The organism is Rhodococcus sp. KBW08, assembly GCF_003852455.1.
Taxonomy (GTDB): domain Bacteria; phylum Actinomycetota; class Actinomycetes; order Mycobacteriales; family Mycobacteriaceae; genus Rhodococcus_F; species Rhodococcus_F baikonurensis.
The window spans coordinates 612305-668882 of sequence record NZ_QAJJ01000002.1 but is presented as its reverse complement, the minus strand read 5'-3'; the positions used below and the strand labels follow the sequence as shown (position 1 = coordinate 668882).

At 62.2% G+C, this 56578-nt stretch carries 55 protein-coding genes and 1 riboswitch (2 of these 56 cut by a window edge); of the genes, 31 read left to right on the top strand and 24 right to left on the bottom strand.

What is annotated here, in order from left to right; translation table 11 throughout:
• From DBV08_RS03510 to DBV08_RS03485, 6 genes are all read right to left on the bottom strand, one after another.
• On the bottom strand, positions 1–65 hold the 5' end (the start) of the coding sequence (locus DBV08_RS03510) for an MFS transporter (RefSeq protein ID WP_124566526.1). It extends 1144 nt beyond the left edge of the window; only the first 65 of its 1209 coding nucleotides appear in the window; it begins with the start codon at positions 63–65; its stop codon lies beyond the left edge, outside the window.
• Positions 66–253: 188 nt separating this feature from the next.
• Complete coding sequence (locus DBV08_RS03505) at positions 254–1648, bottom strand: ATP-binding protein (protein ID WP_124566525.1); 1395 nt, start codon at positions 1646–1648, stop codon at positions 254–256.
• A complete protein-coding gene (locus DBV08_RS03500; protein ID WP_124566524.1) occupies positions 1645–2343 on the bottom strand; it encodes a response regulator transcription factor in 699 nt (232 codons plus the stop codon). The genes DBV08_RS03505 and DBV08_RS03500 overlap by 4 nt, the downstream gene beginning before the upstream one ends.
• A gap of 75 nt (positions 2344–2418) precedes the next feature.
• Complete coding sequence (locus DBV08_RS03495) at positions 2419–3060, bottom strand: phosphatase PAP2 family protein (RefSeq protein ID WP_124566523.1); 642 nt, start codon at positions 3058–3060, stop codon at positions 2419–2421.
• Between the two features lie 2 nt (positions 3061–3062).
• A complete protein-coding gene (locus DBV08_RS03490; RefSeq protein WP_124566522.1) occupies positions 3063–3647 on the bottom strand; it encodes a M15 family metallopeptidase in 585 nt (194 codons plus the stop codon).
• Positions 3648–3757: 110 nt separating this feature from the next.
• Positions 3758–4435 (bottom strand): helix-turn-helix domain-containing protein, encoded by a 678-nt coding sequence (locus DBV08_RS03485; RefSeq protein ID WP_095968940.1) that lies wholly within the window; start codon positions 4433–4435, stop codon positions 3758–3760.
• Positions 4436–4570: 135 nt separating this feature from the next.
• Between DBV08_RS03485 and DBV08_RS03480 the strand changes: the two genes are divergently transcribed.
• Together DBV08_RS03480 and DBV08_RS03475 are read left to right on the top strand one after the other, a co-directional pair.
• Positions 4571–5407, top strand: a complete 837-nt coding sequence (locus DBV08_RS03480) for a class I SAM-dependent methyltransferase (RefSeq protein ID WP_124566521.1) — start codon at positions 4571–4573, stop codon at positions 5405–5407.
• Positions 5407–6795: an FAD-binding oxidoreductase gene (locus DBV08_RS03475; protein WP_185564414.1), complete on the top strand. Its 1389-nt coding sequence runs from the start codon at positions 5407–5409 to the stop codon at positions 6793–6795. Before DBV08_RS03480 ends, DBV08_RS03475 begins: the two co-directional genes overlap by 1 nt.
• Positions 6796–6822: 27 nt before the next feature.
• Here DBV08_RS03475 and DBV08_RS03470 read toward each other — a convergent pair whose 3' ends face one another.
• The gene (locus tag DBV08_RS03470) at positions 6823–8022 is read right to left on the bottom strand and encodes a serine/threonine-protein kinase (RefSeq protein WP_124566519.1); all 1200 of its coding nucleotides are present in this window, start codon (positions 8020–8022) and stop codon (positions 6823–6825) included.
• Positions 8023–8249: 227 nt separating this feature from the next.
• On the opposite strand from DBV08_RS03470, the gene DBV08_RS03465 reads away from it, so the two are divergent.
• From DBV08_RS03465 to DBV08_RS03435, 7 genes are all read left to right on the top strand, one after another.
• Positions 8250–9125, top strand: a complete 876-nt coding sequence (locus DBV08_RS03465; protein WP_124566518.1) for a hypothetical protein — start codon at positions 8250–8252, stop codon at positions 9123–9125.
• Complete coding sequence (locus DBV08_RS03460; RefSeq protein WP_095968945.1) at positions 9122–10675, top strand: DNA polymerase Y family protein; 1554 nt, start codon at positions 9122–9124, stop codon at positions 10673–10675. The genes DBV08_RS03465 and DBV08_RS03460 overlap by 4 nt, the downstream gene beginning before the upstream one ends.
• 165 nt (positions 10676–10840) lie before the next feature.
• On the top strand, positions 10841–11686 hold the full coding sequence (locus DBV08_RS03455) for an alpha/beta hydrolase (RefSeq protein ID WP_124566517.1): 846 nt from the start codon (positions 10841–10843) through the stop codon (positions 11684–11686).
• Entirely contained in the window at positions 11673–12428 is a 756-nt protein-coding gene (locus DBV08_RS03450; RefSeq protein WP_124566516.1) for an alpha/beta fold hydrolase, read from the top strand. The genes DBV08_RS03455 and DBV08_RS03450 overlap by 14 nt, the downstream gene beginning before the upstream one ends.
• Positions 12429–12495: 67 nt before the next feature.
• Positions 12496–12837, top strand: coding sequence for a DUF6292 family protein (locus DBV08_RS03445; protein ID WP_095968948.1), 342 nt, complete (start codon positions 12496–12498; stop codon positions 12835–12837).
• Positions 12838–12882: 45 nt separating this feature from the next.
• Positions 12883–14520 carry a sulfatase-like hydrolase/transferase gene (locus tag DBV08_RS03440; RefSeq protein ID WP_124566515.1) on the top strand — a complete coding sequence of 546 codons (1638 nt, stop codon included), beginning with the start codon at positions 12883–12885 and terminating at the stop codon, positions 14518–14520.
• 87 nt (positions 14521–14607) lie between these two features.
• Complete coding sequence (locus DBV08_RS03435; protein WP_095968950.1) at positions 14608–15564, top strand: R2-like ligand-binding oxidase; 957 nt, start codon at positions 14608–14610, stop codon at positions 15562–15564.
• Between the two features lie 9 nt (positions 15565–15573).
• On the opposite strand, the gene DBV08_RS03430 is transcribed toward DBV08_RS03435, so the two are convergent.
• Positions 15574–16212: an HD domain-containing protein gene (locus DBV08_RS03430; RefSeq protein ID WP_124566596.1), complete on the bottom strand. Its 639-nt coding sequence runs from the start codon at positions 16210–16212 to the stop codon at positions 15574–15576.
• A gap of 125 nt (positions 16213–16337) precedes the next feature.
• On the opposite strand from DBV08_RS03430, the gene DBV08_RS03425 reads away from it, so the two are divergent.
• The gene (locus DBV08_RS03425) at positions 16338–17294 is read left to right on the top strand and encodes a GlxA family transcriptional regulator (protein WP_124566514.1); all 957 of its coding nucleotides are present in this window, start codon (positions 16338–16340) and stop codon (positions 17292–17294) included.
• On the opposite strand, the gene DBV08_RS03420 is transcribed toward DBV08_RS03425, so the two are convergent.
• Positions 17291–18124 (bottom strand): alpha/beta hydrolase, encoded by an 834-nt coding sequence (locus tag DBV08_RS03420; RefSeq protein WP_124566513.1) that lies wholly within the window; start codon positions 18122–18124, stop codon positions 17291–17293. The genes DBV08_RS03425 and DBV08_RS03420 overlap by 4 nt on opposite strands.
• A 292-nt stretch (positions 18125–18416) precedes the next feature.
• Between DBV08_RS03420 and DBV08_RS03415 the strand changes: the two genes are divergently transcribed.
• Genes DBV08_RS03415 through DBV08_RS03400 form a run of 4 tightly spaced genes read left to right on the top strand, consistent with a single transcriptional unit; the run spans position 18417 to position 21004 of the window.
• A complete protein-coding gene (locus DBV08_RS03415; RefSeq protein WP_158630212.1) occupies positions 18417–18977 on the top strand; it encodes a TetR-like C-terminal domain-containing protein in 561 nt (186 codons plus the stop codon).
• Between the two features lie 8 nt (positions 18978–18985).
• A complete protein-coding gene (locus DBV08_RS03410; protein ID WP_124566512.1) occupies positions 18986–19489 on the top strand; it encodes a hypothetical protein in 504 nt (167 codons plus the stop codon).
• Positions 19490–19498: 9 nt separating this feature from the next.
• Complete coding sequence (locus DBV08_RS03405) at positions 19499–20071, top strand: YdeI family protein (protein WP_124566511.1); 573 nt, start codon at positions 19499–19501, stop codon at positions 20069–20071.
• A 30-nt stretch (positions 20072–20101) separates the two neighbouring features.
• Positions 20102–21004: a sucrase ferredoxin gene (locus tag DBV08_RS03400; protein ID WP_397486676.1), complete on the top strand. Its 903-nt coding sequence runs from the start codon at positions 20102–20104 to the stop codon at positions 21002–21004.
• A gap of 54 nt (positions 21005–21058) precedes the next feature.
• Here the strand turns inward: DBV08_RS03400 and DBV08_RS03395 are convergent, their stop codons facing one another.
• Positions 21059–22042, bottom strand: coding sequence for a hypothetical protein (locus DBV08_RS03395; RefSeq protein ID WP_124566510.1), 984 nt, complete (start codon positions 22040–22042; stop codon positions 21059–21061).
• A 77-nt stretch (positions 22043–22119) separates the two neighbouring features.
• Between DBV08_RS03395 and DBV08_RS03390 the strand changes: the two genes are divergently transcribed.
• Positions 22120–22701 (top strand): GNAT family N-acetyltransferase, encoded by a 582-nt coding sequence (locus tag DBV08_RS03390; RefSeq protein WP_095968955.1) that lies wholly within the window; start codon positions 22120–22122, stop codon positions 22699–22701.
• A 14-nt stretch (positions 22702–22715) separates the two neighbouring features.
• Here DBV08_RS03390 and DBV08_RS03385 read toward each other — a convergent pair whose 3' ends face one another.
• On the bottom strand, positions 22716–23330 hold the full coding sequence (locus tag DBV08_RS03385; protein ID WP_124566509.1) for an NAD(P)H-dependent oxidoreductase: 615 nt from the start codon (positions 23328–23330) through the stop codon (positions 22716–22718).
• Between the two features lie 77 nt (positions 23331–23407).
• Here DBV08_RS03385 and DBV08_RS03380 point away from each other — a divergent pair, with 77 nt between their 5' ends.
• Positions 23408–23992: a TetR/AcrR family transcriptional regulator gene (locus DBV08_RS03380; protein WP_124566508.1), complete on the top strand. Its 585-nt coding sequence runs from the start codon at positions 23408–23410 to the stop codon at positions 23990–23992.
• An 18-nt stretch (positions 23993–24010) separates the two neighbouring features.
• On the opposite strand, the gene DBV08_RS03375 is transcribed toward DBV08_RS03380, so the two are convergent.
• On the bottom strand, positions 24011–24931 hold the full coding sequence (locus DBV08_RS03375) for a LysR family transcriptional regulator (protein WP_124566507.1): 921 nt from the start codon (positions 24929–24931) through the stop codon (positions 24011–24013).
• 81 nt (positions 24932–25012) lie between these two features.
• Between DBV08_RS03375 and DBV08_RS03370 the strand changes: the two genes are divergently transcribed.
• The gene (locus tag DBV08_RS03370) at positions 25013–26002 is read left to right on the top strand and encodes a threonine/serine dehydratase (protein ID WP_124566506.1); all 990 of its coding nucleotides are present in this window, start codon (positions 25013–25015) and stop codon (positions 26000–26002) included.
• Between the two features lie 380 nt (positions 26003–26382).
• Here the strand turns inward: DBV08_RS03370 and DBV08_RS03365 are convergent, their stop codons facing one another.
• The 5 genes from DBV08_RS03365 to DBV08_RS03350 form a co-directional block, all read right to left on the bottom strand.
• Positions 26383–26823, bottom strand: a complete 441-nt coding sequence (locus DBV08_RS03365) for a hypothetical protein (protein WP_260395269.1) — start codon at positions 26821–26823, stop codon at positions 26383–26385.
• A 52-nt stretch (positions 26824–26875) separates the two neighbouring features.
• Positions 26876–28870, bottom strand: coding sequence for an SDR family oxidoreductase (locus tag DBV08_RS03360; protein WP_124566505.1), 1995 nt, complete (start codon positions 28868–28870; stop codon positions 26876–26878).
• A 50-nt stretch (positions 28871–28920) separates the two neighbouring features.
• Complete coding sequence (locus DBV08_RS32715) at positions 28921–29043, bottom strand: hypothetical protein (RefSeq protein WP_019747629.1); 123 nt, start codon at positions 29041–29043, stop codon at positions 28921–28923.
• A 280-nt stretch (positions 29044–29323) separates the two neighbouring features.
• Positions 29324–29791: a hypothetical protein gene (locus DBV08_RS03355; protein WP_235171826.1), complete on the bottom strand. Its 468-nt coding sequence runs from the start codon at positions 29789–29791 to the stop codon at positions 29324–29326.
• 67 nt (positions 29792–29858) lie between these two features.
• Positions 29859–31979 carry an MMPL family transporter gene (locus tag DBV08_RS03350; protein WP_124566504.1) on the bottom strand — a complete coding sequence of 707 codons (2121 nt, stop codon included), beginning with the start codon at positions 31977–31979 and terminating at the stop codon, positions 29859–29861.
• Positions 31980–32050: 71 nt separating this feature from the next.
• A riboswitch (cobalamin riboswitch) is annotated at positions 32051–32197 on the top strand.
• A 115-nt stretch (positions 32198–32312) separates the two neighbouring features.
• Between DBV08_RS03350 and DBV08_RS03345 the strand changes: the two genes are divergently transcribed.
• Genes DBV08_RS03345 through DBV08_RS03330 form a run of 4 tightly spaced genes read left to right on the top strand, consistent with a single transcriptional unit; the run spans position 32313 to position 35942 of the window.
• A complete protein-coding gene (locus tag DBV08_RS03345) occupies positions 32313–33308 on the top strand; it encodes an ABC transporter substrate-binding protein (RefSeq protein ID WP_185564422.1) in 996 nt (331 codons plus the stop codon).
• Positions 33305–34345, top strand: a complete 1041-nt coding sequence (locus DBV08_RS03340) for an iron ABC transporter permease (RefSeq protein WP_124566503.1) — start codon at positions 33305–33307, stop codon at positions 34343–34345. The genes DBV08_RS03345 and DBV08_RS03340 overlap by 4 nt, the downstream gene beginning before the upstream one ends.
• Before the next feature lie 14 nt (positions 34346–34359).
• Positions 34360–35175, top strand: a complete 816-nt coding sequence (locus DBV08_RS03335; RefSeq protein ID WP_378373981.1) for an ABC transporter ATP-binding protein — start codon at positions 34360–34362, stop codon at positions 35173–35175.
• Positions 35172–35942, top strand: coding sequence for a (2Fe-2S)-binding protein (locus tag DBV08_RS03330; RefSeq protein ID WP_124566501.1), 771 nt, complete (start codon positions 35172–35174; stop codon positions 35940–35942). The genes DBV08_RS03335 and DBV08_RS03330 overlap by 4 nt, the downstream gene beginning before the upstream one ends.
• A gap of 31 nt (positions 35943–35973) precedes the next feature.
• On the opposite strand, the gene phoA is transcribed toward DBV08_RS03330, so the two are convergent.
• Positions 35974–37506, bottom strand: coding sequence for an alkaline phosphatase (gene phoA / locus DBV08_RS03325; protein WP_124566500.1), 1533 nt, complete (start codon positions 37504–37506; stop codon positions 35974–35976).
• A gap of 268 nt (positions 37507–37774) precedes the next feature.
• Here phoA and DBV08_RS03320 point away from each other — a divergent pair, with 268 nt between their 5' ends.
• The 4 genes from DBV08_RS03320 (at position 37775) to DBV08_RS03305 (ending at position 43496) form a co-directional block, all read left to right on the top strand.
• On the top strand, positions 37775–41062 hold the full coding sequence (locus tag DBV08_RS03320) for an error-prone DNA polymerase (protein ID WP_124566499.1): 3288 nt from the start codon (positions 37775–37777) through the stop codon (positions 41060–41062).
• Between the two features lie 236 nt (positions 41063–41298).
• The gene (locus DBV08_RS03315) at positions 41299–41646 is read left to right on the top strand and encodes a hypothetical protein (protein WP_124566498.1); all 348 of its coding nucleotides are present in this window, start codon (positions 41299–41301) and stop codon (positions 41644–41646) included.
• A gap of 14 nt (positions 41647–41660) precedes the next feature.
• Complete coding sequence (locus DBV08_RS03310; protein WP_124566497.1) at positions 41661–42431, top strand: glucose 1-dehydrogenase; 771 nt, start codon at positions 41661–41663, stop codon at positions 42429–42431.
• A 57-nt stretch (positions 42432–42488) separates the two neighbouring features.
• Entirely contained in the window at positions 42489–43496 is a 1008-nt protein-coding gene (locus DBV08_RS03305) for an NAD(P)-dependent alcohol dehydrogenase (protein ID WP_124566496.1), read from the top strand.
• Here the strand turns inward: DBV08_RS03305 and DBV08_RS03300 are convergent.
• Both DBV08_RS03300 and DBV08_RS03295 read right to left on the bottom strand, forming a co-directional pair.
• Positions 43483–44373 (bottom strand): dienelactone hydrolase family protein, encoded by an 891-nt coding sequence (locus tag DBV08_RS03300; protein ID WP_124566495.1) that lies wholly within the window; start codon positions 44371–44373, stop codon positions 43483–43485. The genes DBV08_RS03305 and DBV08_RS03300 overlap by 14 nt on opposite strands.
• A 31-nt stretch (positions 44374–44404) precedes the next feature.
• Positions 44405–45244 (bottom strand): CPBP family intramembrane glutamic endopeptidase, encoded by an 840-nt coding sequence (locus DBV08_RS03295; RefSeq protein WP_124566494.1) that lies wholly within the window; start codon positions 45242–45244, stop codon positions 44405–44407.
• Between the two features lie 84 nt (positions 45245–45328).
• Here DBV08_RS03295 and DBV08_RS03290 point away from each other — a divergent pair, with 84 nt between their 5' ends.
• Entirely contained in the window at positions 45329–45637 is a 309-nt protein-coding gene (locus tag DBV08_RS03290; RefSeq protein WP_095968974.1) for a rhodanese-like domain-containing protein, read from the top strand.
• 46 nt (positions 45638–45683) lie between these two features.
• Here DBV08_RS03290 and DBV08_RS03285 read toward each other — a convergent pair whose 3' ends face one another.
• Positions 45684–46325, bottom strand: coding sequence for a dihydrofolate reductase family protein (locus tag DBV08_RS03285; protein ID WP_124566493.1), 642 nt, complete (start codon positions 46323–46325; stop codon positions 45684–45686).
• Positions 46326–46399: 74 nt separating this feature from the next.
• Positions 46400–47485, bottom strand: coding sequence for a TDT family transporter (locus DBV08_RS03280; RefSeq protein ID WP_206029478.1), 1086 nt, complete (start codon positions 47483–47485; stop codon positions 46400–46402).
• Positions 47486–47575: 90 nt separating this feature from the next.
• On the opposite strand from DBV08_RS03280, the gene DBV08_RS03275 reads away from it, so the two are divergent.
• Positions 47576–48487, top strand: a complete 912-nt coding sequence (locus DBV08_RS03275; protein ID WP_019747644.1) for a LysR family transcriptional regulator — start codon at positions 47576–47578, stop codon at positions 48485–48487.
• A 25-nt stretch (positions 48488–48512) separates the two neighbouring features.
• On the opposite strand, the gene DBV08_RS03270 is transcribed toward DBV08_RS03275, so the two are convergent.
• The gene (locus tag DBV08_RS03270) at positions 48513–49193 is read right to left on the bottom strand and encodes a TetR/AcrR family transcriptional regulator (protein WP_124566592.1); all 681 of its coding nucleotides are present in this window, start codon (positions 49191–49193) and stop codon (positions 48513–48515) included.
• 75 nt (positions 49194–49268) lie between these two features.
• Between DBV08_RS03270 and DBV08_RS03265 the strand changes: the two genes are divergently transcribed.
• The 3 genes from DBV08_RS03265 to DBV08_RS03255 all read left to right on the top strand — a co-directional run bounded on the left by DBV08_RS03265 (position 49269) and on the right by DBV08_RS03255 (position 55638).
• Positions 49269–50432, top strand: coding sequence for an NAD(P)/FAD-dependent oxidoreductase (locus tag DBV08_RS03265; protein ID WP_070796138.1), 1164 nt, complete (start codon positions 49269–49271; stop codon positions 50430–50432).
• Between the two features lie 7 nt (positions 50433–50439).
• A complete protein-coding gene (locus DBV08_RS03260; protein ID WP_124566492.1) occupies positions 50440–51273 on the top strand; it encodes a DUF3626 domain-containing protein in 834 nt (277 codons plus the stop codon).
• Positions 51274–51453: 180 nt separating this feature from the next.
• Positions 51454–55638: a bifunctional nitrate reductase/sulfite reductase flavoprotein subunit alpha gene (locus DBV08_RS03255; protein WP_124566491.1), complete on the top strand. Its 4185-nt coding sequence runs from the start codon at positions 51454–51456 to the stop codon at positions 55636–55638.
• Between the two features lie 6 nt (positions 55639–55644).
• Here DBV08_RS03255 and DBV08_RS03250 read toward each other — a convergent pair whose 3' ends face one another.
• Entirely contained in the window at positions 55645–56109 is a 465-nt protein-coding gene (locus DBV08_RS03250; RefSeq protein ID WP_124566490.1) for a tRNA (cytidine(34)-2'-O)-methyltransferase, read from the bottom strand.
• Between the two features lie 136 nt (positions 56110–56245).
• On the opposite strand from DBV08_RS03250, the gene DBV08_RS03245 reads away from it, so the two are divergent.
• Positions 56246–56578: the 5' end (the start) of an excalibur calcium-binding domain-containing protein gene (locus DBV08_RS03245; protein WP_124566489.1), read on the top strand. 345 nt of this gene lie beyond the right edge of the window; 333 of the gene's 678 nt are visible here — the first part of the coding sequence; it begins with the start codon at positions 56246–56248; its stop codon lies off the right edge, out of view.

Below are 56578 nucleotides of genomic sequence, written 5' to 3'. Positions count from 1 at the left end.
ATTCCGAGCATCGTCCACGCCTTGGGGGAGACGGCCGTCTTGTCCAACCGCGACGCCTGCGTCATGGTGCCCTCCGATTTCTACGCTGTTCGACGATACTGACGCTACTCGCGTAGTTTCACATGTTGAAACCAGAATCCCACTATTTGGTCGGATGTGGGCGGTCTGGGGTGCGAGGTGCCCACCCCTTTTCGAGCGAACGGTACGACGATCGCCTTGGGTGCGCTGAAAGGTACGTTCGCTCGGGAAGGGGTCAGCGACGGGGCAGGCGAACCGTGAAGACCGTGCGCCCGTCCACCTGGTCGACGCCGATGGTGCCGCCGTGCAAATGCACGTTCTCGACGGCGAGGGAGAGTCCGAGTCCGCTGCCCTCGCTGCGTCCGCGCGCGGTGTCGACCTTGTAGAACCGCCGAAAGATTGCCTGCCGATCTTCGGGTGAGATGCCGGGGCCGTGGTCGACGACGGTGATGACGGAGAAACCGGGTTCGACACTCAACTCGACGCGAACCGGCGGCGCGCCGTGGCGCAGTGCGTTACCGACGAGGTTGGCGACGACGATGTCGATTCGGCGCGAATCCACTCTGGCACTGACGTTTTCAAGTGCGCGGAGTTCGACGGTTTCGATCCAGCCGCGGCTCTCGAGTGTGCGCTCGGTCAATTCGACGAGGTCGACGTCGTCGAGGACGAGGCGCGCCTGTTGTGAGTCGTGGCGCGACATTTCGATCAGATCTTCGACGAGTCGAGTGAGTTTGCCGATCTCACTGCTCACGATGCGCGCGGCAGCGGCGGCGTCCGGCGGAAGGTTGGGGATCTCTTCGCGGAGGATCTCACTGACGGGCACCAGTGCGGCGAGCGGCGTTCGAAGCTCGTGGGAGACGTCGGCGACAAACCTTCTCGACTGCTCTTCCGATTCTTCGAGCCCACGGATGACCGCTTCGTTGCGAGCGACCATGTTGTTGAACGTTGTTGTGACCTGCGCAAGTTCGGCTACTCCGTCTTCGGGGAGCCGGACGCTCAGGTCGCCGTCGGCGGCGCGGGCGGCGGCCTCGTCGAGGCGTTTGAGTGGGCGGACAAGCGTCGACGCGATCCACAGCCCGAGCAGACCGCTTACCAACACACCGGCGGCGAGGGTGAGACCGACAGCTCGAAGCAGGTCGTCGAACTTGTCCTGCACTCCTACCAGCGGCCGGATGGTGACGGCTTTGACCAGTGTCTCGTTGTCGTAGCCGTCGTCTGCAGTCATGTCCACGACATTGACCGACATTCCCAACATGATGCGCTGGGAGTCGAGTCTCTCGAAGCGGATCAGTTTGGGACTGTCCAAACCCTCTTCGAAGCTGGGTGGGATCGTTGCCGCATCCACTGATCCTTGACGGATGACTTCCCCGTCGACGATCAGAGTCATGTCGGACTGGAAGATCTGGTCGAGGGTGTCAGGTGTCAACCCGTCGACCGGCGGTCCGTTGCTGTACTGCAGTTCGTCGCGAAATTGTGCCGTCGCCACGTCCTGAGCGTTGGAATAGATCCACGACCGCGCCATGAACGAGACGACGCCTGCGGTTGCCCCGGCGATGATCACGACGATTGCGATGAACACGAGCACGAGCCTGGTCCGCAGACCGTCGACCTGAAGCCAGGTCGGTCTCATCGGGCTGGGCTGGTGTTGAAGCGATACCCGAACCCGCGCACCGTTTCGATCACGGTCGGTGTGGCTGGGTCGTCCTCGATCTTTCCGCGCAGTCGTTGCACCGCTGCATCGACGATTCGGGAGTCGCCCAGGTATTCCTGGTCCCAAGCTGCGGACAACAACTGCCGGCGGCTGAGGACCTGCCCTGGGTTCTCGGTCAGTGCCAGTATCAGTCGGAGTTCGGTCGGAGTCAGGGTCAGCAGCGTTCCGGCCTTGCGGACCTGCAATGACGAGCGATCCAATTCCAGGTCGCCGAACGTCTCTGCACCCGGCGCTGCATCCGGACGCGTCGTTGCTGGTGCCGAGCGCCGCACGACGGCTTTGATCCGAGCGTCGAGGACACGCGGACTGGCCGGTTTGACGACGTAGTCGTCGGCACCGGCCTCGAGGCCGGCAACAGTGTCGATGTCGTCGGATCTGGCGGTCAGGATGATGATCGGGATGGAACTGCGAGTGCGGATGCGTCGACAGATCTCATAACCGTCGGCTCCTGGCAGCCCGAGGTCGAGTAGGACGAGGTCCGTGGCACCGAGGGCGTCGTCGAAATCGCAGTTACCGTCGGGGCGATGGCTGACGTTGTGCCCGAGTCGGTTCAGCCCCAACGTGATTGCCTCGGCCACCGCTGGATCGTCTTCTATGAAAAGAATGCTCACCATGCGCTCACCTTGGACTCGCCATGATCAGGGGCCTTCTGCGGTCGGAGGAATCTCGGTCAGCCAAGGGTACAGGGGTCACACTCTCGAAAGTCGCTCGTTGCCCGAGTCCGCCAGCACCGCGTGCCGTGCGACGCTGGTGTTCAACGGAAATGCCGACACAGCAAGGGTGTAGCAGCCGACGAGCAGTAGCGCACCGATCACGTCACTCGGCCGGTGCCATTGCAACACGACTACCGAGATCGCCGTTCCGATAGTGAGCAGCGCGCCGTTGACTGCAACGACTGCCCGCCACCTCGAGGGCGTGACGAGCACGATCGCGCAGACCAGAGCAGCGATGGCCGTCAGAGTGCCGCTGGGGAAGGAATTGTGCATCACCAGACCGTTCAGGTCCGGTCGATCCAACGATTGTTTGAGAACCCAGGCCGTCGTGATGGGACCGAGGGTCACGACGACGACGCGTAGTGCCAGCGCAATCGGGTTGTTGCGCAATGTGATCATGAGCGCCACGAGCACTCCTCCCACTATCAGTATCGGAGTGACGAGGCCGATGAACTCGGTGGAGAAAACACCGAGGCCTTCTGCGGTGGCCGCGCCCACCATGAGTTGTTGGTCGACGATCTGGCCACCGGTCGTGTTGACTGCCAGTTCGAACTCGATGACTCCGAGGATCAGAAGTGCCAGTGCGGCAATCAGTCTCGATGGTTTGACTCGTGTCATGATCAGCCTTCCGCTCTCTCGTCCGAAGGGTTGCTCAATTGGGGCGGGCATTCCCCGCCGGGAGTGGTCGCCAACTCGAAATGCCACATCTCGTTGGCGTAGGTCTGACAGAGGCCGTAATCGCTGCCGTGCTGGATGAGCCAGTCATCGGCATCGGTCGGTCCGATGTCGACGGCCTGTCCGCTGACATGCTTCGACAGACTCGGGGAGTGCACCCACTTGGACGCTTCGTCCACGCTGCCGTACTTGACGACGGCTTCGTCGAACAACCGCTGTTGATACGCAGCGGATCGCCAACCCGAACTGACGTGCATGGCAACCCCGGATGCCTGTGCGTCGGCCGCTGCCGACTGCAACGCCGCGAGTAGGGCGGAATCGAGACGGGCCAGAGCCGGCACGTGAGTGTCCTGCAAGCTGATGCCGCCCTCGATCTCGCCACCTGCTGGCCCTGAATCAGGCTGAGTGGCAAGGTAGTTACCGCTCTTGGGCTTTGCTTCTTCCGTGTACGAGCACGCGCTGAGCGTGAGCGTACCGAGTGCGACTGCACCGAGTGCGACGAGGCGGATGATTCCGCGATGGCTGGGCATACGACAGAGACTGCTCGGTCAGTGTCACCGACAGGTGGTCACCGTTCGTCGACGGTGTCACGGTCTGCAACAGCTCTGTAACAGGACGGAACGGTGCTGGTGAGGATGTGTTAAGCAGGGCGCGGAATCGATGCGAAAGTCGACAGTTCGAACCACGAAGGCAAGCTGCGACGCAATGCTGCGGGCCCCGAAATGGTGACGTCGCCAGACCGTATGGCGTCCGACCAGGTCAGGTTACCGCGCCAGATCTCGGTCATCGGTCGCAAGCCTGCGGCGACCGACACTGCGACGTCGAAACCCGGATCGATATCGCACATGTCTACTTCGCCGGAATTGATGACGAGCCACCAGTGTCGTGAATGTCCACGTACTCCGGAGAAAACGAACTGCACCACGGTCTTGCCGTCGGGCACCACGGAGTGATCCACGCGGCGATGCATGTCCCAGAGCAGCAGTTTCGGATCCAGGTCTTCGTCGCCCAGCTCGCCGATCCACCGGGTACCCCAGATGCCGAGAGCTTCGACCACAGGCCGCAGTTCGCGGCCGGCGTCGGTCAGACGATAGCTGACGACGCAGTCGGTTTCTTCTCGCTCGACGATGCCGGCAACTGCAAGTTGGTGCAGTCGCGTGGAGAGCAATGTCGGTGACATTCGCGGAAGTCCGCGTCGGAGATCGTTGAAGTGCTCGCTTCCCATCATCAGTTCGCGCAGGAGAAGCAGTGTCCACCGCTCGTCGAGTAGCTCCATCGCCTTGGCGACGGGGCAGAACTGGTGGTACGAGGACCCCATCTCTCGATCGTAGGCCTCTGGGATGCTCCGGTACAGATTTCGTACTGGAGAGGGGCGAACAGCCGTCGTAGCGTCGAAGTAACGGCATCGACGTTTGTCGGCTAGAAGTACGAAAAAGATTGAAGGAGAACCGTAATGAGTGAATCAACGGGAACGCTCGGGCTGGATCGCGAGCTGAAGGCCAAGCACCGGGCCATGTGGGGTCTGGGTAACTATCCGGCGGTAGCGGCGCAGGTCATTGCGGATCTCGGGCAGGTACTGGTCGGCGAGTGCGGCGTGCAGGAAGGTGATCGCGTGCTGGACGTCGCGGCGGGGTCGGGCAATGCGGCGATCCCGGCGGCCGCATTGGGTGCGCAGGTGATCGCCACCGACCTGGCTCCGGAATTGTTCGTGGCCGGAAAGGAGGCCGCTGCGCTCGCCGGCGTCGAACTCGATTGGCAGGAAGCAGATGCCGAGGCTCTTCCCCTCCGCGACAACGAGTTCGACGTGGTGCTCTCGTGTGTCGGCGTGATGTTCGCACCGCATCACCAGCGCGCCGCGGACGAGCTTCTGCGAGTGTGTCGATCCGGCGGAAAGATCGGGGTGCTGAGTTGGACTCCGACGGGATTCATCGGCGAGATGTTCAAGACGATGAAGCCGTACGCGCCGCCGCCGCCTCCCGGAACCCAACCGGCGCCGTTGTGGGGTGACGAGAACCATGTTCGTGATCTGCTCGGCGATGTCGTCATCAGGAAAAACGTCCTGCGTGTGGACAGATTCAGTGGGCCGGAAGATTTTCGTGACTTCTTCAAGAAGAACTACGGCCCGACCATCGCGGTGTACCGCAACATCGCCGACGACCCGGCGCGGACGCAGGCGTTGGATCGAGATCTGCTCGAGTTGGCGAAAAAGTACGGCAGCGGAAGCGAGCCCTTCGCGATGGAGTGGGAGTACCTGCTGGTCACCGCGACACCCGACAAAGGAGGTGTGTGATGACGACGGTCGAGTTCGCGCCGCTGCAATCGGCGGTCACAGGTTCTGTGTTCGGTCCCCGAGATCCGGAGTACGACGACGCCAGATCGATCTGGAACGGACAGATCGATCACCGGCCGGCGGTGATCGCCAGGTGCAGGTCGGCGTCGGATGTGTCTGTGGCACTTGCATTTGCCAGAGCCCACTCGTTGGAGGTCTCGGTCAGAGGTGGCGGGCATTCCTACCGAGGCACGTCGGTGTGTGAAGGCGGTGTGATGATCGATCTCAGTGCGATCAACGTAGTCAGCGTCGCCCCGACCGCGAAGCGAGCCAGGGTCGGTGGTGGTGCAACGATCGCCGACCTCGACACGGCGACGCAGGAACACGGCTTGGCAGTGACCGGCGGAGTGATCAGCGATACCGGTGTCGGTGGCCTGACTCTGGGCGGTGGCATGGGGTGGTTGACGCGCACGCTCGGCCTGGCGATCGACAACCTGGTGTCGGCAGAGGTGGTACTTGCCGACGGTTCGATCGTGCGAGCCTCCGAGAACGATCACAGCGACTTGTTCTGGGCACTGCGCGGCGGTGGCGGAAACTTCGGGGTGGTCACCGAATTCGAGTACCGTTTGAGCGAGATCGGTCCGGAAGTGCATCTGGGACTGTTCTTCTGGGGGATGGAGGACGGACCCGCAGCGCTTCGTCTGTGTCGCGAGGTGGTGCCTGCCCTGCCGAGAAATGCCGGTGCGATGGTTGCCGTCAGTTTGTCCGCGCCACCGGCGCCGTTTGTCCCGGATCAATTTCACCTACTGCCCGGCTACGCCTTGCTGGTAGCCGGTTTCGGATCGGAAGAGGAACACTCGAATGCGATTGCGCCGATTCGAGAGGGCTTGCCGACGCTTTTCGAGTTCGTCACCCCGCTCCCGTACATCGGGTTGCAGTCGATGCTCGACGAATCGGAGCCGTGGGGTGCGTACGCCTATGAGAAGGCTTTGGATCTGGTGGATTTCTCCGACGACGTGATCGATGTTCTGACCGAACAAGCGGGCAAGAAATCGTCGCCGATGTCCTTCATGCCGATCTTTCCGCTGCAGGGAGCTTTCACTTCCGTCGGCGAGGACGACACTGCGTTCGGTGGTTCTCGCACACCGCATTACGTGTGCAATATGACGGCGACGGCAACCGATGCCGGGACGCTGGAATTGGACCGATCGTGGGTGCGTGAGACCTGGGAAGCGTTGCGTCCGTTCTCTTCCAACCAAGGCGGGTACGTCAACTTCATGACCGATGTCGACGAGAACCGGGTGCGAGCTTCCTACGGCGCGGCGAAGTACGCGCGATTGTCCGCGGTAAAAGCGAAGTACGACCCGGACAACGTGTTTCACCTCAACGCGAACATCCTGCCTGCGTGAAGCTTGTGCTCAGACCGTGAACACCGGTCAGACAGTGAACACCAGAATGACGACGATCAGTGCGGCCAGGATGATGACGGCAACCATGCCGGTCATGGCGAGGGGAGCCCAGGCCACTACCTTGTCTCGGGTGCTGGCATCGGCGGGGCCGGTCGGTATCCGCGGCGGCCAGGAGAACATGTCCATCGGACTGGGAACGTTTCGCAAAGGCGTGTTCTGTTGCACTGCAGGAAGTCCGGTGATCGTGGAGCCGGTCAGGCGATTGCGACGGTGTGGGTCGGCGAGTTGTGTGGTCCGGTGCGCCCAGGCCGGCACGGCACCCTCGGACGAGTAGACGGGAGCGTCGATCAACTGCTCGATCGTGCCGCCGCCTGTCGCGGCAGCGGCGAGTGCGTCGCGTGCCTGAACCATCGTCGGCCGGCGGGTGGGGTCGGGTTCGAGGAGTTGAAGAAGAACGTCGGTGAGGGGTCCGGACTTGGTGGGGCGGTAGATCTCGGCCTTGGCGACCCGGTGCAGGAGGGCGATGGCGTCGGAGTCGATGCCGAAGGGCGGTTGACCCTCGATCACGGTGTAGAGCGTCGACCCGAGTGAGAAGACGTCACTGGCCTCGGTGGGATCATCGCCGCGGGCAACTTCGGGTGCGAAGTACGCGGGAGTGCCGGTGATGACCTCGTCCTGGGAGTCGGACACGTCGCTCTTTGCGCGGGCGATGCCGAAGTCGCTGATCTTGACGGTGCCGAGGGACTTGCCTCGATCTGCGATCAGGATGTTGCCTGGCTTGATGTCGCGGTGGACGATGCCGGCGGCGTGCGCTTCGGTGAGTGCCGCAGCGATCTGTGCGCCGATCTGCGCGACCTCGAGCGGTGGCAACGTGTCGGCCAGGTTCATGGCCTGGGCGAGGCTGCGGGCCGGGAAGTACTCCATGACCAACCACGGTTCGCCGGACTCGATCGCGACGTCGTACATGGCGATGGAGTGGGGATGGGTGAGCTTTGCGGCGTTCCTGCCCTCGCGCAATGTACGTTCGCGGACCTCTTCGGCCGTTTCGGTGTCGAGGCCTTCCGTGCTTGTGACTTGTTTCACCGCGACGTCACGGCTGAGGAGGGTGTCGCGGGCCAGCCAGACGGCGCCCATCCCTCCGTCGCCGATCTTGGAGCGGAGTCGGTACCGCCCCGCCAGCAGGTATTCGGGCCCGATGCCCCTCCCGGTCTGCTCCTGAGCTGTCACATCTCAAGGTTAATGGATTGATGCCACTGTGACGCTCGAGGCTCCTGTGAACTGGGATTTTTGCTCTGCTTGACGTGTCGGGGGTGACACGGTTTACTGAAAACAGTTCGAAAATATGTTCGAAATTGCTGTTCGTTGAATGCATGTCAGACCCGACTTCCCCGCGGTTTGCCGGCTGGTTATGGATTGCTGCCGAGTGAGTTTTTCCGGTGTTCCGGAGGATGGGGATGACCGAGGTGACCGAGTTGGTGGAGCTGTCGGCAGATGCGGCGGGATTGTCCCGTCAGGATCGGCTGGCGCAGCTCCGCCGACAGATCGCGTCCATTCCCTCTCGGGGCGATACGTCGTTCTCTGGACCGAGCGTGTCGGTGGCTGGTGTGTCCGTCGCTGGTGTTTCCGAGACAAGTGCAGCAGCGTCCGAGAGTGTTGCGGACAGGGACAGGCCGGTCGTGGACCGCGCGCACAAGGCTGGTGTTCTCCCGGTGCCGGAAGGTATCGGGGCATTGTTGCCGCAGGGTGGTTTGGTACGCGGAACCGTGGTGTCCGTCGACGGCGCGGCATCCTTGCTTTTGGGATTGGTCGCGTCGGTGACGGCGTCCGGAGGGCATGTGGCAGTCATCGGGCAGCCTCGACTGGGATTGCTGGCGGCGTACGAGATGGGTGCGCAACTGGAACGTCTGGCACTCGTTCCGGCGCCTGGTCCGGATCCGGTCGAGATTGCCGCTGTGCTGCTCGACGGTATGGATCTGGTGATTCTGGGATTGGCGGGTGCATCGGTATCCCCGTCGCGTGCTCGGGCGGTAGTGGCACGCGCTCGAAGCAAGGGCTCGACTCTTGTTGTCACCGAAGGTCACTGGGACGGTGCTGAGGTTCGCTTGGACGCTCGGGTTCATGGTTACGGTGGGTTCGGTCAGGGCCGGGAGTTGGGGCGTGGTCGGCTCAATTCCCTGAGCCTCGCGGTTCGTGCTCGGGGGCGCTCGTTCCAGCCCCGGACCACGCGTCTGGACATCTGCAGTGCAGCCGGGCGGGTCGAGTGGGTACCTTCTCGGCCGGTCGAGGGTGTGATGTCGAAGGTGGTGTCGGAGCAGGTGGTGTCACTGTGAGCAGAGTTCTGGCGTTGTGGTGCCCGGATTGGCCGGCGGTGGCAGCGGCAGCACTTGCCGATCTTCCGGCAACGCATCCCGTCGCGGTCACCTCGGGTAACCGTGTGATCGCATGTTCGGCGACGGCTCGTGCGGAGGGTGTTCGCCGAGGCCTACGACGACGCGAGTCGCAGGCCCGCTGCCCGGAACTGTATGTGGCGACGGCAGATCCGGAACGCGACGCCAGATTGTTCGAGCCGGTGGCCGCGGCCATCGATGCGGTGGCACCGGGCGTCGAGGTACTCCGTCCTGGTTTGTTGGTGCTCAGCGCACGAGGTGTCAGTCGGTACTTCGGTTCGGAGGAAGCCGCGGCGGAACGATTGGTGGATCAGGCATCTGCTGCGGGCGTCGAGAGCCAGGTGGGGGTGGCGGATCAACTGTCCACCGCGGTCATTGCCGCGCGCCGGGCAGCGCTGGTGCCGCCGGGGGAGGGAGCACGGTTTCTGGCGCCGCTACCCATGCCGGAGTTGGCGGCCGAGCCCAGCCTGTCTGCACCGCATCGCGGAGAGTTGGTGGATCTGCTGCGCAGGCTCGGGATCAGGACCATCGGTGCTTTCGCGGATTTACCGGCAGTGGACGTCGCTTCGCGTTTCGGCGCTGATGCGGTGCTCGCGCATCGTGCGGCGCGTGGTGAACCCGAGCGGCCACCGTCGGCGCGGACGCTTCCGCCGGATCTGGAGGTGGAGCAGCATTACGATCCGTCGATCGAGCGGGTGGATGCCGCAGCGTTTGCCGGGCGCGCGTTGGCAAGTCTGCTGCATGACAAGCTGTCCGCCGCCGCAGTGGCGTGCACCCGTCTGTCGATTTCGGCCAGCACGGGTAACGGTGAAAATCTTTCTCGGACTTGGCGTTGCGCCGAACCTCTGACGCCGGAGGGAACGGCCGATCGAGTGCGATGGCAACTGGACGGCTGGCTCACCGGGCGCAGTGAGACCCGGCCGACCGCAGGTATAGCTGTGTTGCGTCTGGAACCGGTGGAGGTGGTCAGTGCCGGTGCCTTGCAGTTGGGGCTGTGGGGCGGTGTCGGCGACGAGGAGGAACGAGCCAGGCGAGCATTGGTGCGTGTGCAAGGTCTTCTGGGCGGCGAATCGGTTCAGGTCGGTGTCCTGAGCGGTGGGCGAGGGCCCTCGGAGCGAATTACCTTGTTGCCCTTGGGTGACGAGCGGGTAGCTGCTCACGATCCGACAGCCCCGTGGCCGGGTCGTCTGCCGCAACCGTCTCCGGGGTCGATCTTCGTCGACAATCCCAAGGTGTGGCTGGGGGATGCGGCCGGCAACGCCGTGTACGTCACCGAGCGCGGTGTCTTCAGTTCGCAGCCGGGAAGGCTGAAGTGGGGGAGTAAGGAATGGGCAGTGCAGGGATGGGCCGGGCCCTGGCCGGTGGACGAGCGATGGTGGGACGCAGCTTCGGCACGCACGGCGGCGCGGGCTCAGGTTCTGCTGGAGGAATCGCGGGCGTTGCTGATGATCTGTGAAGGCGGTGGATGGTCGGTGGAGGGTGTGTACGAATGAGCTCACAGGTATAGCCAGCTGTACCGGCCATGGTCGAGTCGGCTGTACGAACAGTTGGGGCGTTGGCACCATCGCCATGCCGACGTTCGGATCCTAGCGTTGATGACATTCGAAAACTCACTGTTGCAATGATTCTCGTCGTTGTAACTCTTCACGAGGAGTGTCATGAAAACGGCGGGCCGAGCTGACGTTTCCGGAACCGATCGACTTCACTACGCGCTGACGGAACTGCACGACGCACAACTTCTGGCGTACGACGAGTCCGGCGAAGGCCGGATCGTGGAGGTGTTCGGCGATGTCGCCACAGCCGAGCACATCGTCATCTTCGTCCCGGGTAACGACAACGGACTGGGAAACTACTTCGACGAGAACCGTCCGACCGGACCACGCGCGAGCGGATGGACACTGGGAAGGATGCTCCGAACGCTCGGGCGGAACGACCACGTCGCGGTGATCGTGTGGGTCGGTTATCGGACGCCGTGGGGATTTCTCGAGTCGTTCTCGCGGACGCTCGCAGAACGTGGTGCGATCGATCTGGCGCGATTGACTCGCATCCTGCCGCGTTCGGCGCATGTGACGCTCGTCGGACACAGCTACGGGGCCGTGGTGTGCGGACTCGCCCTCCCGTCGGCGCGAGTAGACGATTGTGTGGTGCTCGGGAGTCCGGGCATGGGGACCAGTTCTCGCGAAGACCTGTGCTTTGCCGGAAATCTCTGGGCTGCTCTGGGGCCCTCGGACTGGATCCGGTATTTCCCGCGCGTGAAGATCGGTCGCCTCGGGCACGGTCCGTCTCCAGTACGGGCGCAGCACGGAGCCTTTGTTTTCGGCACCGGTTCCATTCGAGGGCATTGCGGATACTTCGCCGACCCAAGCGAGTCGCTGCGCAACATCGCGAGGATAGGGCTCGGTCGCTACGACGAGGTCACGCGGCCAGGGGAGTTGCCACCTCGGCTGACCGCGTCAGCAATTCGCGAGGACAGGTCTATCCTGGGAACTCGTGAGTGTCGCTAACGTACGAAGTGCCGGCGGAGTCCAGATCAGCTACCGCGATTCCGGTTCGCATCCCGGTGTCGCCGATCTGCCTCCGGTAATCCTCGTGCACGGGATGGGCGGCGACAGCGGTACCTGGGACAAGTTCGCGCGGACCTTGCGATCGCGCAACCGACGAGTTGTCTCGGTCGATCTTCGCGGCCACGGACGGAGCGCTCGGGCGTCGTCGTATCTCTTCGACGAGTTCGCCGACGACGTCATGGACGTGTGTGATCATCTCGAACTCGACCAGGTGGATCTGGTCGGTCATTCGCTCGGCGGGCACGCGGCGTCGTTGATCGCTCAGAAACGCCCCACGGCGGTGCGGAAGTTGGTCATCGAGGAAGCGCCGTTGCCACTACGCGCAGGTGACCCGGAACAGGTGTTCGCGAGGAAATTGCCGAGTGTGCCAGAACTGTGGCACGCCACAACAAGTTTGGTGCGGCATCCGCGCGCGGCGCTGACGTTCGATCGCTCGATGACGCGATCCGCGCTCGAGCAGTTCCGCCGACCGGATCCGCAGTGGTGGGATCGGTTGTCGCTCATCGAGGCTGACATGTTGTTCCTGCGTGGAGGTCTGGGCGGGATGGTGGACCCCGTTCGCCTCGACGCTGTTGCAGCCACCGTCGCACGCTGCGAGTTGGTCTCGTTCCGTACCGGACACAGTGTCCACCGCGACGGTCATCGCCAATTCGAATCCGTTGTGTTGCCGTTCATTTCCTGAAAGCGCAATATCCGATCGGTCCCGCCGCGTACCCATCCGAAACGTGTGTGGCACCGAATGTACTTCCATGCATACCAACGGCAACGACTGGTCCGCACACGAATACGTCGACGCGGTAGCACGATCGGTTCACGGCGAGACTGTCCGATGGCCACAGGCGCCGAGCATGGATGCGGTGATCGTCCTTCCCGTTCATGCCAGAAACCATCCGGGGAAGACCGCAGTTCTGCTCTGGAATCACGACTTCGGTTGGTCGTGGGGCGTCGAGGAGTCCGACGTGCGAAGGACGATTTCGATAGTCGACACCCTCGGCATCGGCCGGACTCCGGATCCGCTGCGCTGTGCGGATCGGGTTATCGAGCTGATCAGCGCCCAGACAGTTTGCTCGCGCATGTGTAGCGAACACTGATTCGGTCAACTCTGGGGCCACAACGGCTCCGAGAGGACGACGCCCGTGAACCCAGAGAACGTTCCAGCCCCGCTTTGTCATTCATTGCCGCGCCGGACGTTCCTCGGTGGCGTCGGTGCTCTTGTCCTCGCCGGAGTGGCAGACGTCGCAACCTGCGCGGCGAGCGCGGCGCCGGTGAAAGCAGCGCCCGCCGATCGGTTTCCGCAGAAACCCAACATCGTTGTCATCATCACCGATCAGGAGCGCCGGCCGATGTACTGGCCGCAAGGCTGGGCTGATCAGAATCTGCCCAACCGCAAGAGGATTGCCGATCACGGGCTGACGTTCGACCAGGCAGTGTGCAATACCGCGATGTGCTCGCCCAGTCGCAGTACGTTCTTCACCGGCCTCTATCCCGCGCAGCACGGGGTCACCAGAACCCTCACCGAAGGCGGCACTGTCTCACCCACCGAGCCACAGTTGCAGGTCTCCGAACAGAACATGGCAAAACTGCTGGCGTCGGCGGGCTACAACGTTCAGTACCGGGGGAAGTGGCATCTGAGCAAAGGCGTCGAGGGTGGTGATCCGACAAGTAACGATGTAGCGGGATTCGGCTTCGAAGGGTGGATTCCCCCCGACGCGGGTCAGGACACCAATCCGGACCACTTCGGTGGCGGCTGCGCAGACCATGATCGCCGTGTTGCCGAGGAGGCAGTCGATTTCCTCTCCGGACCTGCCGTCACCTCCGGGCAGCCTTGGGCGCTGATCGTCTCGTTCGTGAATCCACACGACGTACTCGCGTACCCCCAGACTTGGAATGCGATGAACGGAACGTGCGACAACTATGGATCGGACGCGCCCGGCGCCTTCGAGCAAGGTATCGACTTACCACCCACCTTCGACGAGATCCTGGCACTCAATCACAAACCGACAGCGCAGGTTCAGTCGGAATTGCTGCTCGCAGCCGGACTCGGACCGCTGCTCGGGCCCGATCAGGCGCGCAACTACATCAACTTCTACGCCTACATGCACAAGGTGGTCGACGAGCACATCGGCAGCGTGCTCGACGCGATCGAAGCCACTCCGCAGATGCTCGACGACACGGTGATCGTTCGCATGTCCGACCACGGGGAGATGGGGATGAGCCACGGAGGTTTGCGGCAGAAGGTGTTCAACGCCTACGAGGAAACACTGCGCGTTCCACTGGTCATCAGCAATCCCCTGCTGTTCCCCGAACCTGTTCGGACCGACGCCCTGGCATCGTTGATCGACGTGATGCCCACTCTCGCCACGCTCGCCCAAGTGCCGGCGCGTGAATCGTGGAACTTCCTGGGTACCGATCTGACACCGGTCATCGTCGACGCCGCCGCCTACCCACAAGGTCCCAGCGCGCAGGTTCAGGACACGATTCTGTTCACCTACGACGATCAGAACTGTGCGACGCCCGACGGTCAGAACATCGTCACGCAGCCCAATCACATCCGCTGCATCCGGGAGAGCCGATGGAAGTACACGATGTACTTCGATCCTGCGGGAGTTGCTGCGCCGCAATACGAACTGTACGACTTACAAGCCGACCCCTTGGAACTGAACAATCTCGCCAATCCGCTCAACATCGGCTCGTATCGGCCGGATCTGGCGGCGCAGATGAATGCCAAGCTCTTCGCAGTGATGGAGACGAAGGGCGTTTCTCTGAAGGAATAGATCGAATTTCGTCAAAACTGATTCACGTTTCAGTTCTGCGGGCATGCTGGTGGGGCATCTGTCTTCGGTTCGGGAAGAAGGAATGTCATGACTGTCACCTCGCCGGGGCGAGAAGGTTTCAGTTCTCTTCGGTCGGGAGGGTTGAACTGGGATTCGTTCCCACTCCGATTGTTCACCAAGGGAAATGCCAAATTCTGGAACCCAACCGACCTCGATTTTTCGCAGGATGCCCGTGACTGGCAGGAGCTGACCAGCGAACAACAGCGCAGCGCCACCTTCCTGTGTGCGCAGTTCATCGCCGGTGAAGAAGCCGTCACCGAAGACATTCAACCGTTCATGAAAGCGATGTCGACCGAGGGGCGATTCGGCGACGAGATGTACTTGACGCAGTTCTGTTTCGAGGAAGCCAAGCACACCCAGGTCTTTCGGCTGTGGATGGACGAAGTGGGTCTGACCAGTGACCTGCATTCCTACGTCGCCGAGAATCCGTACTACCGGCAACTGTTCTACGAGGAGTTGCCGTCGTCGCTACGCATTCTGGAGACAGACCCCAGCCCGGTCAACCAGGTGCGTGCCAGCGTCACGTACAACCATGTCATCGAGGGCAGTCTGGCGTTGACGGGCTACTACGCCTGGCAGAAAGTCTGTGCGACACGCGGGATTCTGCCGGGGATGCAGCAATTGGTGCGAAAGATCGGCGACGACGAACGACGGCACATGGCGTGGGGAACGTTCACCTGCCGCAGGCACGTCGCCGCCGACGATCACAACTGGGACGTCGTCCAGCAGCGGATGGGCGAACTCATGCCCATGGCACTGGGAATGATCAACTGGGTCAACGATCAATTCGAGGTGCAGCCGTTCGGTTTGGACAACCAGGAGTTCCTCGAGTACGCCGCAGACCGTGCGCAACGCCGACTTTCGGCGATCGAGTCCGCGCGCGGGCGCGACGTCGCCGAGATCGACCTCGACTATTCCCCGGAGACTCTCGAGGAAAAGTTCGGGGAAGAAGATGCCGCTGCGATGAGTGAGGCAGCCGGCTGAACTCGAATTCTATTGGGGCCAAGCCGAGTTCTGGATGACCTCGACGAAATCGATGTGCCGAAATCCCGGTACGAAATGCTCGAGCACGTCACCGTTGACCGTTCCGAATGTGCTCTCGGGGCGGTGCTTGAAGCCGTCGGTGAAGGCTTTCAGAATCTGATTCTTGAAATCCGGACGGGGGTGGGCCGCGGTGACGGCGTCGATCTCGGCCTGGTCGAGTTCGTTGTACCCGATTCCGAGTACGTCGGTCTCCACGCCCGCTGTCACCAAGGCGATTTCGGGCTCCAGTCGCGAGGGTACCTCGGGCGTCGTGTGCAGAGCGATGCTCTCCCACACTGTGCGGATGTCGGTTTCGTCGACTCCGTAGCCGGTGAGGAACTGTCGCGCTTCGTCTGCTCCGTCCAATTCGAATCGTGACGTACTGCCCCGGAATTTCTCGGTGAGACCCAGGTCGTGGAACATGGCACCGACGTAGAGCAACTCGGGGTCGGCGTGCAGACCCAGACGCGTTCCTTGAAGTGATCCGAAGAGGAAGACGCGTCGCGAGTGGTGAAACAGTAACTCGGATGCCGTATCTCGTACCAGGTCGGTGGCGTCGGCAGCCATCTTCGAATCGGGGATTTTCACACCGGCAATGATCGTGTTCATCGGTACCTGCTCTGCTCGTCGCTGCTGCGAATTCTCGGTCCATCCCAGTGTCGGTCGAGCACGCACGCGGTCGCACCCTGATCTCGGCCATACTGTCCACAGATCAGGACGAAGGAGAGCGCATCGTGACCGCAGGGCATCGAGTTGCCGTCCTGGTGTTCGACGGCGTCAAACTGCTCGACGTCGCAGGTCCGAGCGAGGTGTTCGCAGAGGCCAATCGCGGCGGGGCGAACTACGAGTTGGTGATCTGCTCGGTAGGTGGGCACGATGTCGACTCGTCGACCGGGATGCGCATTCCGGTCGACTGTGACGTCGTAGATTCCGGTTCCTTCGACACGTTGCTGGTCATGGGTGGTGACGTGTTCCCGTCCACGCCGGTGAGTCCGGAACTGCGTGAGGCGGCGAGTGACCTGGCAGGGCGGTCGGATCGGGTTGCCTCGATTTGTACCGGAACATTCATCCTTGCAGCGAGTGGATTGCTCGACGGACGCCGCGCAACCACGCATTGGCAGCACACGGCGACGTTAGCGCGTGCCTATCCGCAGATCACGGTGGTTCCCGACGCCATCTTCATCGAGGACGGCACGGTGTTCTCGTCTGCGGGCGTGACCGCCGGGATCGACCTCGCGCTCGCATTGCTCGAGCGTGATCATGGTGCAGAAATGGCTCGACGCGTCGCGCAGCTTCTGGTGGTTTTTCTCCAGCGTCCAGGTGGGCAGTCACAGTTCTCACCGTCGCTGAGCGGGCCGCGGCCACGAGTGCCGGCTCTTCGCGCAGTGGTCGATGCGGTGGCAGCGGATCCGGCGGGGGAGTACTCGGTCGACGAACTGGCTGCCTTGGCGCACCTGAGCCCGCGGCACCTGACGAGGCTCTTTCGTGAGGAGCTCGATACGACGCCGGCCAAATACGTCGAGTTGATCCGTTTCGATTCCGCGAAGGCGCTTCTCGATGCCGGCCACTCGGTGACCGATGCCGCGCAGTTGGCGGGATTCGGCAGCTCGGAATCCTTGCGTCGAGCATTTTCGACGCATCTCGGAATCTCGCCGCAGGTGTACCGTCGTCGTTTTCAAGCATTCGGCTAGGACTGGCTCTCGTGCTTTCCCTGTGGTGGGTTCATACCCTGCTTGTCGAGCCAGGCCAGGCTGTAGTCGGCGATCTCACGCCAGCCGTGGTCGATGGTCAGTGAGTGACCCCGATCGCCGAAGACCTTGTATTCGTTGACCGTCGGCGCCTTGGCGTACTTCTTGAACGAGCTGTCCGAACTGGCTTTCGGTACCGTGCGATCCTTACCGCCGCCGATCATCAGCAGTGGCCCGCGGCGGGCGTTGAAATCCACTGCAGCGGGGCTGTGGGGCGCGAAGTTGGCGAGTGCTGCCTCGAACAACGGCCGTCCGGGGGCGGGAATTGCATACTGTTCGAACAAGGCGTCGGACTCGTCCCTGGACACGGCGCTGGCGAAGGATTTGTGGAACGATTTTCTGTTGTGTGAGTAGGCCTTCCGGTAGTTGCCGGGGTTGGACAGGATAGGGAACACGCTGCCCAGTTGAACGAGAGGAAGTTTCAACACACCTTTGGGCTGAGCGGGGTCGATGGCAATTGCCGCAGTCGCCAACTCCTGGCCCAGCAGTTTCTGGGCGATCAAGCCTCCGAACGAGTGCCCGATCACGATCGGTGGTTCGTCGAGATCTGCGATCACCTTTGCGTAATGATCCGTCACGTCCTCGATGCCGTGTCCCGCGATGTCCTCCGGATGTTCACGCGTCTCACCCACCGTCGACGCATCCCCTGGCCATCCGGGTGCCATCGTGGAGTACCCCTGCGCGTTGAAAACCTGCGCCCAGGGATCCCACGTGGTCGGGTGCATCCAGAGTCCGTGGATGAACAGAACAGTCGGGTTGGACTTGGGCGACATTCGCGCTCCCCGCTATCGGACCGATGATCGATACGGGATGCCCGCTTTTTGCGGACTCATTCACCAGTGACCAGATCCTCGACAGAGGTCATTGTCACTCGTCCGTGATCAGGCGGTAAATGACGTATATGGCAAACCATCCCATCGCGACCGATGCGAGAACAAATAGCACTTCGAAGAACATGACCATGTAAATCGCTGCCTCACTGGTTGAAGGAATCGCTCTAGTATCGAACATATCGCAAGTAGTTGTTGCGATATGACTGGGTGTCGCGGTTGGCACAATGAGGCCATGAAGCAAAGGGGTCGAGCGGTCCGAACGGCCGTGATCGAAGCGACTGTGCGAAAGGTTGCTGAACTAGGACCGCAGTCGGTGACGATCGCCGCGATAGCGGTCGAAGCGGACGTTCATCCAACGTCGATCTACCGCCGATGGGCGACGGTCGACTTGCTGGTCGTGGATGCTCTCCGCGAGTTCACGGATGCAGGTTTGGCGATACCTGACACCGGGACACTCTTCGGCGATCTTCGGACTTTTGCTCGGAGTCTCCAAGATTGGCTCGCGACAGACACCGGATTGGCACTCGCCCGTACGGGTGTGATGCCTACCGACGACGCGGAAATCTTGGCTGCGCGCGCACAGTTCTGGCGCGCCCGATTCGATGCGGCAGCCGTCATGATTCACCGTGGAATCGAACGCGGCGAGGTCCCGGACGGTACTGATCCAGATACTGTTCTCGCGGCACTAGCTTCGCCGATCCGGCTGGCAGCGATTTCCCAGAACACCGAGCCTCGTATCGACCTCGACAAACTGGTTGCACTTGTCGTCGGCGTTGATCCAATAGTGAAATGATCGACGGCATGGCACCAACCGACTCTGCGAAGGCGATGGCACTGTGGACCACCGCTTTTGTTGTCTCACAAGCAAACATTGCGCGTTTACTCGGGCCGGTGGCTCCTAAAGTATTGGACGTGCAGACAGCATTTTCCGCTCGTCGGTACATCGAAATCTTGGACTCCATGGATGCGGAGGCCACGTCGCGATTTCGTAGTCACTACTACCCCGACTTCGTTCATCCCGCGATCTACGCGATGGCTTTGCGGTCAGCAGGCACGCGGCTCGGCGAGCGGGTGCCCCTGTCGCCCTCAACTCGGCGCGCGCTGGCCGTAGCGCCCGTGCTGTCAGCGGCCGGCGACTACGTCGAGAACGTGGTCGGACTCCATTTCCTCGATCACCGCGACAGCATCACCGACTCGAGGGTTCGCGCCGTCTCGACGGTCAGTATTGGCAAATGGGTGCTCGCACTTGGAACTCTCGGATATTTGTCGCAGGGTTTTGTCAGAGTATGGGTATCGCGAAAATGAGGAGCACTGATGGCAGTCGAACTCGGTACCGAATACTTCTCTGACGGAGAAGAGTTCCGTCGATGGCTGTCCGAGAACCATGAGGCAGTCCCCGGGCTCTGGCTCAAGATGGCCAAGAAGAACTCGTCACACAGTTCGATCGACTACGACCAAGCATTGGACGTGGCGCTGTGCTTCGGCTGGATCGACAGCCTGTCCCGGCGAATCGACGACGACTTTTTCGTGCAGAGGTTTTCGCGCCGCACTGCGCGGAGTCCGTGGTCCAAACGCAACGTCGAGATAATCGCCCGTCTTGATGCTGCAGGATTACTCGAGCCATCCGGCATCGCAGAGATCGAGAAGGCCAAGGCAGACGGCCGCTGGGATCGCGCGTACGAGGGAGCAGCCAAGGCCGAGGTGCCGAAGGACTTTCTCGATGCTCTTGCAGAAAACCCGAAGGCTCGCGAGTTCTACGCGACGCTCAATTCCACCAACCGGTTCACCATCGCGTACCGACTGCAGGAGGCAAAGCGTCCGGAGACGCGAACCCGGCGGATCGAGAAGTTCGTGAACCAGCTTGCCGAGGGCAAGAAGTTCTACTGAGATGGCTGGGACGGCTGATCGACTTTCAACGTGGCTGACACAATAGGGCTCGTGATCGAAGCCGAGACCTGTTCCGCGTTGTCTGCTGTAGACGAACCGCTGGCAGGCAGTGCTGCCGTCGTGCGGGGTTGGGTGTGCCTCGAATTCAACGCAGCGTGGGGTCGTGACGTGCTGGACGGAACAGCCTTGGGGGAGGAGCTTGCCGCCGAGCTCAGTCGACGAGCCGACGCTGCCGATGTACGAATCATGTTCATCCGTCGACCCGGCCGCACCGATCCGTTGACTGATGGACACACCGTCCTGCTTGCGCGCTCCGATCCGAGCGACTCATGGTGCGAAAGGTTGCGCATCGATTCACCGATGGATCTACTCGACGTCGATTTCTCCCTGCTGGATGGGCCGCCGCCAGGATTGGGCGAGCAGGTGACCGAGCCTGTCGTATTGGTCTGCGCTCACGGCAAGCGCGACCAGTGCTGCGCTGTGTTCGGCAGACCGATTGCGGCAGCGTTGATGTCGTCCTTCGGACCCCAGGTGTGGGAGTGTTCTCATACCGGAGGGCACCGATTTGCGCCGTCGATGATCTTGCTGCCGAGCGGCAATACATACGGTCGTCTGTCCGCTGGTGAGAGTGTCACGGCCGTGGAGGTGGCTTCGCGAGATCAGGTCCATCTGCCAGGCCTGCGTGGACGGAGTTGCTGGCTTCCTGCGGGGCAGGTTTCGGAAATTGCTGTGCGACAACAAATCAGCTGTGGAATCGACGACTTGGCTGTCGTAGTGCAGGCGAGTGACGGGACGTGCGTCGTCGCACATGCGGACGGCCGGCGGTGGGTGGTGGAGACGGCGGTCTCCGAACTTGCGCCGCGTCCACCGAGTTGCGGTGCGGCTCCCAAGCCGGTGAGACCAGTTGTCGTCACGTCGATTCGAGACCTGTGATTTCCTCGTCGGTTCCACGCGATCGGTCTCGATGAGCTCGCGCGTGGGTCAGCATTACTCCAACAGGAGCGCAATGACCCCGGGCGTTAGTTGACGTTGTCCGAGGAGATTTACGCGTTGGCATCCGTCGAGTTCGACTGCCATCCGCGTGCCGCCCGATCCGTCAGGACGAAGTACTTCGATCGAAGCGATGTGTTGGGCGTTGCGATCACATGGGCCAGCGAGTGGTGCGGTGGATACAGCCCCCATCAGATCCGCACTCTGCTGGCGTGACAAGCGGATTCGGGACTCTGGAAGCGGTGGTTCGGTGGAATAGCGGCACACCCGTAGTCTGCCGACGTCGGAAATCGGTGTAGCCAAGGCTGTTTCCGTCAGTGGGCGCGCGTGAGTGTCTTCGTGTTCTTCCATGCGTTTCTTGTCAGCTTCAGTGCTTGTCGTGAACGGTTGTCCGATCGACTCCGGGCAGATTCCAGCATCGTCGGCAGCTTCGCCGTCGACCAGGCTTTGCTCGCGGCCGACCTCCTGCAATCGGTTCAGTGCTGCGTGTGGTTGCTCTTGCAGGCCGCAGGGCGCAGCCGGCCAGGTAGGGCGTATGGCGGCTCCTGTTTCGTCCACCAACCACAATCCGGCCGGCGGGACGAGACGGTACGCACAGTCGGCCTGGACGTTGGCAGGAAATCGACGAGACTGTTCGCGGAACGCATCCTCTACCGCGTGGATGTCTCCCTCGAGGCGTATGGAGTCGATGGTCAACCCGCCGTCGGACGCTTCTCCGCGTTCGCATCGAACAACTGCGACGGGGCTGAAATCAGGAGGTGGGTATCCACTTCCCTCAGGGCGAAGGGCGATGCTGCTGTCACGTGCCTCGGGGGCTACGAGCGCGGCGGCAATATCGGGGGCCAGGCAGTCTGCCCGATCGACTGCTGTCGCGACCGGGGGAGTGAAAGATTCGTAGTCTCGAACGCCGGCCCAAACCAACGCAACGGCAACGACACTGACGACGGCGACAAAGACCCCAGCTATGAAACGTCCACTCATACAGGAACACTATGTGCCTTTACGGTGGAATGAGGCTAAGTCTCGACCATTGCTGGTTGCGAAGTAGCATCGCTGCTATGACTGTCGATTTGGTTGCGCCTGACGAGGCCATGTGGGCGTCCTGGTTGGAGTCGCGTGACGAGTGGGGCGGACCGCAGGCGGATCAGCCCGGTTCGGCGTTGGGCGTTGCGCAACGTCTAGACCTCGATCTCGCATCCCGCGACGGATTCGGGCAGTGGGTGCAGGAGTTGTTGGCGCAGCCTGAGGCAGTGCCGGGGCCCGACGTTGTCCCGGCAACCAACTGGTGGATCGTTCGAGACGGCAGGTATCTCGGCGCTATCCAGTTGCGACACAGCCTGAACGAGTTCTTGGCCGATGTAGGTGGCCATATCGGCTATGGGGTCAGGCCGTCGGAGCGCCGGAAAGGTCTGGCGTCGGCGGCTCTGCGGGAAGTGCTCGCGTATGCCGGTGACCCGGTAGGGCTCAGTCGAGTCCTGATTACCTGCGACGAAACCAATGCGGGTTCGCGTAAGGCGATCGAAGGGTGTGGTGGTCTACTCGACAGCGTGCGCCCAGCTGATCAGTTGTCGCGCAACCTCGGCCATTCGGGAGACACGCTTCGCTACTGGGTGGAAACGGGTGTGTCGCGCGTCAGTTGACCGATGTCTGCATGTCAACGGGAAGTCGCGGTCGCAGGGTAGGCGACACGTGCCGCGATACTTTCGCTGAGATCTCGGATTTCTGCTGCGAGGAGGTCTCGGCTCTTCGTATCCGACTCGTGTACGAAGGTTGTCGATCCCAGTGTGGCACCGCAGTATTCGATGATGCCGCGCTCGATCTGTGTTCGGAAGGCCTCGTACACGCCGTGGCGTTCGAAACTGTCTGCATCGTCACCCGCGACCGGAATCAGATGGACGGTGAGTCGGTCCAGTTTCTTCACGAATTCGCTTCCAGGGGTGAATTCGTACGCCCATCCGCTGACGAAGACTCGATCGATCCAACCTTTGAGTAATGCGGGCATCGACCACCAGTACATCGGAAACACGAGAATCAGATCGTCTGCACGATCGATTCGGTCCTGTTCGGCTGCAACATCAGTCGGCGGAGTCCCGTTGCCGCGGAACAGGTTCAAATCGTCTTTGGAGAAACGGGGATCGAAATTTTCGGCGTGGAGGTCTGCGATGTCGACGTCACCGCCCATATTGCGGATCGCGTCGGCGGTAGTTCGAGCGACATGCTGGGTCAGCGAGTGTGGATCGGAATGGGAAACTACGACGAGTGTGGTCATGAGCGTTCCTTCAGTAGATGGTGCGCTTATGTACTAAGAGTAGGTTACTATTCGTATATAGCGCAAGGAGGTGTCCGATGGCACGTACGAGACTGTCGCGGGCCGGCAGGTACGAACAGCTCGTGGAGGTGGCGTGGGCCTTGGTGCGAGAGGAGGGTGCAGACGCACTGACTCTCGGCCGGTTGGCTGAACGTGCCGGCGTTGCAAAACCGGTCGTCTACAGTCATTTTGCCTCGCGTGCCGTGCTATTGACTGCCCTCTTCAAGGAATTCGACGATCGTCAGACTGTGATGCTCGCGGAGTATCTCGAGGCCGCCGACGAGTCCCTGAGTGGGCGGGCGAATGCCATCGCCGACTCCTATGTCGGATGTTCGCTGGCGCAGGGTCGTGAACTGACGGGAGTGCTTGCAGCGCTGGAGGGCTCGCCAGAGTTGGAGCAGGTCAAGCGTGAGTCGGAACGCGCCTACTCCGAGCGTTGTCGCGAGGTACTCACCCCTTTCAGTGCAGACGGGCTTGCGCAATCATCGATGACTGCGATATTCGGTGCTGCAGAGGCCCTCTCGCACTCAGCGGTAATCGGAGTGCTCTCACCCGAGGACGCTAAAGGTGAACTTGCCGCGCTGATCGTCGCGGTAGTCGGCAGGCCATCACCGACTGGGTAGTGCCGTGTAGCCGTGATCTCATGACCAAGGATGTCCATCCAGTTCGACGCGCTCACGCATGGATTTCGAGACTGCTGTCAGAGTTTGGACGAACGCGTCGATCGCCGGAGCATGTGGAGGTCTCCCGTATGTCGCGACGGAGATGGTGCGTCGCTCGTCGGGAATACGGTGCGCGCGGATATCCGGATTCCGATGTGCCAGGAGAGCGAGGGCGGGAAGGGTGCTGACTCCGCTTCCGGAGGCGACCAGCGCTTGGACCGCGACGTAGTCGTCGGTCTCGAACTCGATCCGCGGTACGAATCCAGCTCGTCCGCAGGCGGTCAGGAGGTGGGCGCGGCAACTCGGGCAGCCTGCAATCCAGGTCTCACCGGCGTAGTCCGTGATCTCGTGGGCAGCATCTATATTCCGGGCCGAGGTGATCAGGTACAACGGATCTTCCAGCAACGTCGTCTGCGTGACATGCTTGAGCCCGACATCGGCGGTGTCCTCGTGCGCGAAGACGACTGCAACGTCGACATCGTTGTTACGAAGCAGTGCAAGCGCTTTGGGTGGTTCTGCCTCGACGAGGCTGATGGACACCTCGGGGTGCCGAGATGTGAAGGCTGCCATGGCCTGCGGAATCACACTTGCCAAGGCCGACGGGAATGCGGCAAGTCGTAGCCGCCCGGCTCTCAGTCCTGCGTACGTCTGGACTTCGGCTACTGCGGCATCGACGTGGCCGAGGATCTCGGTGGCTCGCTGAACCAGGACTGCGCCGGCGTCCGTCAGTCGCAGACCACGGCCGGCTCGTTGGAACAATGGAACGCCGACCTCAGACTCGAGCTGTCGAAGGTGGTGACTGATGGAGGGCTGCGCGTAACCGAGAGAATCGGCGGCGGCTGTCACCGATCCTTCCTGTGCAACAGCGACCAGGACCCTCAGCCGAATCAGATCGAGCATGCCAAAATCATAGAAGATTTCGATGCTTTGGACGAAAACACGTATTGGATCTATGAATCGGTGTTTGGCAGGGTGAATCACATGGCACCGGCATCTGATTTCACGGCATCAAACCAGCTACATCCACCCGTAGGGGCAGACATCGAGCGTGCCAGTCAGGTCGTCCGACGGCATCTACCGGTCACGCCCCTGATATCGCACCCGACGTTGGGTGCGGGCTCGTGCAGCCAATTGTTCGTCAAACACGAGAACGTGCAACCCACCGGTGCCTTCAAGGTGCGCGGTGGACTGAATTTGGTGGCAGGACTTGATGAGGTCACGCGGGCACGGGGCATCATCGGCTACTCGACCGGAAACCATGCTCAATCCTTGGCGTATGCCGCAGCGGGTGCGGGCGTGCGGTGTGTGATCGTCATGCCGGTTGGGGCGAATCCAGTCAAGGCTCACGCTGTCCGCATGCTCGGAGCCGAGCTCATCGAGCACGGTGTGAACTTCGACGAGGCACGTGCTCACGCCGATTTCATCAGCGAACGTGACGGCCTGCGTCTCGTGAGCGCCGCCAATGAGCCGGCAATCCTCGCCGGTGTTGCAACGGCCTACGTCGAACTCCTCGAACAACAACCTGATCTGGACGCGGTGGTGGTCCCAGTCGGTGGCGGCAGCGGTGCGGCGGCGGCGTGTCTCGTCGCCAGTGCGCTTGCACCGCACCTCGAGGTGTTCGCAGTGCAGTCTGAGGCCGCACGAGCCGCACATGACTCGTGGAGTTCCGGCGCGTGCGTCGAGCGCCCGAACACCACCCGTGTCGAAGGACTCGCGACCGGGGCCGGATTCGCACTGACTCAGGGCATCATGCGAGAACGACTAGGAGGATTCCTGCTCGTCACGGACGATGACATCACCCTCGCGCAGCGGGCATTGCTCTACGACGCTCACACTTTGAGCGAAGGCGCCGGTGCGGCCGCACTTGCTGCCGTCTACGCACATCCGAACACCTTCGCGGGCAAGCGCGTTGCCGTCGTCTGTACGGGCGCCAATGCCTCTGAGAGCGAGATCCGCAGGGTCGTCAGCTAATCGATAACACGATCGGAACAATGTGCAGTGGCAGGGAACTGACGGAAAGACGAAGTACGGTGTGCCAATGACTTCACCCCGAGAAAAGTCACGCACTCGCAAAGTTTCCGCACTCATGCTGGTCGTAGGTGTCATTGGGGTGATCGTGAGCTTCGGGGTGACCTCACGTTGGGGGTTCCCGGCGTCCGCATCGGAGCTTTGCAGATCAAGTTCGTACGGAAGCGGATTTATCGAAGAAGCAGGGTGGGCTTGGATCCCGTTTCCCGTAGCCTCCTGCAAGACAGTGGATTTCGATTCAGTCGCAGAGTATTTCGCCCTCGGATGGGAAAACTCGATCACTGCCGCAGTATCGATCGCAGTCATCGCCATGGCCCTGACACTCACGTGGGGTGCAGGAGTTCAGTGATGCTTATATGTCCGGCCTTTGGTTCGTTCGGAAGGCTGACCGGCACAAGCCCCATGCTTTCCCGTCTCTCGTTGACCGAAAAGACGTACTGGGCAAATTCAGGCTTGACGTGCACCATCGGGAACTGTGCGCGAAGTTCGCCCACGATCCGATAACCCTCGTCGTACCAGTCGAAAACATTGATCCCTGGACGCCACTGCGGTCGCATCGCGAAGCCGTCGATCTCAGTCACAAAGAACTTTTGGAAGCGATCAGTCCACGCCAGTATCTTCTCTCCAAGTTCGTCTTCGATCCCCATTTGGCTCGGGAGAACGTAGGCCTGCGGGAACCGTTGCGGCGGGATGACAATCAATTCCTTCGACGGCCATAGCGAACTGGGATGGCCATGGTCAGGATAGATTCGGATGACTAGCACTGCAGATCCCTTGCGGTGGCCAATGCGCTCCGAGGCGAAGTCGCATCACCGGTCACCAGTGCGTCCCGGGCACGAGTCGGGCGGCACGACGGCCGAGTTTGCGGATGCGCGAGCGTGAATGGCGCTGACGCGACGGTGTTGCCGGAACGTCTGACGGGGTTTCCTTGTCTACCTGACCCTTTGCCGCCGGAGAATCGGGGAAGGCCTGGTACATCTGGTTGAGAATCCGGTCCTTGGTGTGCGGTGCGAACAGGGTTCCCAGATCACCCAGAGTTCCCAACGGCACATCGATGCGCTTGGGGCGTTCGATCAGCGCGCGGATCACCATTGCCGCAGCCTTTTCCGGGCTGGTAATCGGGCCGTTGTTGTATTCACCGGTCGGAGCGATCATCGGCGTTTCGACCAGCGGCATGTGGATGGTCGTGAAAGTGATTCCGTCTGCCAGGGTTTCGGAGGCAGCTACGTCGGAGAAGCCGTCGAGGGCGGCCTTGCTCGCCACGTAGGCAGAGAATCTAGGCGTGGCCGCCTGGACTCCCGCGCTGCTGATATTCACGATGTGGCCGAAGCGGCGAGAACGCATGGTGGGCAACAACGCGAGCACCAATCGCACAGCGCCGAAGTAGTTCACGGCCATCGTTCGTTCGTAGTCGTGGAAACGATCCGTGGAATGATAAATGCCGCGCCGTATGGATCGGCCGGCGTTGTTGACCAACATGTCCACGTGATCATGTTCTGCCAGAATGCTTTTGATCGTGTGCTGGACCGACTCGTCGTCGGTGATGTCGCAGGGATAACCGAACGCCTTGCCTCCGGTTGATCGAATCTCCTGTACCGCGGCCTCGAGTTCGTCGGTGCGGCGTGCGATGAGGAGAACTGTGGCGCCTTTCTGGGCGGCGGCGATGGCAGAGGCCTTGCCGATTCCGGACGAGCCGCCGGTGATCAAAACCATCCGACCGACAAGTGGTCCTTCGGGATGGTTGCGACGTGCGCGATTGGGATCGAGGTTTGCGCGCCAGTACTTCCACAGCACGGTCGAGTACGACCCGAACTCGGGGACCGTGAGGCCTGATCCGGCGAGGGCGGCAACGGTTCTCTCGGAGGTGAAGGTCGGCGCCATCGTCATGTTGTCGAGCAATGCTGCAGGCATGCCGATGCGATCGAGGAAGACCTTTCGTGCCGATTCTGCCGAGTCGATCGGCAATGGCGAGACAAAGGGTTTGGCGATCACGCCCGGCAGGCTGAGTGCGGGTCGCGGCGCTCCTGCGGCCTTGGCGAGGCCGGCATAGATTTCGCGTACCGGTTGAGGTTTCGGATTGACGAGATGGAACGCTTCGCCGTCACGGCCGGGCACATGCATCAACTCGACGAGGGCAGTGGCCACATAATCGACCGGCACCACGTTGGTTGCGCCGAGGTTGGGGATCGGGATGGGTAGTGCTGCAGGTAGTTTCGCGAGTAGCGCCAGGCCGGGGAACAAGTAATACGGACCGTCGATCTTGTCCATCTCTCCGGTGACGGAGTTGCCGACAACGGCAGACGGTCGATAGACGCGCCAGGTGAGGCCTTCTCGTTCTCGAACGAGCTTCTCGGCCTCGAACTTGGTTCGGTGGTATGGCGTCGGAAAGCCTTGGCCGCAATCGAAATCGGTCTCGCTGAAGGTGCCCGGATAGTCGCCCGCGACTGCGACCGATGACACGTGATGAAGTGTGGCTCCCAGTTTCGCGGCAAGTTCGACCACGGAGCGTGTGCCCTCGACATTTGTCGAAGCCTGCTCGTCTCCGGCTGTGATGTCGTAGATCGCCCCGAGGTGAAGGACGTGGTCGGCAAGCGGGGGAGAGTCGATCCCCAGCTCGGGCTCGGTGAGATCTCCGATGAGTGGATGCACCCGATCGCCGTCGGGAATCGCCGACACCTGTTCTTCGAGTTTGGCGACGGAACCGGCTCTGACCAGCACATGGATCTGGGCGGTTTCATCACGCTCGAGCAGGAGCGGCAGTACGGCTCGTCCGAGGAATCCGGTACCGCCTGTGACGATGTAAGTGGCCATAGTCGGTAACTTACTCCAAAGTAAGATCGACGGCTAGAGGGAAACGACCATCAGTGCGTCATGACACCGTCCTCGGTGTCGAAGTCGATGCCCGCGGTGATGATTCCGGAGAACAAGAACGCGACGGCAAGTGCAAGGGCGGGGATTGCAAGGATCCATTCGAAAATTGTCATGCTCCAAGTCTGACGAAATCAGCTTCGGAGAACATCGCCCTGCGGGGCGATTTAGGCGATCGGGCAGTCATCCTCGAGGACGACTGCCCGATCAGGGAAATCCACTATGTCCTGTTGCTGAAGAGTTTCGGGCGCAGTGGGGTGCGCCCTCCTTGCATGGCGTTACGTGATTTCGGATGAGATGCGGCGGCCGTTATTCCGAGGGGGTGAAGGCCACGGGCCGTCCGCCAGTAGACCGGCGCACCATCGTCGAGGCGATGGCGTGGCCAGGCCGACAAACTTAGACCGGTTCAGCGCCCGACAAGTCCTCGACCGCATACGGGGTCGTTCCCGCGAACAGAACACCGATCCCGAAAGGATCGGCCATCTCGAGCCTTGACTCAGCGAACCGCAGCAGCCAGGTTCCGTCAGCCCAGATCACCGCCTCAGGTTCGCCGAACAGTGACTCCGTGGCGTCCAACTCCACAAGTTCGGAGTGGGGGAGGCCGAACTGTGGCTCACGCAGCTGTTGACGCAGGTAATCGGCGGCGACTTCGGCAAATTCACCGAACCGGGCGATCACGGTCGCAGCGAGCTCACGCACCGCCGACTCCGGCACGGTGGCCGGCTCGATAACCAGACTCACCGGCCTGGAGTCACCGACCCCCTGGACATCGATGATCGATGTCCAGCACGCCAACGAATCGTCCGAGTCGACTCGCGAAAACGCTGCTGAGCCGACCACAACACTCTCGGGTAAGTCATCCACGACCCCTAGTCAAACACGACTCTCCGCAGGATCCCAGGCACTCTCCAGCGACATGGCCCAGTCACGGTCAGTGGCCGATGCCGACCTTCGCGTGGACCTTTTTCATCCACGCGGGAGCCCACCAATTCGCTTCGCCCATCAACTTCACGAGTGAGGGCACGAGCAACATGCGGATGATGGTCGCGTCGACTATCAGCGCGACGATCATGCCGACGCCCAGGAACTTCATCACCGACAACCCGGACATCGCGAAGGCCCCCGTCACCACGATCAGGAGTAGGGCGGCGGCCGTCACGATGCGGCCGGTGCGTTCGGTTCCGAACTTGACTGCTTCCTCCGTCGTCGCTCCCGCGTTCTTGGCCTCGACCATCCGTGACATCAGGAAAACCTCGTAGTCCGTGGACAATCCGAACACCACCGCCAGGATGAGCACGACGAACGTCGCTTCCAGCGGAGTTTGACTGACCCCGAGGAGTTCGACGCCGTGACCGTCCTGGAAGACGAAGGTGAGGACACCGAAGGTGGTCGCGAGGCTCAGTGCGGCCATCAGCACCGCCTTGATGGGTAGCACCACCGAACCGAACGCGAGGAACAACAGGATCAAGGTGGATCCGACCATGATGAGGATCATCACCGGCAACCAGTGCAGGACGGCGTTGTTGCCGTCGTCGACCATGGCTTGTCCACCGCCGACAAGCAGCACCGTTCCGTCGGGAGCGGAGATCTCGCGCAAATCTGTCACTGCGGCGCTCTGTGATTGGGGTGTGGAGCCCTCGCTGTAGAGAGCCTGAACCGCGATCAGTTGATTGGTGCTCGCGACGACGGTCGCCTGACCGATGCCCTCGACCTGACCGGCGGACTCGGCGATCGCTGCACCTTCGGCCGGGGTGAGAGTGTTCCCGTCCTCGGCCTGAAGGATCATCGTCGCGCCGTTTCCGGTCTGCGGGAAGTCGTTGACCAACGTGTCCATTGCGATGCGAGCGGGGTCGTTGTCCGGCAGTGCGGTGTACGAGAGTTCCCCCAAACGGGCGCCGAGCAGGGGCGAGGCCATCACGAGCAGCACGGCCACGATCGTCACCGAGACCGCGACCGGACGCTTCATCACCCACGTGACGACGCGGCCCCAGAACCTGCGCGAGCGTTCCTCGCCGCGTTGCGCCGCATCCTTGCGCCACGTCAGGGCGTTGATGCGATGCCCCAGAATGGCAAGCAGCGCAGGCACAGCGGTCAGCGACAGGACTGCCGCGCTCAGTACTGCAGCGATCGCACCGAAACCCAGCGACCGGATGACGGCCTGCGGGAAAACAAGCATGCCGCTGAACGCGCAGATCAGCAGTAGACCCGAGAACATGACGGTGCGACCCGCGGTCAGAACTGTCCGCTGAGCGGCCGCTCCCGGGTCCGAGCCCGAATTCAGTTCTTCACGGAACCTGCCGACAACGAACAGTCCGTAGTCGATGGCCAGTCCCAACCCGAGAAGAGAAGCGACGTTGATCGAGAACGAGGACACATCGGTGATCAACGTGAGGATCCGCAGAACCGCCAACGCGCTCAGGACACTGAGAACACCCACGAACACGGGAACCGCAGCAGCGACGACGCCGCCGAAGATGAAGACCAGCAGCACCAGAGTGATCGGAATGGCGATGGCTTCGGCGACCACCAGGTCTTTCTCCAGCTTGGTGTTGAACGCGACGCCGACAACCGTATTACCCGCGAATTGTGCCTCGGCACCATCGACTTCGAGCTTCGGCAAGAGATCGGCGAAAGTAGCCGGTGTGACGCCCGAGTCCGGTGCCAACGTGATCGCAACGGCCGCCATGGATCCGTCGTTCGAGAGCAGACTGGCCTTGGCCGCGGCGTCCGTTCCCCAATACGACTTCACCGATGCCGTCGGCACTTCCGTCTTGAACTGGTCGACGGCGGCCGTCACTGCCGGGCCGATGTCGTCCAGAGACTTACCGTCCGTGGGCGTGTAGATCGCGATGATGTCCGGGGTCTGCGGGCCGAGATTGTCTTCGATGATGTCGGCGACCTTCGCGGAGTCGCTGCCCGGATCGATGAATCCGCCCTGGCTGAGCTTGCCGAACACTCCAAGTCCCCACACCCCACTGATGAGAACAATCAGAACCGCGAGGCTCAGTACCCACCATTTCCGGGCGACGACGGTTTGGGCCCAGCGTGTCATGTATCAACTCCGGTGTGTGGGGGTGTCTGGCCAGATCGACTGTAGTGGGCGTTTGGTCTTGAATCGGAAACGTCATGCATACTGCTCGAAGCACTTGCAAGCCACGCGTGTGGGGGAAGCCGGTCCGAATCCGGCGCTGACCCGCAACGGTAGGTCGATTCTCGGTAGTCACCGAGCGTCGGCAAGCCCGATTACCCACCGCGCGGTGTGCGACATCCATTCGTCGTGGTCTACGAAAAGGAAGTCCAGCAGGAGCTCTGGCCGAGGATCAGCGTGCGGGCGGAGTTGCCTGTCGGATTCTCATTCGTGGCTCAGAGCCCTTACGAGGTCCCCGTGTCACTTCAGTTCTCCCCGTCCCGCACCGCCGCTGTTCTCATTGCGGTCGCCTTGGTTTCGGCAGGTTGTTCCAAAGGTCAGGAATCGGAGTCCGCGTCGGCTGCGGAATCCTTCGCGCAACCGGTGTCGGTGACCAACTGCGATCGAGAGATGACATTCGATTCGCCGCCGCAACGCATCGTGTCCTTGAACGGGCATGTCACCGAGGCGCTCATCGAAATCGGTGCGGGTGATCGGATCGTCGGTCGGGCGTACAGCGACAACCCGCCGACTGCTGAGACCGCCGATGTATTCAACAAGATTCCCAGCCTCTCCGATACGTTCCCCAGCATGGAGCAGGTTCTCGACGTCGATCCGGACTTCGTGGTCGGAGGAATGACCAGTGCCTTCAACGAGAAGCAAGGGCGCTCCCGAGACGCCTTCGGCGAGCGTGGAATCAACACCTTCCTCTTCTCCGAATACTGTGGCACCGGTTTCCCCGATATCGGACTGCTCGAAAACGACTACACGCAACTCGGCCGAGTCCTGGGCGTCGAAGATTCGGCCCGTGAGGTAGCCGAGGAGATCAGCAATGGTCTCGATTCCGTCCGCGCTTCGGTCGGCGACGCAGCGCCGGTACCCACCTTCTTCTACGACAGCGGTGATCAGGTTCCGACAACCATCGGCGGAGTCGGTGTCGGTCAACTGGTTGCGGAATACTCCGGCGTCTCGAACATCTTCGCCGAAGGGACGAAGCCCTACATCGATGCATCGTGGGAAGCTGTTGCCGAGCGTGCACCCCAGGCGATCGTGGTCATCGACTACGGCGACAAGACAGCCGAGCAGAAGATCGACTTCCTCCGTGCTCAGCCGTTGATGGCGACCACCCCTGCTGTTCAGCAGAACCGGTTCGTCGTGGTTCCTCTCGCGGACCTGTTCGAGAGTTCACGGTTGGTGCGTTCGGCACAGACCATCGCGACGGCATTCCATCCGGGCGCTGACGCGGCGAAGTGACTCGCACGCGCTACGGGTACGGCGCCCTCCTTGTCGGCTTGTCGGTCGCCCTGGCTGTCGTACTGGGGCTGGCCGTCTCCTTCGGATCGGTTCGCATCCCCGTCGGGGACGTGTGGGCGATAGTCGGAGCTCGTTTGGCGCCAGGGACTTTCGAGACGTGGTGGACCGCGGCGCGGGAGTCGATCGTGATCGATTCTCGCCTACCGCGTGCCCTCACGGCTGCGGTGGTGGGTGCGTCCTTGGCGATGTCGGGTGCTGTTGCTCAGGCTGTCACACGGAATCCTCTTGCCGACCCGTATCTGCTCGGAGTTTCGTCGGGTGCGGGATTCATGGTGGTCTTGGTGACGGTTCTGGGGATCGGAACCGGAATGCTCGGCGTATTCACGATTCCGGTCGCAGCATTCGTCGGGGCGATGATCCCGTTGTTTCTCGCACTGCTGATCGGCGGCCGGTATCCGCAGCCGACCGCGATCATTTTGGTGGGTGTCGCGCTCGCCCAGATATTCTCGGCGCTCATCACCTTCTGCATCCTGGTGTTGGCCGACGATCGGCACGTGACGTCGGTGATGCACTGGATTGCAGGCGGATTCGGTGATGCGCGATGGTCGACGCTGATCTTCCCGACGATCACGCTGGTCGTCGTCGGCACAGCGCTTCTGTTCAGTTCGCGGTGGATGGACGTCTTGCAGACCGGTGACGACGGGGCTGCTGCACTCGGTATGAACGTCCGACGGTTCCGTGTGTTGTCCTTGCTTGCGGTCTCCGTACTGGCGGGCGCGGCAGTCAGCGTTGCCGGTGGAATCGGATTCATCGGTCTGCTGATCCCACATCTGGCCGGTTTCATCGTTGGCACCAGAGCAATTCGACTGCTCCCTGCTGCAGCCCTGCTGGGCGCCGTCGCGATGGTAGCCGCGGATACCGCTGCACGATCGGTGGCACAATCCACTGAGGTTCCGGTCGGGGTGATCACCGCCCTCGTCGGTGCGCCGATCTTCGTCTGGATGCTCTACCGGCAGTATCGGAGGCTCGAACAGTGACGCAGACTCGAACAGTGACACCGGCCAGAACAGGGACACTCCCGAAGGACGCCGAAGCTGCGCCTCTGCTCGAACTCGTCGAGACCCGGGCGAGGCTCGGCAACCGCGAAGTCTTGCGCGGCATCACTTTCGCAGTGACGTCCGGTGAAATATTGGGCTTGGTCGGACCGAACGGCAGTGGCAAGACGACGGCACTGCGCTGCTGCTACAACGCTTTGACTCCGACAGGTGGCGCAGTTCTGATCGATCAAGCCGACTCGACGACGCTCTCGCGTAAGGACATCGCCCGAACCATCTCGGCAAGTGTTCAGGAACCTACTGTCTCGGCAGGACTTTCGGTCCGTGAATCGATCGCACTCGGACGAACTCCGCACCGCAGCTGGTTGGACCGAAGCACGGATCGTGACACAACCATCGTGGATCGATGCATCGAGCAGGTCGGTTTGGTCGAGCTTGCCGGACGGGACGTGTCGACTCTGTCGGGCGGTGAGCGGCAACGTGTCTCGATAGCGCGCGCATTGGCTCAGGAGCCCAAGGTTCTGTTGTTGGACGAGCCGACCAATCATCTCGATCTTCGTCACCAGTTGATCGTGATGGAATTGCTCGCCGAACTGGCGTCGGCGGGGCTCGCAGTTGTGGTCACGATGCACGATCTACGGTTGGCAGTCGAGTACTGCGACAACCTTGCCGTGCTCACCGAAGGTGAACTCCGCGCGTGTGGGTCTACGGTCGAGGTGTTGGACGAGCCGCTGTTGGCCGAGGTTTTCGGCATCAAGGCGCGAGTCGAACGCGGCGTACGCCCGCGGATGGAGATATTGGGGCTGGCATGACGGAATCGATAGCCGGGATCTACGCCCGTATGGCAGTAGCTGTGCCGTTCTTCGACGACCTGACCGCATATCCGGATACGGTGCCCGCGGTGTTGATGACCGACCCCCAGTGGTTGGCAGCTCGCGTCGCCGATACGGCCGAGCGGTGGGGGAGTTCGGACAGCCGAGTGAACGGCACGTTGTGGTGGTACTCGGCCAGCTCGACGCTGACCGGCATTCCGATCGGAACCGGGATGGTCACCGGGTTCGCGGCCGATCCATCGTTGGACGGTGGGCGGATCTTCTTGCGTGACAACGGCTATCTGGGCGGGTTTGCTGCCGGATCGATCATTCCGATCTCGCGGAGTGTGGCGGAGTTGGGTCACGCGATGTTCCGCTCACTCAGCCCCGTGATCGAAGTACTCGCCGAGGTGTCCGGCGTTCGGCAGCAGGCGCTGTGGGCGATCACGACGGATTCCATCGCCAATCGCAGCCTTGACGCAGCCGGTAGCGCGAGGGAGCGTGGAAGTGCATTTGCGGCCGGTCTGATCGATGTTCTCCGCGGCGAGAACCCGGGCATTCCGGTTCCGCGTTTCGTCGATGTCGACCGCAATGAAAGTGTTGTGCGCGTTTCCAATCCATTGACACCAGTGGCATCAGGGCGACGCAGATTCACGCAGCGGGCGTCGTGCTGCCTGATCTACGAGGTGCCCGGTGAAGGCAAGTGCACCAGTTGCCCGAAGCGCGCACCCGAAGATCGGGTGCGCGCCTTGGCCGCTCTGGTGTGACTGTGGGTGAGCGGATTCAGGTGTTGTCGGATCAGTGAGCTGCGACCTTGGAACGGTCGAGACCCAGCGCGTCGGTCATCGTGAAGAACAGATCGGTCTGGTCAGTGAGGCCACTGACATTGGCGGCGTGCGGGCCGAAAGCTGCTACACGCAACTGAGTTCCGGTGTGTCCTTCGGACTCGACAGCCGGATCCTCGGACGTTCCGTAGCTGATCGTCATCTCCGAGCCGTCCTTGGTGGTCAGCTTGCGGGTCAGTCCGGGGTAGACGATTTCCTGGGCGCGCTCGACCGGAATGTTCTGGTCCTTGGCGATGGTGGCGATGTCGTCCGCGCTGACGTTGGTGACGATCTGGCTGGTGTGAGCGTGGTCGGCGGTAACGATGACCAGGGTTTCTCCGTCGGTCTTCGCGAATTCGAGTGCCTTCTGCACAGCTTCGTCGAGGTCGACGGTTTCACCGATCTGACCGCACGCGTTGGCTGCATGATCCTGCTTGTCGATCGAGGCACCTTCGACCTGGAGGAAGAATCCGTTGTCGTTGACCTTCAGTAGGTCGATCGCCTTCTGCGTCATGTCCGCGAGCTTGGGTACGTCGGAGGTTCGCTTGGGGTTGTCGACGCAGGTTTCGGCGGGTTGCAGGTAACCGTCACGGGTGGCGACAGAGCCTTCCCAGCGGACGGGCATGTTGCCGTCGGCGAACAAGCCGAGCACGGGTGCATCCTGATCTGCCTTGCCGACCTCGTTCATCTCGGCGGCATTCTTCACCAGCTGGTAGCCACGAGCGGCAGCTTGCTCGTTGAGTGTCTTGCCCTGCCAGTCACCGGCTTTCGCGGTCTCAGCGAAGGACTTGGCGCCGCCGGCAAAGGTGACGTCGGCTCGGGTGTCGAGGAGCTGTTCGCTGATCGACCCCTTGCCGCCGTTCTCGATGGCGTTCTCCGGGCAGGACTTGGACGTTGCCTCCGGCCCGTAGCACTTGCGGCCACTGACGTGTGCGACCTGCACTGCGGGGGTGGCGTCCTGCACCTCGGCAGTGGAGACGTTGCCGGTGGCCTTGCCGTTCGCCTTGGCGATCTCGAGGACGGTCGACTGGGCCTGACCCTTGATGTCGACGGAAATCGCGCCGTTGTAGGTCTTGGTGCCGGTGGACCATGCCGATCCACTGGCAGCGGAGTCGGTGACGTAGTCGGGCTTGCCGTCCTTGGTCAACGCGTAGTGCGTGTACTGGCCGGTGATCGGCAGGGCGTCGAGGCCGGGGAAGCTGCCCGCAGCGCCTTCGGCGTAGTTGCGTGCGGCTGTGATCTCCGAGTCGCCCATGCCGTCCCCGATCAGGAGGATGACGTTCTTCGCGCCGGAGGCATTGACGGCGTCGCGCACTGCGGCCGACTGATCACCGTCGATGCGACGAGCGCCACCGTTCGAGGACAATTCGCCGGTCGCGGCGCGATCGACGGTCGCGCCGTTCGAGCCTGTGGCCTCGTCGGCGCTGCTGCTGCAGCCGGCAGCGGCCAGAACGGCGACGGCGCCGGCGACGGCCGTCAACCTACGTGTGTTGCGCGAGAACGACATACGAGTAGTACTCCTGGAAACAGTATGGATGGAGATTATGAACGCCGCTAATGATCTGGGGCCAAAGTGAACGGAGTGCAGACATGCGTACATCTGAATGTGACGAGACGGTGAGGGTTGAGATTCGCTCTGTTGACTGTGGGTGAGTGACCTGGCAGACTGAATCCGAATCGAACATAAGTTCGATGCATGTGGTGCGTCTTCCCTTTCGGCATCCTCGAGCAGTCGGTCGTCCCTGACGGCCGACTCGATCAGGTGCGAGGTCAGTGTGGGTTGGGGAAATGGGCCGCCGACGTGGTCCGAGATGGAACGGGTGCTTTCCGGACGACCCGGCCGTGTGGAACATGAGGATTTGTTTCCGGGCGATGGAAGTGACAGCCCCGCCTGGTCAAGAAAGCGCGGCGAGTACCACGCGGGCGAGCTCACCCGTGGTGCCGGTGTAGTTCCTTACGCAGAACTGCACGCTCACTCGGCCTTCAGTTTCCTCGACGGCGCATCGCCGCCGGAAGAGCTGGTCGAGGAAGCAGTGCGTCTCGGGCTCGAAGCTATCGCCGTCACCGATCACGACGGCTTCTACGGCGTGGTGAGGTTTGCGGAAGCCGCACGTGAATGGGGAATGCGCACAGTCTTCGGAGCTGAGCTTTCTCTGGACTCGGTACCCAGAACCGGCACGGCAGATCCCGGTGGAACACACCTCCTGGTGCTTGCCCGTGGGCAGGAAGGGTATCGCCGGCTTTCGCGGGAGATCGCTGCCGCGCATCTGGCGGGCGGCGAGAAGGGCAAACTGCAGTACGACTACGACGTGCTGACCGAAGCGGCCGGTGGCCACTGGCAGATCCTGACCGGGTGCCGGAAAGGTCATGTGCGGCAAGCCTTGACGTCGGGTGGTCGCGAAGCAGCGGCGGATGCCTTGCTGGATCTGGTCGAGCGATTCGGGGCGGAGCGAGTGTCGGTGGAACTCACCCATCATGGGTTGGCGGAGGACGACGAGCGCAATGCCGTTCTGGCCGAATTGGCGAGAGAGCATGGACTACGTACGGTGGCGACCACCGCCGCGCACTTCGCCGCTCCTCCGCGTCGACGCCTCGCCATGGCAATGGCGGCTGTGCGGTCGCGTCAAAGCTTGGACGAGGCAGCAGGATGGTTGGCCCCTACCGGCGGAGCGCACCTGCGGTCCGGCGCGGAGATGGCGACACTGTTCTCGCTCTATCCCGAGGCTGTCAGTGGTGCCGCCGATCTTGGTCGTGAGTGCGCTTTCGATCTCAAGCTCATCGCGCCCAAATTGCCACCGTTCGACGTGCCCGCCGGGCATACCGAGGCGTCGTGGTTGCGTGAGCTCACCATGGTGGGGGCGCTGGAACGCTACGGACCGCCGGAAGGTGCACCGAAGGCATACAAACAGCTCGAACATGAACTTGCCATCATCGAGGGATTGAACTTTCCCGGATACTTCCTGGTGGTGCATGACATCGTGTCGTTCTGCAAGAACAACGACATCCTCTGTCAGGGAAGAGGTTCCGCTGCGAACTCGGCGGTGTGTTACGCGATCGGCATCACCAATGTCGATCCGGTTCGCAACAAATTGTTGTTCGAGAGGTTTCTTGCGCCCGAACGTGACGGCCCGCCCGACATCGACGTGGACATCGAGTCCGACCGTAGGGAAGAGGCGATCCAGCACGTGTACGCGAAGTACGGGCGTACGTATGCCGCGCAGGTCGCCAATGTCATCACTTATCGAGGAAAGTCGTCGGTGCGGGACATGGCTCGGGCACTGGGCTTTTCGCAGGGCCAGCAAGATGCGTGGAGTAAGCAGGTCGGCCGGTGGGGTGGTATCGACAAGAATGCGGATACAGATATTCCGCGTCCGGTACTCGAACTGGCGGCGCAGATCGAAGGCTATCCGCGGCACCTCGGTATCCACTCGGGCGGCATGGTCATCTGCGATCGTCCTATCGCCGACGTCTGTCCGGTGGAGTGGGCGCGAATGGCCAATCGTAGTGTCCTGCAGTGGGACAAGGACGACTGTGCTGCCGCTGGGCTGGTCAAGTTCGACCTGCTCGGCCTCGGCATGCTCTCTGCATTGCATTACATGATGGATCTGGTGGCCGAACACAAAGGCATCACAGTCGATCTGGCGCAACTCGATCTGTCGGAAACGGCGGTGTACGAGATGCTGCAGCGGGCAGATTCGGTGGGGGTGTTCCAAGTGGAATCACGTGCGCAGATGGCGACACTGCCGCGTCTGAAGCCTCGAAACTTCTACGACCTGGTGGTCGAGGTCGCGCTCATCCGTCCGGGGCCGATTCAAGGCGGATCAGTGCATCCGTACATTCGTCGGCGCAACAAACTCGAACCTGTGTCCTACGACCATCCGTCGCTCGAGAAGGCACTCGAACGCACGTTGGGGGTTCCGCTGTTCCAGGAACAGTTGATGCAGATGGCCGTCGACGTTGCGGGCTTCACGCCGTCCGAGGCCGATCAATTGCGTCGGGCAATGGGATCGAAACGCTCCACCGAGAAGATGGAACAACTGCGCGCGAGGTTCTATCAGGGCATGCGAGACCTACACGGCATCGGCGACGAGGTTGCCGACCGGATCTACGAAAAGCTTTATGCGTTTGCCAATTTCGGTTTCCCGGAAAGCCATTCACAGAGTTTTGCCGCGCTGGTCTTCTACTCCTCGTGGTTCAAACTCCATCATCCCGCTGCGTTCTGCGCCGGACTTCTGCGCGCGCAGCCCATGGGTTTCTACTCGCCGCAGTCGTTGGTTGCCGACGCGCGCCGGCACGGAGTGCAGGTACACGGTGCAGACATCAATGTCAGCCTTGCGCACGCCACCGTCGAGGCAGGTGGATTCGAGGTTCGGCTGGGATTGGGGGAGGTGCGCAACATCGGCGATGCACTGGCCGAGAAGATCGTCGAACAGCGCGACCTCGGTGGACCGTTCACGTCGTTTCTCGATCTGACCGGCCGGGTGGAACTGACTACCGCACAGGCTGAATCGTTGGCGACCGCCGGTGCGCTCGCCAGCTTCGGCATCTCGCGTAGAGAAGCGCTGTGGGCAGCGGGCGCTGCGGCAGGGGAGCGCCCCGACCGCTTGCCGGGTATCGGTGCATCGGTCACAGCTCCCACCCTGCCCGGAATGAGCGACGTCGAATTGGCGGCAGCGGATGTCTGGGCGACCGGAGTATCTCCCGACACCTACCCGACACAGTTTCTCCGCCCACAGCTCGACGCGCTTGGCGTGGTGCCGGCGTCGAGACTTCTCGACATCCCGGACGGTGACCGTGTGCTGGTGGGGGGAGCAGTCACACACCGGCAGCGTCCGGCAACAGCTGCGGGCGTCACGTTCATCAACCTCGAAGACGAAACCGGCATGGTCAACGTCGTGTGTTCGGTGGGGTTGTGGGCAAAGTACCGAAAACTGGCAAATACGGCGCCGGCGTTGCTTATCCGAGGGAAAGTGCAAAATGCAGAAGGCGCTGTCACCGTCGTGGCAGACCGGATGCAGCTGATGGATCTGCGAGTCACAGCCAAGTCGCGAGACTTTCGCTGATGTCCGATTCTGCCCCACCGTTTTGTGTCGAGGGCACAGTTTTGTGCCGAGAGGACAAAGGCGGAGCTCAACTCTGACCTCCGAGCATATGGCGCGGGTCACAATCGCTCCCTAGGGTTGTCGCTTGAGCGGCGATCGAATCACCTGGCACGGCTACGGCCTGTGGCCTCGCTGGTGAATATCGTCGCCTTCCAAACATGCTGAATCCAAAGCACTTCGAGTCGAAGAGGAACTTCATGAGCACAGCGATTCTCGTCGCACACGTACACCCCGCGGATCCGTCTTCGGAGGAAGCATTCAACCGCTGGTACGACGACGTACATATTCCGCAGGTCGTCGAGCGAGTGGCCGGGGTTGTCTCCGCCTCTCGATTCTCTCTCGCGGATGTGCAGTTGCTGCCCGAGGCGGCATTGCCCGCGCGTCGCTACCTGAGCATCTATCAACTCGACACGGAAGATCTCGCAGGCACCGCCCAGGCATTGGGAAGTGCTTTGGGCGACGGAACTCTCGACATGTCCGAGGCCATCGCGACCACCGGTGAGACCGGTCCCGAATTGCTCTTCTACGTCCCGGCCGAGAGCTGAAGGGGAACGCTGACATGTCCGATCTTCTCGCGAACAAAGTTGCGATAGTCACCGGCGCAGGCGCAGGCATCGGTGCGGCAATCGCCCGGGCATTCGGGGCGGAAGGTGCCCGCGTCGTAGTCTCCGACATCAACGGTGACGCAGCACAGGAAGTGGCGGACTCGATCGACGGGGCGATCGCTGTCACCTCCGACGTTACCGACGAACAGCAGGTCAAGGATCTCGTCGCCAGAGCGGTCGACGAGTTCGGCGGACTGAACGTCGTAGTACCCAACGCCGGCATCGCCACCACAACTCCACTGATCGAGACCTCGTTCGAGGACTGGCGAAAAGTCATGTCCGTCAATCTCGACGGAGTGTTCTTGACCGTCCGTCATTCGTTACCCGCGCTCGTCGCATCCGGTGGCGGTTCGATCGTGAACATCTCGTCGATCTCGTCGACAACAGGGTCGCCGTTGATCGGCAGCTACGCCGCCGCCAAGGCTGCGGTTCGCAATCTCACCGAAACTCTCTCGGCCGAACTTCGCTTTCACGGAATCCGCGCGAACGCTTTGCTGCCCGGATTCATCGATACCGACCTGGTCAAGAGTCACCAGCAGGATTTCGAGAACGCCCTCGGCCTCGAGTCCGGCGGCTTCGACGATTTGATGGTCACGAAGCAGACGCGCTACGGCCGGACCGAGGAAGTTGCCGCCGCGGCCGTGTTCTTTGCCAGTGACCAGTCGTCGTGGTGCAACGGCAGCAGTCTGGTTCTCGACGGAGGGTTCACCGCTTCTCTTCTCTGAGCCGCAGCACCTTTCCGAACATCACCCGAAATCATCATTCGTGCGAGGATCCACACCATGACCAACCGCGCCGTGTACGTACTTCCGCCCGGAGGATTGAACAACCTCGAATCGAGGACCATCGAGACGCCAGAGCCGGACGCGGGCGAAGTGACGATCGCGATCCACGCGAATTCGCTCAACCACCACGACTACCTCGTGGCGACCGGCGAGATAGCCACCGACGGTCCGCGGATCCTGTTGTCCGATGCTGCCGGGGAGGTCGTTGCGGTCGGAGACGGCGTAACGCAATTCAGCGTCGGAGATCGCGTGATGAGCACCTATCTGCCGCATTGGCGGAGCGGCGCACCGGATTTCGACGGATTCGGAAATTCACCGGGTGACGGTGCCGACGGGTTCGCCCGCGACACCGTCACCGTGCCGGTATCTGCTGTGACAGTGATGCCGCGAAACTACACCTACGAGGAAGCCGCTACCTTGCCCACCGCGGGATTGTCAGCGTGGCGCGCACTGTTTGCCGGCGTTCCGATCATCCCAGGTTCGACGGTGTTGATCCCCGGGACCAGCACGGTAGCGCTGTTTGCCGTGCAGCTGGCCAAAGCTGTTGGCGCTGAGGTGATCGCAACCTCGTCGGCCGCCGACAAGATGGCTCGACTGACCGAGCTCGGTGCCGATCACGTGGTCAACTACCGCGAGCGCCCGGACTGGGGAGCGGAGGCGATGCGGCTCAGCGGCGGAATCGATCTTGTCCTCGACGTCGGCGGGCCGTCCACCCTCGGTCAATCTCTCGTGGCAGTGCGACCCGGCGGGCGGATCTGCGCGCTGGGCATCATGAACGGCCCCTCGTCGTCGATCGACCTGACTTCGCTCCTGACCAAACAGGTCACCATCGAAGGTGTTCTGGTGGGCAGTCGTACACATCAGGAGCAGATGGTTGCAGGTCTGGAAAGCCTCGCGCTTCGTCCCGTCATAGATTCCTCCTACAGCCTCGACCGCCTCGCTGACGCTTTCGAGCAGCAGAAGTCCGGGCGGGCCTACGGCAAGATCGTCATCACAAACCCTTGACTGCTTGCCGGTCCCAATGGGGATCGTTGAGGATTTCCGCCGAGTCGCCGACAAACGCACGTGCGGCAGTCTGGTCGCCGCTGAGGGTGAACCTCAGCCACGCTGTCAGGTAACCCCGGAATCCTTCGCCGTCGACGGCCCAATTGTGGCCGACGCCAAGCAGTCTGCCGCGGACGGCCGGCCCCGCGGTTTCGTCGAAATACTCCGCTTGCGGATCGGCGGTGGAGACAGGGTCGTCGGCGCCGGTCATGAAGAACGTCGGCCCGGTCAACTTCGCCACGTCGATCACGTCGACGGGTCGCGAGGCCCACCACGGGTCCGGCAAATCGAGCACCGCCGTGGCGGTGATCAGATTCGCCGACCGAGTTGCCGCGTTGATCGCGCCGCCTGCACCCTGCGAGTGCCCCACCGAGGCTATGTTGTCGGTGTCGATCCGCTGGTGAAAGATGCTTTCCGCGTTGGTGTCCTGATCCACGATGTACTGGGCGGCAGCCAAGATCTCGGTACCGTCTCCGGTGACGCTGCTGTCGGCTACCACGACGACGAAACCCCACGACGCGAGGTGACGTAGGAGGGCTTCGTACTCCTCGTAAGTCGCGTAACTGCCGTTGCCGAAGGTGACGACGGGAAGCCGATTGCCGTCAGCGGACAAGTCGGCTGGGTAAAACAGTTGGTACCCGGGAACGGAATCGGCAACCACCTCGTGCGCACCCTGGGCTGCGTACAGATCGCTGATCGACTCCGATGCGATGGATTCGGTAGTCGCGGCTTCGGGAGCGGCCGGAACCCCCGCACTGGCGTGTGTGACGGCACCCGATAGTGCCAGAACAAAAGATGCGGTCACGACGGCGATCGAATGTGTGGTCCGAGAAGGCATGGGTACAAGTATGTCCGAACGTCTCGAGCCGTCAGGCCGTGACGTGTGTGGGCTGGTCTTCGCCGACTCGGCCTCGAATGAGGAATATGGCGACTACACCGAAAGCGATCAACAGGACCGTCAGGAGGGACGCGATCGCGGCGGCGCCACTCACCTCTGTAGTCACGGACGTGTCCAACCCGCCGCTCGAGAGGATCGTCGTCGGATCGGTGAGGCCGTGCAACACGATTGCGGCCCAGATAGTCCCCGTCACTCGCATGGTCAGGTACATGCACATGCCGAATCCGAACGTATAGACGACTGTGCCGAGAACGGTTGCCAGTTCCATCCCCGCAATGAAGTTCACGGTGTGCATGAGCGCGAACAACAAGGACGATACGACCGCGACGAACCGTTCGCGGTGGCCGGCGTCGCGGAGCATCTTCACGGCGATACCTCGGGTGAGCAGTTCTTCCGCGAGCCCTACGCACACACCGAGAGCGATCAGGGAAACGATCTCCCCGGTCGACCACTCGCTCCAATCCGTTCCGACCAGGTGTGCAGCGATGGCGGCGACCACGATAATCGGGCCGATCCACATCCACCCGCGTCCGCGTATGGGTTGTGGGCCGAAGATGTCGCGCAGCCAGCCCAGCTTGGTCGCGAAGATCAGCAGTGCGATTGCGCCGATCGCGATAGGCAATGCGACGCCGAAGATGATGCTGGAGGCGCTTGCGACAACGTTGTCCGTGTCGATCTGGTCGGCAAAAACCCGCGAGGTAACCTGCCCGACGGCGAGGTAGAAGGCTAAATAGGCGACGATCACCGAGAGCAACTTCCACAAGGACGGGCGACTCCAAAAACCCGACTTTTCGGGAACGGTATTGGTCATTGTCAGATCGTAAAGGGAGCCGCAGGAAAACACGCGGTACCGTCTATTCGGACAGCAGCGAACACGAAGGCAGGACGCAGAAAAATGTTGGAAGTCGACTTGAATGCACTGGACGCGGCGCTGGCGGCGGGTGAGCCGTTGATCGACGTCCGTGAGGCCGACGAGTTCGCTCAGGTGCGCGTTCCGGGTGCGTCGCTCATTCCGCTCAGCGAGTTCGTCGCTCGCGTCGGCGAGATCCCGGACGCAGAAACGGTGTACATCATCTGCGCCGTCGGGGGACGGAGCTTGCAAGCCGCTGAATATCTCCAGGCCCGCGGCATCAATGCCGTTTCGGTGGCCGGTGGAACGATGGCGTGGTACCAGTCGGGTCGTCAGGTCGAGACCGGGGAATAGGGCGTAGCTGTTGGGGCAGCCCCGCATTCGGCGCTGCCCCAACAGGTCACTTTCGCCAGAACAGGTGATGCGTCACGCCGCTCGGGCTCGGCACGATTTCGAGGTTGAAGCGATCACGTAATTCGTCGGGTGTCTCCCACAGGCGTAGACCGGATCCGAATTCGATCGGGGAGACAGCGACGTGCATCGTGTCGACCAGATCGGCGTCGAGGAATTCACGGATAGTGCTGACTCCGCCGCCAAGTCGAACGTCCTTGCCCTGCGCCGCCTCACGTGCCTGCTCGAGGGCCGTCGCCGGGTCGGCGTCGACGAAGTGGAATGTCGTGTCCGAGAGTGTGAACGACGGCCGCACGTGGTGGGTCAAGACGAATACCGGGGTGTGGAACGGTGGCTCGTCGCCCCACCAGCCCTGCCACTCGAGATTCTCCCAAGGGCCGCGGTAGGGTGCGAATTTGTTGCGGCCCATGATTTCGGCACCGATGTTGTTGGAGAAGTCTCGGGTGAAATAGTCGTCGAGGCCGCGGCCGCCGCCGGGATCGGTGCGGTTGGGCCAGCTGGCCGTAGCTCCCGCCCACGCAAACATTTCACCGTGGTCGAGGCCGAACGGGCTCTCGAAACTCTGGTCCGGACCGCATGCTATTCCGTCGCTGGAAACGTTGAAATTCTGCACTCGTAACAACTGACTCACCGTGTACTCCCGCTCTCGACAATGGTCTACGTGAGTACAGACCGTACGGCGAGCCGAAACTCATCGGTGCGATTTCAGGCGGCTGCGGGAAGTGCGCCACTGCGGATCGAGCGGACGGTCCGTACCGCGACGGTTGCCCAGATGGGGATCAGCACGGTCAGCAGGGCAAGTGCGATTCCCAGAATCAGCGTCGAACCGGTGGCGACTCCGAATGCATTCGCGCCGACGGCACATGCTCCGATGGGAAAAGTGAAGCTCCACCAGCCGAGTGAGAAGTCCAAGCCGCGGCGCAGTGCGTGGATGGTGACGACGGTGACGGTGACAAACGCGATCACGCCGATGATTCCGACGACGGTTCCGTATGCGATTCCGAATTCGTGCAGGGTGTCGGCGTGCTCGGTACCGAGTGCATGCCGTGAGGCGGCGGCCAACAGGTTGGATGCTGCGATCGACTGTCCGATCACGCCCAACGGAATCCACAGTGAGGGAATGGCATTGAACGGGATCACGTCGACGCCCGCCGAGTGGTTGCGTGCGAACTGCCTGGCGACGGCTACCAGAATGCCGATGGCGGCGGTCAGCGCCAGAGCGAACAGGATGTAGCAGAAGACCAGTACCGCGACGCGCGGAGCGCCTTCGGGCATGTGGGTGCTGACGGCTGCGCCGGTGGTGGCCGAGACCATCGGGGGTACGACGGGCATGAGCCAGAACGGCATTGCCGTCGCCATCCCGGCATCTCGAACGAGTCGAATCATCATCACGACGTAGGTGACCAGGCCGAGTGCCGTGCCGAGTGTCCACAGTGTCAGCGACACGGTGATCGCCACGTCGTGGCCGAGGAAGTCCGGGCCGGTGATGCCGGTTGCGGATCCCACGGTCAGAAGTGCCATTGCGACGGCGCCGTAGAAGGGGAACATCGCGGGGCTGTGCAGGTAGGCGAGGGCCTGACATCGATGTTGTGACCAATGGGTGGCAAATGCTCCGATCAAGGCGCACAGTACGAGAACCGCCAGAACCCAGAAGATCTCGGAGACCAGTTTCAAGCCCTCGATCTCCGGTTCGAGCGAAGCGGCGGCCACCGAGACGATTCCCGTTCCCATCGCTGCCGCGAACCAGTTCGGGGTGATGTGGGCGAAGGTGGGACTCGTGGTGGTGGTCATGTATTTCACTGTCGTCTCATCCGGTTCGTACCGGTAGACCGGTTGTCCTTGAATGCCCACAAACTCGCCTTGTGGGTCTAATCTTGGTCTATGTCGTTGTCCCCTCGGGTGCCGGAGCTCAGTGCCCTCGACGTCCTGCTTTCCGTAGGGCGTCTGGGCAGCATGGGTGCTGCCGGCCGGGAGCACGGACTCAGTCAGCAGGCAGTCAGCGCCCGTGTGCGTTCGGTCGAACGTCAGCTCGGCATCAAGGTTTTCGATCGAGCGGCGACCGGTGTTCGTCCCACTGCCGAGGGCGGTCTGATTCTCGAGTGGGCAAGTCACATCCTCGTCAGTGCCGAGGAAATGGCATCGGGAGTTGCGGCACTTCGCGGTGAACGCGACGCTGCCGTCACCGTCGCGGCCAGCATGACCATCGCCGAGTATCTGGTTCCCGGATGGACGGTCGCGATGCGGCACAAGTTCCCCAACGTCGTGGCGTCGGTGAGCTTGCACAATTCCTCGGACGTCTCTGCTCAAGTGCAGGCAGGCCAGGCCGACATCGGATTCGTCGAAGGGCCGGATGTGCCGTCGGCGCTCGCGTCGTGCGAGGTGGCACGTGATCACCTCGTCGTGGTTGTGCCGCCGGGACACGACTGGGCCAATGGTGTGCCTGTTCCGGTTGCAGACCTCGCACGCACGCCGCTGATTCAGCGCGAGTCAGGGTCAGGGACGCGTCTGACGCTCGAGAATGCTGTTCCCGATTGTGTGCCGCCTTTGCTCGAGCTCACCTCGTGCACCGCAGTCAAGGCTGCGGTGGTGGCAGGCAACGCGCCCGCCGTTCTGTCGTCGTTGGCCGTTGCTGCCGACCTGACGGACGGCCGACTGGTCGCGGTCAACGTCGACGGCTTGCGGATGCCGAGGCGACTCCAAGCCGTCTGGGATCCCGATCGCGGATTGCGCGGTGCGGCAAGAGATTTCCTCGACATAGCGCTCGGCTCCAACACCGCTGTTCACTCGCGTTGACGGCTGCGGCTGACGGGAACGGCTGCTATCGGACGGTGTCGATCCCCGCGAGGATGAGATCGATGCCTGCCAGAAACTGTTCTCGGTCGTCGTGGTCGCGCAATTGCGCCGTCACCTGATTGAGGAACGGGTACTTCGCGGAATCGAGTTCTTCCCACCGCTGCGCGACGGTGGCGAGGAAGGCGGACCGATCTGTCTCGCGGGGGAGGAGGCGGGCGCCCGCGGCATACTGTCCGGCGAGGCCGAGTACGTAATTCAGGAGTGCGGACGCGCAGTCGAACTGTGCCGATTCGGGCACGCCCAGGGTCTGGAGCTGTGTGCCGAGACTTTCGAAGATCTTCATCACTGCTGATTGCCACGGCTCGCGAGAGAGTTGGGTGCCGACCCACGGGTGCGCGTCGATCGCGTCGAACACACCGAGAGTGATGATCCGGATCGCCTCCCGTGGGGTTGCGCTTTCGGTTCCTTCGGTGGTCACGCGGGCGATGACGTCGTCGGTCGCCGCGGCGAGCAGTTCGCTCTTGTTGGCAACGTGCCAGTAAATCGCCCCGCTACCTGTTGCCAGGCGTGCGGAGAGTGCGCGAAATGTCAGCGCAGCTTCGCCCTCGTCGTCGAGGATCTCGATCGCAGCCTCGACGATTCGCTCCTTCGAGAGCGCGTCCGTACGTCGTTCGGTCCGCTGATTCCTGGTCGCCATGCGCACCATCTTGACATATCTGGAACGTCGTTCCAAGATGGTCACTGGAACGACGTTCCAATAGAAGGCTGAAAGGAAACAAACATGAGCAACTCGATAACGATCATCGGGGCGGGCCTCGGCGGTCTGACCCTCGCGCGCGTCCTCCACGTTCACGGAATTCCGTCGAAGATCTACGAGGCGGAACCGTCGGCAGAAGCTCGCACGCAGGGCGGCCAACTCGACATCCATGAACACAACGGTCAGGCGGCGCTCGATGCTGCCGGCCTCATCGACGAGTTCCGCGCGATCATCCACGAGGGCGGTGCCGCGTCGCGCGTACTCGATCAACACGCCGCTGTACTCCTCGACGAACCCGATGACGGCACGGGAGTCCGTCCTGAAGTGCTGCGCGGAGACCTCCGACGGATCCTGCTCGAATCCCTTCCGGACGGCATGATCGAATGGGGACGCAAGGTCGACAGTGTCCGCTCGCTCGGCTCACGGAACACCGCCGACGAGCGCGCTGACGGCCGACACGAACTGACCTTTGCCGACGGTTCGACGGTGACTACCGACCTCCTCGTCGGCGCCGACGGTGCCTGGTCGAAGATCCGCCCGTTGCTCTCCGATGCGAAGCCCGAATACGTCGGCACGACGTTCGTCGAGACGTATCTGTACGACGTCGACGAGAAGCATTCGGCTGCAGCCGAGGCAGTCGGTGACGGGGCGATGTACGCGCCCGCACCAGGAAAAGCGATCGCCGCGCATCGAGAGGCGGGAGATATCGTGCACACCTACGTCCAGTTGAACCGTACGGCGGAGTGGTTTGCCGGTATCGATTTCACCGACGCCGCTGCTGCGACAGCGCGGGTCGCGGCCGAGTTCGACGGTTGGGCAACGGAACTCACTGCGCTGATCACAGACGGCGAAACCGCTCCGATTCCGCGCGCGATCCATGCCCTTCCCGACGAGCACCGATGGGATCGCGTGCCTGGGGTCACGCTCCTCGGTGACGCGGCACATCTGATGGCTCCGTCCGGTGAGGGTGCGAACTTGGCCATGTTCGACGGCGCCGAACTGGGAAGGGCGATCGCCGCGCACCCGGACGACATCGAAGCGGCACTGAGCGGCTACGAGGAAGCGATGTTCGTGCGCAGTGCATCCGAGGCCGCTGACTCGCACGTGATCCTTGATCTCTGCCTCGGTGAAGGCGCACCGTATTCACTGGTCGACTTCTTCACCGGCGCTGCTTCCGTATCCGGATAATGGACGAATGCCTGTTGATTCCACTCCCTCGTCTGCCGCGATTGCGCACGTGCGCGGTCTCTCGAAGGGCGACCAGGTGGATCGAAATCACCGGGTGACGTTGCACTTTCATCCGGACCTCCCGTCTGAACGTGGTCTGACACTGGCCTCGATCGCACGTCGAGGCACCTACGTGACCCAGTTCGAGACTCGTACCAGCAACGGCGGACTGACGGCGCATCACGGCGGCGACCGTTGGCGTTGGGAGAGTCGGATATTCGGCGGGGCTTACGACGAGCGAGAGCCGTCGGAACGGCCGAAGTACGGATCGTTGAACTTTTCCGCCGATCCGTACGGGGCATCTCCTCGGTTCGGCTCGTCCTACTTCCGGCTTGCCGAGCACACACTCGACCGCACCACTTTCTGCTTTCCCGACAGTGTCTTCGAACCCGATCTCTTCGGAACGGCGGACGCGATGAGCCTGGTCGACGCCGCAAGAGCCGCCGAGTTCGACGATCCGCTCGACCACTACATCGAGGCGCACGTCCACGGCGCCGTCGACATCGGAACCGACGTCGAGGCACTCGTCCTGGACCCGAGCTACCGGAGCTCACGCATCGAAGAGATCGCCCACTCGCTCCCATGCCCGGTGCTGTGGCACGACGGTTACGCGGTCGACGTCGATGAGGTCGCCGAACATCCCGAATATCGGGGAGCGGCCGTCGTCGACCTCGCGCGAGAGATCGCAATCGACGGGCGACTGACGCCTGCCGTCCTGGGGTTCGCCCGGGGTGCGTCCTTCGATCCGGAGGGCGTCAAGAAGGTCTGGCACTACATCGCTCGATTCGGCGGCAGGGGCTAGAACTGGGCATTCGCGTGTCGCCACCCGTCGACGACCGCTGGTTCCGGGACCGCACATCGGTCAGAAGGGGACGGTGAGGAAAGAGTGATTGTTACGCAACATCGGGCATGAACTCCCGAAACAACTGCATCCGAAGATAGAAATCGACCTTGATCCTCGGTCGAAGGGATGCATGAATCGATGGGCGCTCAACTCACTACCACCAGTGTCGACACACTCTGCGCGTACTGCGGGGTCGGCTGTGGTCTCGTCCTCGACATCATCACCGATCCGGAGACGGGGCGTCGGAAGGCTGCGAAGTCTTCCGGTCTGAAGACACATCCCACCAACTTCGGGCGTCTGTGCACCAAAGGGACCACGACAGCAGACATGCTCGCAGGTCCGGGGCGTATGGAATCTGCATATCGCCGTCCACACCGAGGTGATGCGATCGAATCGGCCGACATCGGTGCCGTCATCACCGAAACCGCCCACCGCCTCCGTGGGATCATCGACGAGCACGGCCCCGACGCGTTTGCGTTGTACGTGTCCGGGCAGATGTCTCTCGAAGCCCAGTACTTGTCGAACAAACTGGCCAAGGGCTTTATCGGAACCAATCAGATCGAATCGAATTCCCGGTTGTGCATGGCGAGTGCAGGCACCGGCTACAAGCAGTCTCTCGGGGCCGACGGACCGCCCGGTTCCTATCAGGACTTCGAACACGCCGACGTGTTCTTCGTGACGGGCGCGAACATGGCGGACTGCCATCCGATCCTCTTTCTGCGGATGCAGGAGCGGATCAAGGCAGGCGCGAAGTTGATCGTCGTCGATCCTCGACGCAGCGCCACCGCGGACAAGGCGAACTTGTTCCTGCAGATCGCTCCCGGCACAGATCTTGCGCTACTCAACGGGCTCCTCCACCTGCTCGTCGTGAACGGCCACACCGATCCCGACTTCATCGCCGACTTCACCGAAGGCTGGGAGGTGATGCCCGGTTTCCTCGCGGAGTACACCCCGGAGAAGGTCAGTGAGATCACGGGTATCCCCGAAGCCGACATCCGCACTGCAGCGCAGTGGATCGGTGAGGCTGCCAACTGGATGAGCTGTTGGACCATGGGGTTGAACCAGAGCACCCACGGCACGTGGAACACCAATGCCATCTGCAACCTTCACCTTGCGACTGGAGCAATCTGCAAGCCCGGCAGCGGTCCGTTCTCGCTGACCGGGCAGCCGAACGCGATGGGCGGGCGTGAAATGGGCTACATGGGGCCAGGTTTGCCCGGCCAGCGTGCCGTGACGGTCGACGCCGATCGCGAATTCGTCGAGGAGCGTTGGGGGATCCCGGCGGGTTCTCTGCGCACCGACATCGGCGGCGGGACCATCGACCTGTTCTCCCGCATGGCGGCGGGGGAGATCAAGGCGTGCTGGATCATCTGCACCAATCCTGTTGCAACAGTAGCCAACCGCAAGACCGTCATCGACGGCTTGGAGAAGGCTGACCTCGTCATCACCCAGGATGCGTTCCTGGGTACCGAGACCAACGAATACGCCGATGTTCTGCTGCCCGCGTCACTGTGGACAGAGTCGGACGGAGTGATGATCAATTCCGAACGCAACCTGACGCTCTTTCAGCAGGCGCTGGATCCGGTCGGGCAGGCGCTGCCTGATTGGCAGATCATCGCCCGCATCGCCTGCGAGATGGGGTATGGCGAGGCGTTCACCTATACCTGCGCCGAAGAGGTGTTCGAGGAGATCAAGCAGTTCTGGAATCCGAAGACCGGCTACGACTTGCGCGGCGTCAGCTACGAGCGCCTCCGCAAGACGTCAATTCAGTGGCCATGCCCGCCCGACAGTGATCAGGACCGTCATCCCATCCGATACCTCAATGACGGTGTCAGTCAAAGGCTCCTGATCCGCGAGGACGGCAGCACTCCGCGGCTCGCATTCCCTACCTCCACTGGCCGGGCGATGTTCTTCGCAAGGCCGCACATGCTTCCCGCCGAAATGCCCGACGACGACTACCCGTTCCTGCTCAACACCGGTCGTCTCGCGCACCAGTGGCACACCATGACCAAGACCGGCAAGGTGGCCAAGCTGAACAAACTCAACCCGGGGCCCTTCGTCGAGATCCATCCCCACGATGCCGCCAGGCTCGGCGTCGTCGACAAGGATGCGATCGAGGTTGCCTCACGCCGCGGCCGCGCTGTGCTCCCGGCGATTGTCACCGACCGAGTGCGTCCGGGAAACTGCTTCGCACCGTTTCACTGGAACGACGCCTTCGGTGAGTACCTGTCCATCAACGCCGTCACCAACGACGCGATTGACCCTGCCTCGCAACAACCGGAGTTCAAAGCCTGTGCCGTCACGATGTCGAAGGTCGCCGTGAACACACCCGAGATAGTGCTCGCCGAGTCGCCGCGGGAGGCTCCTGCGCCGGATGATCAGGTTTTGTCGCGAACCGATGTCCTGGCCGGGGTCATCGGTCAAACAGGAACACCTGCAGTGGTATTCGATGCGCTGCAACAGAGCTACCTGGCCGGCCTTCTCGCGGCGTTGCGTGCGGACGGTGATCGTACGGCCGGTGTGCCGACCTTGCCGTCGACTGCGCCGTTCGAGACCGAAAAGAGGATGTGGGTCGACGGCGTATTGGCCGGCCTGTACTCGCGGACCGCACTCCCTGACACGGATGGGCCTGCGTTGCCATCGAGTGCGGGCATTGCGCCGGAACGCGCGCCGATCGCGGTGCTCTGGGCATCGCAGACCGGAAACGCGGAGGAGTTTGCCGCGGCCTGCGCTGCTCGTCTCGAGGGAGTCGGCTTGCCCGTGGTGATGCACGCGATGGACGAGTTCCCGGCCGCCGACCTGGCAGTTACCAGAGAGGTCCTGCTGATCACCAGTACCTCCGGTGACGGCGAATCCCCGGACAACGGCAGCGGTTTCTGGGATGCGTTGTCTGCTGACACGGTGCCCCGCATGGCCGAGACACGTTATGCAGTCATCGCTTTCGGTGACTCGAACTATGCCGACTTCTGTGGACACGGACGAAAGCTCGACGCCCGCCTTGCCGAACTGGGGGCCAGTCGTATCGTCGATCGCGCGGACTGTGAGCCCGATTTCGAGGACACCGCTGCTGGATGGCTGGACGCGGTCACGGCTGAACTTCAGCGCTCGGAGGCTGGCGCGACGACCGACGTCCTCGTTGCAAAGAACAATTCTGGGACAACCGTTGCGGCCGCGCCGATTTCACCGGCGATGTCGGCGCCGCTGCAATACAACAAGAAGGCGCCGTTGGCCACAGCCTTGACGCGCAATATCGTGCTCAACCGGCCAGGCTCTTCCAAAGACGTGCGGCAGTTGGGCTTTCACCTTCCGGACGACACTGTCAGTTACGAAGCCGGAGACGCTCTCGGAGTCTGGCCGCGGAACAGTTCCCCGTTTGTCGACGAGTGGCTCACCCTTACCGGCCTCGACGGTGAGGAGACCGTCGACTTGGGGCAGCACGGTTCCATGACTTTGCGTACCGCGCTCACCGAGCGCTTGGAGATCACTCGCATCTCGAGCGACATGATTCGGTTCGTGCATCAACGAACCCGCGATTCGGACCTGGCCGAGTTGTTGAAGCCGGAGAACGTCTCCACGCTCAAAGACTGGTCGTGGGGACGACAGTCCGTCGACATTCTCGCGCAGTCGCCCGTTCGTGCCTCGACGGACGAATGGCTCTCCCTCCTCAAACCGCTTCAGCCGCGGCTGTATTCGATATCTTCCAGTCCGAAGGAGAACCCACGCGAAGTGCAGTTGACGGTGTCCGCGGTGCGATACAACATTGCGGGTGTCCCACGGCGTGGGGTGTGCTCGACTTACCTCGCCGACCACGCCCACGATGACGACATCGGTATCTACGTGCAGAAGTCGACCCATTTCCGGCCACCTTCGGATCCCGAGACCCCGATGATCATGGTCGGACCGGGGACCGGCATCGCGCCGTTCCGTGCCTTCCTGCATGAGCGGCGGGCATTGGGGCACACGGGTCCGAACTGGCTGTTCTTCGGGGAACAGCACGCCGCTACCGACTTCTACTACCGCGAAGAAATCGAAGAATTGCGGAAAGACGGATTCCTCACCGAACTCGACCTCGCATTTTCCCGGGATCAAGCCGACAAGGTCTACGTCCAGGACCGGATGCGTGAGCGGGGTGCGCTGCTGTGGGAGTGGTTGCAGAAGGGAGCGCACTTCTACGTCTGCGGCGATGCCAACCGGATGGCCAAGGACGTCGACAGTGCCCTGAACGGGGTGGTTGCTCAACACGGAAAACTGGCACCTCGTAGTGCCGAGGCGTACGTGAAGGCGCTTTCGGCGGAGAAGCGCTACGTCCGGGACGTCTACTGACGTCGGTCAGACTGCGCCCTTGAACCCGTGCTGACGCCACGCCTCGTACGTCACGAGGGCGGCAGCGTTGGAGAGGTTGAGGGACCGGCGTCCGGGAAGCATCGGGATACGCAGGCGCTCGGTGACGTGTTCGTCCGCCAGTACTTCTTCGGACAGTCCGGTGGGTTCGGGCCCGAACAGCAGGACGTCGCCGGGTTGGTAGGCGATGTCGGCATACGACGTGGTCGCGTGCGCGGTGAAGGCGAACACGCGAGCGGGGGTGACGGCTTCCCACGCCGCAGCAAGGTTCTCGTGGACCGTGACAGTAGCCAGATCGTGGTAATCCAAGCCTGCGCGCTTGAGCTTCGGCTCCGACAGGTCGAACCCGAGAGGGCCGACCAGGTGCAGTTCGCAACCGGTGCCCGCGACCATGCGGATCGCGTTTCCGGTGTTGGGTGGGATGCGGGGCTCGTGGAACATCACTCGGAACACTCGAGGAACTGTACCGGGCGGCCCAGCGGCGCCCGCGTCCGTAAGAAGGGCAGTCGAAGAGTGTGGGCGAATTGGTAACAAACCGGCCAGTCCGTGCGAACCTATTTCCGGCACTCTTCGCAGAACGGACATTTTGATGAACCCTCCCGCCGGTTGGAACCCCGACCCCTTCGACCCCACGATCGACCGTTACTGGGACGGTCAGCAGTGGACCGCGCAGACACGGCCCAAGGGCGTCGACGCACCCACTCAGGCTTTCGGCACTCCCACGCAGGTCTTCGGTGCACCCGGATCGGCAGTGCCGGACGCAAACGCCGAGGAAGGCAAGACGCGGCGTAAGTGGCCGTGGATCGCCGGCGCAGCAGTCGTGGGGCTGGTTGCCATCGCCGCGGCAACGGGAGCGGGCAAGTCGGAAGAATCGACGACACCCGCCGCGACCTCTTCGACGACAGTTGCTGCGACGACAACC

What these genes read in the sequence shown, in the direction of transcription:
- DBV08_RS03415 (WP_158630212.1), top strand. Translation starts at nt 18,417, where the DNA reads ATGAAGCAAAGGGGTCGAGCGGTCCGAACGGCCGTGATCGAAGCGACT.
- DBV08_RS03265 (WP_070796138.1), top strand. Translation starts at nt 49,269, where the DNA reads ATGAGCAACTCGATAACGATCATCGGGGCGGGCCTCGGCGGTCTGACC.
- DBV08_RS03360 (WP_124566505.1), bottom strand. Translation starts at nt 28,870, where the DNA reads ATGGCCACTTACATCGTCACAGGCGGTACCGGATTCCTCGGACGAGCC.
- DBV08_RS03380 (WP_124566508.1), top strand. Translation starts at nt 23,408, where the DNA reads ATGGCACGTACGAGACTGTCGCGGGCCGGCAGGTACGAACAGCTCGTG.
- DBV08_RS03350 (WP_124566504.1), bottom strand. Translation starts at nt 31,979, where the DNA reads ATGACACGCTGGGCCCAAACCGTCGTCGCCCGGAAATGGTGGGTACTG.
- DBV08_RS03490 (WP_124566522.1), bottom strand. Translation starts at nt 3,647, where the DNA reads ATGCCCAGCCATCGCGGAATCATCCGCCTCGTCGCACTCGGTGCAGTC.
- DBV08_RS03280 (WP_206029478.1), bottom strand. Translation starts at nt 47,485, where the DNA reads ATGACCACCACCACGAGTCCCACCTTCGCCCACATCACCCCGAACTGG.
- DBV08_RS03495 (WP_124566523.1), bottom strand. Translation starts at nt 3,060, where the DNA reads ATGACACGAGTCAAACCATCGAGACTGATTGCCGCACTGGCACTTCTG.
- DBV08_RS03315 (WP_124566498.1), top strand. Translation starts at nt 41,299, where the DNA reads ATGAGCACAGCGATTCTCGTCGCACACGTACACCCCGCGGATCCGTCT.
- DBV08_RS03405 (WP_124566511.1), top strand. Translation starts at nt 19,499, where the DNA reads ATGGCAGTCGAACTCGGTACCGAATACTTCTCTGACGGAGAAGAGTTC.
- DBV08_RS03385 (WP_124566509.1), bottom strand. Translation starts at nt 23,330, where the DNA reads ATGACCACACTCGTCGTAGTTTCCCATTCCGATCCACACTCGCTGACC.
- DBV08_RS03420 (WP_124566513.1), bottom strand. Translation starts at nt 18,124, where the DNA reads ATGTCGCCCAAGTCCAACCCGACTGTTCTGTTCATCCACGGACTCTGG.
- DBV08_RS03475 (WP_185564414.1), top strand. Translation starts at nt 5,407, where the DNA reads ATGACGACGGTCGAGTTCGCGCCGCTGCAATCGGCGGTCACAGGTTCT.
- DBV08_RS03305 (WP_124566496.1), top strand. Translation starts at nt 42,489, where the DNA reads ATGACCAACCGCGCCGTGTACGTACTTCCGCCCGGAGGATTGAACAAC.
- DBV08_RS03390 (WP_095968955.1), top strand. Translation starts at nt 22,120, where the DNA reads ATGACTGTCGATTTGGTTGCGCCTGACGAGGCCATGTGGGCGTCCTGG.
- DBV08_RS03375 (WP_124566507.1), bottom strand. Translation starts at nt 24,931, where the DNA reads ATGCTCGATCTGATTCGGCTGAGGGTCCTGGTCGCTGTTGCACAGGAA.
- DBV08_RS03410 (WP_124566512.1), top strand. Translation starts at nt 18,986, where the DNA reads ATGGCACCAACCGACTCTGCGAAGGCGATGGCACTGTGGACCACCGCT.
- DBV08_RS03330 (WP_124566501.1), top strand. Translation starts at nt 35,172, where the DNA reads ATGACGGAATCGATAGCCGGGATCTACGCCCGTATGGCAGTAGCTGTG.
- DBV08_RS03260 (WP_124566492.1), top strand. Translation starts at nt 50,440, where the DNA reads ATGCCTGTTGATTCCACTCCCTCGTCTGCCGCGATTGCGCACGTGCGC.
- DBV08_RS03275 (WP_019747644.1), top strand. Translation starts at nt 47,576, where the DNA reads ATGTCGTTGTCCCCTCGGGTGCCGGAGCTCAGTGCCCTCGACGTCCTG.
- DBV08_RS03370 (WP_124566506.1), top strand. Translation starts at nt 25,013, where the DNA reads ATGGCACCGGCATCTGATTTCACGGCATCAAACCAGCTACATCCACCC.
- DBV08_RS03445 (WP_095968948.1), top strand. Translation starts at nt 12,496, where the DNA reads ATGCATACCAACGGCAACGACTGGTCCGCACACGAATACGTCGACGCG.
- DBV08_RS03430 (WP_124566596.1), bottom strand. Translation starts at nt 16,212, where the DNA reads ATGAACACGATCATTGCCGGTGTGAAAATCCCCGATTCGAAGATGGCT.
- DBV08_RS03300 (WP_124566495.1), bottom strand. Translation starts at nt 44,373, where the DNA reads ATGCCTTCTCGGACCACACATTCGATCGCCGTCGTGACCGCATCTTTT.
- DBV08_RS03310 (WP_124566497.1), top strand. Translation starts at nt 41,661, where the DNA reads ATGTCCGATCTTCTCGCGAACAAAGTTGCGATAGTCACCGGCGCAGGC.
- DBV08_RS03290 (WP_095968974.1), top strand. Translation starts at nt 45,329, where the DNA reads ATGTTGGAAGTCGACTTGAATGCACTGGACGCGGCGCTGGCGGCGGGT.
- DBV08_RS03255 (WP_124566491.1), top strand. Translation starts at nt 51,454, where the DNA reads ATGGGCGCTCAACTCACTACCACCAGTGTCGACACACTCTGCGCGTAC.
- phoA (WP_124566500.1), bottom strand. Translation starts at nt 37,506, where the DNA reads ATGTCGTTCTCGCGCAACACACGTAGGTTGACGGCCGTCGCCGGCGCC.
- DBV08_RS03435 (WP_095968950.1), top strand. Translation starts at nt 14,608, where the DNA reads ATGACTGTCACCTCGCCGGGGCGAGAAGGTTTCAGTTCTCTTCGGTCG.
- DBV08_RS03270 (WP_124566592.1), bottom strand. Translation starts at nt 49,193, where the DNA reads ATGGTGCGCATGGCGACCAGGAATCAGCGGACCGAACGACGTACGGAC.
- DBV08_RS03500 (WP_124566524.1), bottom strand. Translation starts at nt 2,343, where the DNA reads ATGGTGAGCATTCTTTTCATAGAAGACGATCCAGCGGTGGCCGAGGCA.
- DBV08_RS32715 (WP_019747629.1), bottom strand. Translation starts at nt 29,043, where the DNA reads ATGACAATTTTCGAATGGATCCTTGCAATCCCCGCCCTTGCACTTGCC.
- DBV08_RS03485 (WP_095968940.1), bottom strand. Translation starts at nt 4,435, where the DNA reads ATGGGGTCCTCGTACCACCAGTTCTGCCCCGTCGCCAAGGCGATGGAG.
- DBV08_RS03395 (WP_124566510.1), bottom strand. Translation starts at nt 22,042, where the DNA reads ATGAGTGGACGTTTCATAGCTGGGGTCTTTGTCGCCGTCGTCAGTGTC.
- DBV08_RS03455 (WP_124566517.1), top strand. Translation starts at nt 10,841, where the DNA reads ATGAAAACGGCGGGCCGAGCTGACGTTTCCGGAACCGATCGACTTCAC.
- DBV08_RS03505 (WP_124566525.1), bottom strand. Translation starts at nt 1,648, where the DNA reads ATGAGACCGACCTGGCTTCAGGTCGACGGTCTGCGGACCAGGCTCGTG.
- DBV08_RS03480 (WP_124566521.1), top strand. Translation starts at nt 4,571, where the DNA reads ATGAGTGAATCAACGGGAACGCTCGGGCTGGATCGCGAGCTGAAGGCC.
- DBV08_RS03465 (WP_124566518.1), top strand. Translation starts at nt 8,250, where the DNA reads ATGACCGAGGTGACCGAGTTGGTGGAGCTGTCGGCAGATGCGGCGGGA.
- DBV08_RS03295 (WP_124566494.1), bottom strand. Translation starts at nt 45,244, where the DNA reads ATGACCAATACCGTTCCCGAAAAGTCGGGTTTTTGGAGTCGCCCGTCC.